The organism is Sphingomonas sp. M6A6_1c (assembly GCF_053345135.1).
On the sequence record NZ_JBKEZO010000008.1, the window covers coordinates 1 to 56,138 of the forward strand.

Annotated in this window: 49 protein-coding genes, 2 tRNA genes and 1 pseudogene; 18 read left to right on the top strand and 34 right to left on the bottom strand. The window is 67.3% G+C overall.

The genetic code is table 11. From position 1 onward, the window contains the following. The first annotated feature begins 179 nt into the window (after positions 1-179). Positions 180-1,355, top strand: a complete 1,176-nt coding sequence (locus tag ACLBWH_RS17370) for an NAD(P)/FAD-dependent oxidoreductase (RefSeq protein WP_447800100.1) — start codon at positions 180-182, stop codon at positions 1,353-1,355. A 4-nt stretch (positions 1,356-1,359) separates the two neighbouring features. On the opposite strand, the gene ACLBWH_RS17375 is transcribed toward ACLBWH_RS17370, so the two are convergent. After that, complete coding sequence (locus tag ACLBWH_RS17375; RefSeq protein ID WP_447800101.1) at positions 1,360-2,070, bottom strand: M23 family metallopeptidase; 711 nt, start codon at positions 2,068-2,070, stop codon at positions 1,360-1,362. A gap of 345 nt (positions 2,071-2,415) precedes the next feature. Between ACLBWH_RS17375 and ACLBWH_RS17380 the strand changes: the two genes are divergently transcribed. Then, entirely contained in the window at positions 2,416-3,372 is a 957-nt protein-coding gene (locus tag ACLBWH_RS17380) for an isopenicillin N synthase family dioxygenase (RefSeq protein WP_447800103.1), read from the top strand. A gap of 182 nt (positions 3,373-3,554) precedes the next feature. On the opposite strand, the pseudogene ACLBWH_RS17385 reads toward ACLBWH_RS17380, so the two are convergent. The 5 genes and pseudogenes from ACLBWH_RS17385 to hflK form a co-directional block, all read right to left on the bottom strand. Next, positions 3,555-4,768: pseudogene (locus ACLBWH_RS17385) on the bottom strand (M20 metallopeptidase family protein). Positions 4,769-5,018: 250 nt separating this feature from the next. Continuing rightward, positions 5,019-6,647, bottom strand: coding sequence for a helicase HerA-like domain-containing protein (locus ACLBWH_RS17390; RefSeq protein ID WP_447800105.1), 1,629 nt, complete (start codon positions 6,645-6,647; stop codon positions 5,019-5,021). Positions 6,648-6,754: 107 nt separating this feature from the next. Continuing rightward, a complete protein-coding gene (locus tag ACLBWH_RS17395) occupies positions 6,755-8,320 on the bottom strand; it encodes a Do family serine endopeptidase (RefSeq protein WP_447800106.1) in 1,566 nt (521 codons plus the stop codon). 116 nt (positions 8,321-8,436) lie between these two features. Continuing rightward, on the bottom strand, positions 8,437-9,312 hold the full coding sequence (gene hflC / locus ACLBWH_RS17400) for a protease modulator HflC (protein ID WP_038661752.1): 876 nt from the start codon (positions 9,310-9,312) through the stop codon (positions 8,437-8,439). Continuing rightward, a complete protein-coding gene (gene hflK, locus ACLBWH_RS17405) occupies positions 9,309-10,436 on the bottom strand; it encodes an FtsH protease activity modulator HflK (protein ID WP_447800108.1) in 1,128 nt (375 codons plus the stop codon). The genes hflC and hflK overlap by 4 nt, the downstream gene beginning before the upstream one ends. A gap of 70 nt (positions 10,437-10,506) precedes the next feature. On the opposite strand from hflK, the gene ACLBWH_RS17410 reads away from it, so the two are divergent. From ACLBWH_RS17410 to ACLBWH_RS17425, 4 genes are read left to right on the top strand one after another with little or no spacing between them, the layout of a single operon-like run. Next, the gene (locus ACLBWH_RS17410) at positions 10,507-11,460 is read left to right on the top strand and encodes an Mrp/NBP35 family ATP-binding protein (RefSeq protein WP_322849072.1); all 954 of its coding nucleotides are present in this window, start codon (positions 10,507-10,509) and stop codon (positions 11,458-11,460) included. A 10-nt stretch (positions 11,461-11,470) separates the two neighbouring features. Further along, positions 11,471-11,902: a CoA-binding protein gene (locus ACLBWH_RS17415; RefSeq protein WP_447800110.1), complete on the top strand. Its 432-nt coding sequence runs from the start codon at positions 11,471-11,473 to the stop codon at positions 11,900-11,902. Between the two features lie 57 nt (positions 11,903-11,959). Continuing rightward, a complete protein-coding gene (locus tag ACLBWH_RS17420) occupies positions 11,960-12,307 on the top strand; it encodes a hypothetical protein (protein WP_322849070.1) in 348 nt (115 codons plus the stop codon). Further along, complete coding sequence (locus tag ACLBWH_RS17425; protein WP_447800112.1) at positions 12,304-12,705, top strand: hypothetical protein; 402 nt, start codon at positions 12,304-12,306, stop codon at positions 12,703-12,705. The genes ACLBWH_RS17420 and ACLBWH_RS17425 overlap by 4 nt, the downstream gene beginning before the upstream one ends. 156 nt (positions 12,706-12,861) lie before the next feature. Here ACLBWH_RS17425 and ACLBWH_RS17430 read toward each other — a convergent pair whose 3' ends face one another. Next, a complete protein-coding gene (locus ACLBWH_RS17430) occupies positions 12,862-14,157 on the bottom strand; it encodes a homoserine dehydrogenase (RefSeq protein WP_447800113.1) in 1,296 nt (431 codons plus the stop codon). A gap of 140 nt (positions 14,158-14,297) precedes the next feature. Between ACLBWH_RS17430 and ACLBWH_RS17435 the strand changes: the two genes are divergently transcribed. Then, positions 14,298-16,265, top strand: coding sequence for an OPT family oligopeptide transporter (locus ACLBWH_RS17435; protein WP_447800115.1), 1,968 nt, complete (start codon positions 14,298-14,300; stop codon positions 16,263-16,265). 167 nt (positions 16,266-16,432) lie between these two features. After that, positions 16,433-16,561, top strand: a complete 129-nt coding sequence (locus ACLBWH_RS17440) for a hypothetical protein (protein WP_447800116.1) — start codon at positions 16,433-16,435, stop codon at positions 16,559-16,561. 124 nt (positions 16,562-16,685) lie between these two features. Here the strand turns inward: ACLBWH_RS17440 and ACLBWH_RS17445 are convergent, their stop codons facing one another. The 3 genes from ACLBWH_RS17445 to queF form a co-directional block, all read right to left on the bottom strand. Beyond that, positions 16,686-17,969 carry a glycoside hydrolase family 130 protein gene (locus ACLBWH_RS17445; RefSeq protein ID WP_322849065.1) on the bottom strand — a complete coding sequence of 428 codons (1,284 nt, stop codon included), beginning with the start codon at positions 17,967-17,969 and terminating at the stop codon, positions 16,686-16,688. A 55-nt stretch (positions 17,970-18,024) separates the two neighbouring features. Continuing rightward, a complete protein-coding gene (locus tag ACLBWH_RS17450) occupies positions 18,025-20,295 on the bottom strand; it encodes a glycosyltransferase (RefSeq protein ID WP_447800118.1) in 2,271 nt (756 codons plus the stop codon). Between the two features lie 120 nt (positions 20,296-20,415). Further along, positions 20,416-20,862 carry a preQ(1) synthase gene (gene queF, locus ACLBWH_RS17455; protein ID WP_447800119.1) on the bottom strand — a complete coding sequence of 149 codons (447 nt, stop codon included), beginning with the start codon at positions 20,860-20,862 and terminating at the stop codon, positions 20,416-20,418. A 29-nt stretch (positions 20,863-20,891) separates the two neighbouring features. Here queF and ACLBWH_RS17460 point away from each other — a divergent pair, with 29 nt between their 5' ends. The 3 genes from ACLBWH_RS17460 to metC all read left to right on the top strand — a co-directional run bounded on the left by ACLBWH_RS17460 (position 20,892) and on the right by metC (position 24,556). Next, positions 20,892-22,436 (top strand): cryptochrome/photolyase family protein, encoded by a 1,545-nt coding sequence (locus tag ACLBWH_RS17460; protein ID WP_447800121.1) that lies wholly within the window; start codon positions 20,892-20,894, stop codon positions 22,434-22,436. Between the two features lie 64 nt (positions 22,437-22,500). Next, on the top strand, positions 22,501-23,364 hold the full coding sequence (gene sseA / locus ACLBWH_RS17465) for a 3-mercaptopyruvate sulfurtransferase (RefSeq protein ID WP_447800122.1): 864 nt from the start codon (positions 22,501-22,503) through the stop codon (positions 23,362-23,364). Then, positions 23,315-24,556 carry a cystathionine beta-lyase gene (metC, locus tag ACLBWH_RS17470; RefSeq protein WP_416222405.1) on the top strand — a complete coding sequence of 414 codons (1,242 nt, stop codon included), beginning with the start codon at positions 23,315-23,317 and terminating at the stop codon, positions 24,554-24,556. The genes sseA and metC overlap by 50 nt, the downstream gene beginning before the upstream one ends. 116 nt (positions 24,557-24,672) lie before the next feature. Here metC and ACLBWH_RS17475 read toward each other — a convergent pair whose 3' ends face one another. From ACLBWH_RS17475 to ACLBWH_RS17490, 4 genes are read right to left on the bottom strand one after another with little or no spacing between them, the layout of a single operon-like run. Beyond that, positions 24,673-25,083, bottom strand: a complete 411-nt coding sequence (locus ACLBWH_RS17475) for a DUF3035 domain-containing protein (protein WP_322849059.1) — start codon at positions 25,081-25,083, stop codon at positions 24,673-24,675. Next, positions 25,076-25,585 (bottom strand): signal peptidase II, encoded by a 510-nt coding sequence (gene lspA, locus ACLBWH_RS17480; RefSeq protein ID WP_447800123.1) that lies wholly within the window; start codon positions 25,583-25,585, stop codon positions 25,076-25,078. Before lspA ends, ACLBWH_RS17475 begins: the two co-directional genes overlap by 8 nt. Further along, a complete protein-coding gene (gene ileS / locus ACLBWH_RS17485; protein ID WP_447800125.1) occupies positions 25,578-28,364 on the bottom strand; it encodes an isoleucine--tRNA ligase in 2,787 nt (928 codons plus the stop codon). The genes lspA and ileS overlap by 8 nt, the downstream gene beginning before the upstream one ends. Before the next feature lie 57 nt (positions 28,365-28,421). Next, positions 28,422-29,348: a bifunctional riboflavin kinase/FAD synthetase gene (locus tag ACLBWH_RS17490; protein ID WP_447800127.1), complete on the bottom strand. Its 927-nt coding sequence runs from the start codon at positions 29,346-29,348 to the stop codon at positions 28,422-28,424. Between the two features lie 94 nt (positions 29,349-29,442). On the opposite strand from ACLBWH_RS17490, the gene ACLBWH_RS17495 reads away from it, so the two are divergent. After that, positions 29,443-30,099 carry a prolyl hydroxylase family protein gene (locus tag ACLBWH_RS17495; protein ID WP_322849055.1) on the top strand — a complete coding sequence of 219 codons (657 nt, stop codon included), beginning with the start codon at positions 29,443-29,445 and terminating at the stop codon, positions 30,097-30,099. A 160-nt stretch (positions 30,100-30,259) separates the two neighbouring features. On the opposite strand, the gene ACLBWH_RS17500 is transcribed toward ACLBWH_RS17495, so the two are convergent. The 6 genes from ACLBWH_RS17500 to lon all read right to left on the bottom strand — a co-directional run bounded on the left by ACLBWH_RS17500 (position 30,260) and on the right by lon (position 38,739). Then, on the bottom strand, positions 30,260-33,103 hold the full coding sequence (locus ACLBWH_RS17500; RefSeq protein ID WP_447800129.1) for a TonB-dependent receptor domain-containing protein: 2,844 nt from the start codon (positions 33,101-33,103) through the stop codon (positions 30,260-30,262). Positions 33,104-33,210: 107 nt separating this feature from the next. Further along, positions 33,211-34,842, bottom strand: coding sequence for a hypothetical protein (locus tag ACLBWH_RS17505; protein ID WP_447800130.1), 1,632 nt, complete (start codon positions 34,840-34,842; stop codon positions 33,211-33,213). 451 nt (positions 34,843-35,293) lie between these two features. Beyond that, positions 35,294-35,626: a hypothetical protein gene (locus tag ACLBWH_RS17510; RefSeq protein WP_447800131.1), complete on the bottom strand. Its 333-nt coding sequence runs from the start codon at positions 35,624-35,626 to the stop codon at positions 35,294-35,296. 169 nt (positions 35,627-35,795) lie between these two features. Continuing rightward, positions 35,796-35,870 (bottom strand) — tRNA-Val (locus ACLBWH_RS17515). A 51-nt stretch (positions 35,871-35,921) separates the two neighbouring features. After that, on the bottom strand, positions 35,922-36,194 hold the full coding sequence (locus ACLBWH_RS17520) for an HU family DNA-binding protein (RefSeq protein ID WP_038661816.1): 273 nt from the start codon (positions 36,192-36,194) through the stop codon (positions 35,922-35,924). Positions 36,195-36,345: 151 nt separating this feature from the next. Then, the gene (lon, locus tag ACLBWH_RS17525; protein WP_447800133.1) at positions 36,346-38,739 is read right to left on the bottom strand and encodes an endopeptidase La; all 2,394 of its coding nucleotides are present in this window, start codon (positions 38,737-38,739) and stop codon (positions 36,346-36,348) included. Between the two features lie 150 nt (positions 38,740-38,889). On the opposite strand from lon, the gene ACLBWH_RS17530 reads away from it, so the two are divergent. Genes ACLBWH_RS17530 through ACLBWH_RS17540 form a run of 3 tightly spaced genes read left to right on the top strand, consistent with a single transcriptional unit; the run spans position 38,890 to position 41,422 of the window. Continuing rightward, positions 38,890-40,593: a M1 family metallopeptidase gene (locus tag ACLBWH_RS17530; RefSeq protein ID WP_447800135.1), complete on the top strand. Its 1,704-nt coding sequence runs from the start codon at positions 38,890-38,892 to the stop codon at positions 40,591-40,593. A gap of 14 nt (positions 40,594-40,607) precedes the next feature. Beyond that, entirely contained in the window at positions 40,608-40,844 is a 237-nt protein-coding gene (locus tag ACLBWH_RS17535; protein WP_322849049.1) for a hypothetical protein, read from the top strand. Then, positions 40,841-41,422, top strand: a complete 582-nt coding sequence (locus ACLBWH_RS17540; RefSeq protein ID WP_447800136.1) for a methyltransferase family protein — start codon at positions 40,841-40,843, stop codon at positions 41,420-41,422. The genes ACLBWH_RS17535 and ACLBWH_RS17540 overlap by 4 nt, the downstream gene beginning before the upstream one ends. A 191-nt stretch (positions 41,423-41,613) precedes the next feature. Here the strand turns inward: ACLBWH_RS17540 and ACLBWH_RS17545 are convergent, their stop codons facing one another. After that, the gene (locus ACLBWH_RS17545) at positions 41,614-42,702 is read right to left on the bottom strand and encodes a calcium:proton antiporter (RefSeq protein ID WP_447800138.1); all 1,089 of its coding nucleotides are present in this window, start codon (positions 42,700-42,702) and stop codon (positions 41,614-41,616) included. A gap of 268 nt (positions 42,703-42,970) precedes the next feature. On the opposite strand from ACLBWH_RS17545, the gene ACLBWH_RS17550 reads away from it, so the two are divergent. Continuing rightward, positions 42,971-43,831 carry a manganese catalase family protein gene (locus tag ACLBWH_RS17550; RefSeq protein WP_447800139.1) on the top strand — a complete coding sequence of 287 codons (861 nt, stop codon included), beginning with the start codon at positions 42,971-42,973 and terminating at the stop codon, positions 43,829-43,831. 43 nt (positions 43,832-43,874) lie between these two features. Here the strand turns inward: ACLBWH_RS17550 and ACLBWH_RS17555 are convergent, their stop codons facing one another. From ACLBWH_RS17555 to ACLBWH_RS17585, 7 genes are all read right to left on the bottom strand, one after another. After that, positions 43,875-44,519 (bottom strand): hypothetical protein, encoded by a 645-nt coding sequence (locus ACLBWH_RS17555; protein ID WP_447800140.1) that lies wholly within the window; start codon positions 44,517-44,519, stop codon positions 43,875-43,877. A gap of 79 nt (positions 44,520-44,598) precedes the next feature. Further along, positions 44,599-45,135 (bottom strand): CPBP family glutamic-type intramembrane protease, encoded by a 537-nt coding sequence (locus ACLBWH_RS17560; RefSeq protein WP_447800141.1) that lies wholly within the window; start codon positions 45,133-45,135, stop codon positions 44,599-44,601. Positions 45,136-45,474: 339 nt separating this feature from the next. Then, the gene (clpX, locus tag ACLBWH_RS17565; protein WP_322849043.1) at positions 45,475-46,746 is read right to left on the bottom strand and encodes an ATP-dependent Clp protease ATP-binding subunit ClpX; all 1,272 of its coding nucleotides are present in this window, start codon (positions 46,744-46,746) and stop codon (positions 45,475-45,477) included. 120 nt (positions 46,747-46,866) lie between these two features. Beyond that, on the bottom strand, positions 46,867-47,556 hold the full coding sequence (locus ACLBWH_RS17570; protein WP_447800142.1) for an ATP-dependent Clp protease proteolytic subunit: 690 nt from the start codon (positions 47,554-47,556) through the stop codon (positions 46,867-46,869). Positions 47,557-47,612: 56 nt separating this feature from the next. Further along, positions 47,613-48,545: a glycosyltransferase family 2 protein gene (locus ACLBWH_RS17575; protein WP_447800143.1), complete on the bottom strand. Its 933-nt coding sequence runs from the start codon at positions 48,543-48,545 to the stop codon at positions 47,613-47,615. A 184-nt stretch (positions 48,546-48,729) separates the two neighbouring features. Further along, on the bottom strand, positions 48,730-50,403 hold the full coding sequence (gene tig, locus ACLBWH_RS17580) for a trigger factor (RefSeq protein ID WP_447800144.1): 1,674 nt from the start codon (positions 50,401-50,403) through the stop codon (positions 48,730-48,732). A gap of 72 nt (positions 50,404-50,475) precedes the next feature. Beyond that, positions 50,476-50,560, bottom strand: a tRNA-Leu gene (locus ACLBWH_RS17585). Between the two features lie 111 nt (positions 50,561-50,671). Between ACLBWH_RS17585 and ACLBWH_RS17590 the strand changes: the two genes are divergently transcribed. Both ACLBWH_RS17590 and ACLBWH_RS17595 read left to right on the top strand, forming a co-directional pair. Beyond that, positions 50,672-50,833, top strand: a complete 162-nt coding sequence (locus ACLBWH_RS17590; protein ID WP_322849039.1) for a hypothetical protein — start codon at positions 50,672-50,674, stop codon at positions 50,831-50,833. 2 nt (positions 50,834-50,835) lie between these two features. Further along, entirely contained in the window at positions 50,836-51,060 is a 225-nt protein-coding gene (locus ACLBWH_RS17595) for a hypothetical protein (protein WP_038661840.1), read from the top strand. A gap of 498 nt (positions 51,061-51,558) precedes the next feature. Here the strand turns inward: ACLBWH_RS17595 and ACLBWH_RS17600 are convergent, their stop codons facing one another. The 6 genes from ACLBWH_RS17600 to gatC form a co-directional block, all read right to left on the bottom strand. Beyond that, complete coding sequence (locus ACLBWH_RS17600; protein WP_447800145.1) at positions 51,559-52,197, bottom strand: peptidylprolyl isomerase; 639 nt, start codon at positions 52,195-52,197, stop codon at positions 51,559-51,561. Between the two features lie 17 nt (positions 52,198-52,214). Further along, positions 52,215-52,499 (bottom strand): barstar family protein, encoded by a 285-nt coding sequence (locus tag ACLBWH_RS17605; protein ID WP_447800147.1) that lies wholly within the window; start codon positions 52,497-52,499, stop codon positions 52,215-52,217. A gap of 10 nt (positions 52,500-52,509) precedes the next feature. Beyond that, entirely contained in the window at positions 52,510-53,982 is a 1,473-nt protein-coding gene (gene gatB, locus ACLBWH_RS17610; protein ID WP_447800148.1) for an Asp-tRNA(Asn)/Glu-tRNA(Gln) amidotransferase subunit GatB, read from the bottom strand. After that, positions 53,979-54,161, bottom strand: a complete 183-nt coding sequence (locus ACLBWH_RS17615) for a hypothetical protein (protein ID WP_447800149.1) — start codon at positions 54,159-54,161, stop codon at positions 53,979-53,981. The genes gatB and ACLBWH_RS17615 overlap by 4 nt, the downstream gene beginning before the upstream one ends. Positions 54,162-54,257: 96 nt before the next feature. Next, the gene (gene gatA, locus ACLBWH_RS17620) at positions 54,258-55,754 is read right to left on the bottom strand and encodes an Asp-tRNA(Asn)/Glu-tRNA(Gln) amidotransferase subunit GatA (protein WP_447800151.1); all 1,497 of its coding nucleotides are present in this window, start codon (positions 55,752-55,754) and stop codon (positions 54,258-54,260) included. Beyond that, positions 55,754-56,056: an Asp-tRNA(Asn)/Glu-tRNA(Gln) amidotransferase subunit GatC gene (gatC, locus tag ACLBWH_RS17625; RefSeq protein ID WP_322849033.1), complete on the bottom strand. Its 303-nt coding sequence runs from the start codon at positions 56,054-56,056 to the stop codon at positions 55,754-55,756. The genes gatA and gatC overlap by 1 nt, the downstream gene beginning before the upstream one ends. Between the last annotated feature and the right edge of the window lie 82 nt (positions 56,057-56,138).

Genomic DNA, 56,138 nt, shown 5'->3' on the forward strand with positions numbered 1-56,138 from the left:
CCTCAGTGACCATGTAGGCCACCGCTGCGGTGACACCCATCTAGGCCGGCCACCCCGGCCCGTCAACACCAAATTGCACTTTTACGACATTTTCAGGGGGGAATGCTCGCCAGCGGGCATCCTGTGCAGCCCTGGCCGGCCTTGCGCGACAAAGCCGACGACACGCGTTAGGTGGCCGCATGGCTTCCACTTACGACGCGATCATCCTCGGCGCCGGCGCGGCCGGACTCATGTGCGCGGCAGTCGCCGGGCAGCGCGGCCGGTCCGTCCTGCTGGTCGATCACACCGACGCGGCCGGCAAGAAGATCGTCATCTCGGGCGGCGGCCGGTGCAATTTCACCAACCTGCACACCGCGCCGGATCGCTATGTCTCTGCCAATCCCCATTTCGCCAAATCGGCACTCGGACGATATACCGCCAGCGACTTCGTTGCCCTGGTGGAGCGCCACCGGATCGCCTGGCATGAGAAGACGCTGGGGCAATTGTTCTGCGACGGATCGGCGCGGCAGATCGTCGCGATGCTGCTCGACGAATGCGATGCGGGACGGGTCGAGGTCGCGCTGTCCGCGCCGTTCGGCGAGATCGGCCATGATGGCACGCGCTTCACCGTCGCCCTGCCCGGCCGCACGGTCAGCGCGCCGCGACTAGTGATCGCCACCGGGGGGCCGTCGATCCCCAAGATGGGAGCGACCGGCGCCGCTTACGATCTTGCCCGCCGGTTCGGGCTCAAGGTGGTCGAGCCGCGACCGGCCCTGGTGCCGCTGACGCTGGGCGGCGACGAAACCCTGTTCCGGACGCTGTCGGGCGTCGCCGCGGATGTCGTGGCGACCGCGGGCAAGGCGCGGTTCCGCGAGGCGGCGCTGTTCACGCATCGCGGCCTGTCGGGACCTGCGATCCTGCAGGTGTCGAGCTATTGGCGGCCGCGCGAGCCGATCGCGATCGACTTCGTGCCGGATGCGGAGCGCGACTGGCTGATGAGCGCCAAGCGCATGCAACCGCGTGCGACGCTGCGGCGGGCGCTGGCGGCGACGCTGCCCGACCGTTTGGCGGAGGCGCTGGTCGAGCGCCTGGAACTGCCCGTCGAGCTGGGCAACATCCCCGACCGCCGGCTCGACGAGGCGGCGCGACGGCTGGCGCATTGGCAATTCATGCCCAACGGCAGCGAGGGATACGCCAAGGCGGAAGTGACCGTCGGCGGGATCAGTACCGCCGATCTGTCATCGCAGACGCTGGAAGCACGGCGGGTGCCGGGCCTGCATGCGATCGGCGAGGCGGTCGATGTGACCGGCTGGCTCGGCGGTTATAACTTCCAATGGGCCTGGGCGAGCGGCTGGGCCGCGGCACAGGCGCTCTGACCACTTAGTCCTGCGCGGCGGGGCCGTCGGTCGAAACCGGAATGGCGTGGACGGCACGATCCTGCGAGGCGAGCAGGTAATCGGCGGTGGTCAGGAACGGGATCGGATTGACGGCATGGCCGTCGATGCGGACTTCGTAATGGAGATGCGGGCCGGTCGAACGGCCCGTCGAGCCCATCAGCGCGATCAGCTGGCCGCGGGTGACGCGGGCGCCGTCCTCGACGAGGATCTTGGACAGATGGCCATAGCGCGTGGCGATGCCCTTGCCGTGGTTGATCTCGACCATGTTGCCATAGCCGCCGAGGCGCGAGGCGTGATCGATGATGCCGTCGGCGGTGGCGTAGATCGGCGTACCGACCGGGCCGGGGATATCGACGCCGGCGTGCATCGCCGCCGTGCCGCGGAACGGGTCGGAGCGGATGCCGAAATTGCTGGTGAACTGAAGATGCTGAACCGGCTGGACCGAGGGGATGGCGATCGCGCCCTGCGGCCGCATGTCGAGCTTCTTCCAGCTCTGGAACAGGGTGCGGAATTGCGCATCGGCCTTGAGGTCCGCCTGCGCCTCTGCGCCGTTGGCGTCGAGCATCGGGCCGCCCGTGCCCTTCGCCGCGACCGCGGTCCGCGCCGCGCCGTCCTGCGCCTGGGCTGCACCATAACCGAGGGTGAGCGCGCCGAACGTGGCGACGATCGTGGCTGTACGGGCGAAAATGCTCATCGGACCCCAATATGATGCGCCGCGCCCGTGGCGACGGGTGCGACCTATTCCCTCGTCTCGAAACCGCAGCCCCACCGCGTCCCTGACGATCGATGTGTGCCCGCATTTCGCGTGCGACCACAAGAGCCGCCGCGGGTCGCCGCGATCAAGCGGCTTGGGGCTGCGCCGAAACGATGCGACACCATCACATCGGCCGCGTCGCGCGGGTTCGAAGACGGGGAACGGTGCTGCCGGTTCGGATCATCATGCAGGCCACCGGCCGCGCGGCCGAAGCCGCATGCCGGGGGGCATGACGCGCCCGATCGGGCAGCCTATAACGTCCGCTTCATCAAATGGATGGCTTGCATGCTCGACTCCACTTCCGCCCAGGTTCCTACGCTCAGCCTCGCCGATCAGGCCGGCGATCCCGACGGCTTCGCCGCAGCCTTCGGCGAATCGTTCGAGCGGTTCGGTTTCGCGATCGTCGCCGACCATGGCGTGCCGCAGGATCTGATCGCACGCGCCTGGCGCGAGACCGAGGCGCTGTTCGCGCTGCCCGAGGCGGAGAAGCGCGACTATTTCGTCGCGGGCGGCGGTGGCGCGCGCGGCTATACGCCGTTCAAGACCGAGATCGCCAAGGACGCCGCGCATGTCGACCTCAAGGAGTTCTGGCATATCGGCCGCGAGCTGCCGGCGGGGCATCGCTACGCCGACGTGATGGCGCCCAACATCTGGCCGACGCGGCCCGAGGGGTTCAAGGACACGTTCCTCGAATTGTTCACCGCCTTCGACCGTGCCGGCGACCGGCTGCTGTCGGCGATCGCGCGGCACCTCGGCCTGGCTCCCGACTGGTTCGATCCGGCGGTGAAGGACGGCAATTCGGTGCTGCGCCTGCTCCATTACCCGCCGATCCCCGCGGATGCCGAAGGCGTGCGGGCGGGCGCGCACGAGGATATCAATCTGATCACGCTGCTGCTCGGCGCCGAGGAGGCGGGGCTGGAACTGCTCGACCGCGCGACCGGCGAATGGCTGGCGATCAAGCCGCCCGAGGGCGCGATGGTGGTTAACGTCGGCGACATGCTGCAGCGGCTGACCAACCACGTCATGCCATCGACCACGCACCGCGTCGTCAACCCGCCGGTCGAGCGCCGCGGCCATTCGCGCTATTCGATGCCGTTCTTTCTCCATCCCGCGCCCGATTTCCTGATCGAGACGCTGCCGCAGACGATCAGCGCGGCGAACCCGAACCGGTATGAACAGCCGATCACCGCGCACGACTATTTGCACCAGCGGCTGGTGGAGATCGGGTTGATCAAGGGGTGACGCGTTGCCCCCGACGCGTGCGGGGTCCACCGGTCTGCAGGAGCGCACCCGAACCTAGAGCCGCTCTCCTCACCGCAGGGTGGACCCCGGAACGAGTCCGGGGTGACGAACCCGATGGGGAAACCGATCGGGCCTCGCTCCTGCCGATGCGATAACCCTGAACGGGCGGTCGAGATATCCGGTCAGTCGAAGCCGCGTTCGAGATAGCGCGTGGCCATCGCGCAATGCATCGCGACGCCCTTCGCCATGACCGATTCCTCGATCGTCATGCGCGTGTTGTGGAGCGGCGGGTTGGTCGCGGGATCGCTGCCCGCGGGGGCGACGCCGAGGAAGGCGAAGGCGCCCGGGAATTTCCGCAGCACGTAGGAGAAATCCTCGGCGCCCATCATCGGCTGCGGCATCGGCGCGAAGGGTTGGCCGAGATCGCCCGCGACCTGCTCGATCAGCGCCGCGCCGCGCGGGTCGTTGACCGTCACCGGTAGCCCTCGTCGATCCACGCTTCGGCGGTGGCGCCGTGCGCCGCGGCGATATTCTCGGCGATACGCTTGATCGCGGCGCGCATCGTCGTGCGCGTCGCCTCCGACAGCGTGCGCAGCGTGCCGAGCATGCGGACCTCGCCGGGGATGATATTGTGCGCCGATCCCGCCTCGATCTTGGTGATCGACAGCACCGCGGGGTCGGTGACCGCGATCGCGCGTGCGACATAGGTCTGGAAGGCGGTGACGATCTCGCAGGCGACCGGCACCGGATCGATGCAATCGTGCGGCATCGCGGCGTGGCCGCCGGCGCCGCGCACGACGACGTGCACCGTATCGGCCGAGGCCATGATCGAGCCGGCGCGGGTGATGACGACGCCGGCGGGGGCGTTGGGCGTGATGTGCAGCGCGAAGGCGGCGTCGGGCGCGGCGACGTCGAGCAGGCCATCGTCGAGCATGAAGCGCGCGCCGTGATGCCCTTCCTCGCCCGGCTGGAACATGAACACGATCGTGCCGGGGAGCTGGTCGCGGCGTGCGGCGAGCGCGCGGGCGGCGCCGACCAGCATCGCGGTATGCGAATCGTGGCCGCAGGCGTGCATGCGGCCCGGGATGGTGCTGGCGAAGGGGAGGCCCGTCTCCTCCTCCATCGCCAGCGCGTCCATGTCGCCACGCAGCAGCACGGTGCGGCCGTTGTCACCCTTCTGCCCGCGTAGGATCGCGATCAGGCCGCTGGTCGACGGACCCTCGTGATAGTCGAGCGGCAGGCCGGCGAGCGCCGCCTTGATCTTGGCGGTGGTGCGGCGGCAGTCGAGACCGATCTCGGGTTCGGCATGGATCGCGCGGCGCAGCGTGACGATATCGGCCAGCTCGGCTTCGCCGGCGGCGGTCCAATCATCGAGGAGGGGGGCGTCGAGGGACATGATGAGGCTCCGTTTCTGCCGCAGTTTGCGCCGGTGCGGTGGCGTTGTCGAGGTAGGGGTGGGGTTGGGCGACACGCAATTGCGCGGGGATTGGGGTATGTGACGGCGCCCCCCCTTCGTCATCCCGGCAGAAGCCGGGACCCATGGATGCGGAACGTCGATAGTGGCGCGAAACCGCAAATGTGCCGTAACCATGGGTCCCGGCCTTCGCCGGGATGACGAAGGGGGCGGGATGACGAGCCCCCCGCCCTCACCGCCGGATCAGATTCCCCAGCACGCTGCGCAACACCGTCCCGACCAGCCCGCCGCTCGCCGACGAGCGTCGCGAGCCCGCGCCGAACACCTGTTTGCCGATCTCGTTGGCGACCTGCCGGCCGATCGACGAACTCGCCGCGCGGGTGGCGGAGGTCATCGCCTTCGACCAGGGGGAGTTGGCTGATTCGCGCGCCGCCGCAGCGTCCGCCTTCGCCTGCGCCGCCTGCGCGCGGGCGGCCTCCTTGGCGGCCTGCGCATCGGCCTTGGCCTGGACCGCCGCGGCCTTGGCGGCATCGTCCTGCGCGCGCGCCGCGGCTGCGGAGGCGGCCGCCTCCTGCGTCTTGGCGGCGAGGATCTCCTCGGCCGATTCGCGATCGATCGCGGTGTCGTATTTGTCGCCGATCGCGTCGGTCTGGATCATCACCGCGCGCTCCTGCGGCGTCACCGGGCCGACGCGGCTGGCGGGCGGCTTGATCAGCGTGCGCTCGACCGGAGCGGGCGAGCCGTCCGCCTGCAACAACGACACCAGCGCCTCGCCGACCTTCAATTCGGTGATCGCGGTGGCGACGTCGACGCCGGGATTGGCGCGGAACGTTTCCGCCGCCGCGCGCACCGCCGCCTGATCGCGCGGGGTGAAGGCCCGCAATGCATGCTGAACGCGGTTGCCGAGCTGGCCGGCGACCGTATCGGGGATGTCGATCGGGTTCTGTGTGATGAAATAGATGCCCACCCCCTTCGAGCGGATCAGGCGGATGACCTGTTCGATCTTGTCGAGCAGCGCCTTGGGGGCATCGTCGAACAAGAGATGCGCCTCGTCGAAGAAGAAGACGAGCTTGGGCTTGTCGGGATCGCCGACCTCGGGAAGATGCTCGAACAATTCGCTCATCAGCCACAACAGGAACGTGCTGTAGAGCTTGGGCGCGGCCATCAATTTGTCGGCGGCGAGGATATTGACGATCCCCCTGCCCTTGTCGTCGGTGCGGAGGAAATCGTCCATCTCCAGCGCGGGTTCGCCGAAGAAATGGTCGCCGCCCTGCGTGCGCAACTGGAGCAGCGAGCGTTGGATCGCGCCGATCGATTGCTTGGAGACGTTGCCGTAGGTGGTGGTGAGTTCGTCGGCGCGCGTCGCGCAATGCGCCAGCATCGCCTGGAGATCGTCGAGGTCGAGGAGCAGCAGCCCCTCCTTGTCGGCGACGTGGAAGGCGATCGTCATCACGCCTTCCTGCACGTCGTTGAGGTCCATCAGGCGCGAGAGCAGCAGCGGCCCCATCTCGCTGACGGTGGTGCGGATGGGATGGCCCTGCTCGCCGTACAGGTCCCAGAATTGCACCGGCGTGTCGGCATAGACCCAGTCGGTGTCGCCGATCTCGGCGGCGCGCGCGGCGAAGGCGGCGTGCGTCTTGGCCTGCGGCGAGCCCGCCATCGCGAGGCCGGACAGATCGCCCTTCACGTCGGCGACGAAGCTCGGCACCCCGATTTTGGAGAAGCCCTCGATGATCCCCTGCAGGGTCACCGTCTTGCCGGTGCCGGTCGCGCCGGCGATCAGGCCGTGGCGGTTGGCGCGCCTGAGGTCGAGCGTCTGCGGCTTGCCGCCGCCGAGGCCGATGAAGATGCCGTCGCTCATGTCCGCTCCTGTTGTCGTGGTGCAGACCTACCCCGGCGATCGGGCAAAAGGAAAGGGCCGCCGCTCGGGTGAGCGACGGCCCTCTCTCTCCAGCAAGCGACAGGCGCTTACTTGATCTTCACCGGGATGAAGCCCGGGATCCGGCCCCGCTGGACCAGCAGCAGGACCTGCGGACGGCCGGCGGCCTTGGCCTGCGCGACGAGACGGGCGACGTCGGCCGAAGTGCGAACCGGCGTGCTGTTGACCGCCTGAATCACGTCACCGCGCTTGATCTTGCCATTGGCGTCGCTCGACGAATCGACCGATGCGACAACCACGCCCTGCACGGTGGGATCGACGCCGACCGCACGGGCGATGCCCGGCGTCAGCGGCTGGACGTTGAGCCCGAGCGGCGCGGTGCTGCCCTGGGTCGGCCCGGCGCTGCCCGTGCCGTCATCGTCGCTGCCGTCCGTCTGCGAATCGTTCGGGCCGAAGCCGCCCGAATCCTCGCCGCCGTTGGCCAGCGCCTTGAGCTGGTCGTTCGTCGGGCGCGTCACCACCTGGATGTTCACGGTCGTCGGCTGTCCGGCGCGCAACACCTCGAACCGTGCGGTCGTGCCCGGCTGGAGATTGGAGACGAGGCGCGTCAGCGTCTGGTCGGGGGTGACCTGCTGGCCGTTGATCTTGGTGACCACGTCGCCGGCACGCAGGCCGCCCTTCGCCGCCGGGCCGCCCGGCTCAACGCGCGCGATCAATTCGCCCTGGTTCTTCGGGATGCCCAGCGCCGCGGCGGCATCGTCGTTGACCGCGCCGCCGATTGACACACCGATATAGCCGCGGGTGATCTTGCCGCCCTTCATGAACGTCTCGATGATCGGCTTGGCGGTCGCCGCGGGGATGGCGAAGCCGATGCCGATATTGCCGCCCGACTGGCTGAAGATCTGCGAATTGACGCCGATCACGTTGCCGTTGAGGTCGAACATCGGGCCGCCCGAATTGCCCTGGTTGATCGAGGCGTCGGTCTGGATGAACTGGTCGTAGGCGCCGCCCTGACCGGTGACGCGGTTGATCGCCGAGATGATGCCCGCGGTCACCGTGCCGCCGAGGCCGAAGGGCTCGCCGATCGCCAGCACCCAGTCGCCGACGCGCGAGCGGCTCGAATCGCCCCACTTCACGAACGGCAGGCCCGCCGCATCGATCTTGAGTAGCGCAAGGTCCGAATCCTGGTCCTTGCCGACGACGCGCGCGGTATATTCCTTGTTGTTGCTCAGCGTGACGGTGATCGAATTGACCGTCGCGCCTTCCGCGCCCGGCGCGATGACGTGGTTGTTGGTCACGACATAGCCGTCCGGCGAGATCAGGAAGCCCGAGCCCAGCGACGCGCCCTCGCGCTTCACCGGTGCGCCGCCCTGCCCGCCGCCCATGCCGCCGAACAGGTCGCCGAACGGCGTGCCCGAGAAGGGGTTGGCCGGCTGGCGCTGGACGATCGTCTGCTTGGTCGAGATGTTGACCACGGCGGGCTGCAACTTGGCCACCATGTCGGCGAAGCTCATCGGCGCGCCGGCCTTGGGCGCGGCGGCCTGGATCGCACCGGGCTCGTTCTGGGCCTGTTGCGCGGTGCTCGGCTGCAGCGCCAGCGTGGCGGTCGCGCCACCGAGGAGAAGCGCACTGGTAATGGCGTAGGCGTAGCGCACTAGGAGAAAATCCTCTTCATGAAGGGCGGTCGGAATTGGTGCCTTAGTGGACCCAAACGCCTGAACGCCGCTTGAATGTTCATACGCCCGAAAGCTGGGGGCTCAATCCCTGCGGATCAACGCCCTCTGCCCTCGAACTCACGCAAGTAACTGTTTCCGGGTGACAAGATGATGGACGTCGAACCGCTCGGCGCCGGTCCGCCATCCGCTCCGAAGGTGTGGCGGTAGGACTGCATGGCGCGGTAGAAGTCGTAGAAATCGGCGTCCTTGGTGAAGCTTTGCGCATAGATGCGCGCCGCCGCCGCATCCGCCTCGCCGCGGATGATCTGCGCTTCCTTCTGGCCCTGCGCGCGGATCGTCGTCGCCTGCTGCTGGCGCGCGGTCGCCATCCGGGCGAGCGCGCGGTCGAGCGGGCTGCCGTCGGGCAGATCGGCGTGCTTGATGCGCACGTCGACGATCTGCACGCCATATTGGCTGGCGAGCCGCTGCATGCGGGTCTGGATATTGTCCATCACCTGGTCACGCTCGGGGCTGAGCAGGGTGGCGAACGGCTGGTTGCCGAGCTCGTTGCGGATCGAGCTGCCGAGCAACGGGCGCAGCGCCTCGGTGATCGCCGCCTCGGTCTGCGAGGTGCTGCCGGTCGCGTTCACCGCCTTCAGCGGATCGATGATGCGGAAGCGCGCATAAGCGTCGACCTCGAGCCGGAGCTGGTCCGACGAGAGCACCTGCTGATTGTCGTAGTCGACGTCGAGCACGCGCTTGTTGAGCCACACCAGCCGGTCGATGAACGGGATGCGCAGGATCGGGCCGGCACCGGTACGGCCGAATTGTTCGTTCGGCTTCCACGCGTTGACGGTGCGCACCGGCTGCTCGAAGCGCAGGATCACCGCCTGCTGCGTCTCGGGCACGATGGTGATCGTCGCCGAGAACAGGATGACGAGGACCAGCGCGGCGAGGCCGAGCGCGATCGGGTGACGCCAGAGGCCGTTCACTGGCCGCCTCCCGTCGCGGGTGCGGGCTGCACCTGGGTCGCCTGTGCCGGCGCGGCATCGGGCAGTCGCCGCGTCCGGTCGAGCGGCAGATAGGGCACGACGCCATTGGCTTCGACGATCGTCTTGTCGGACTTGGCCAGCACGGCCTCCATGGTCTCGTAATACATGCGGCGGCGCGTCACCTCGGGGGCGAGGCGATATTGTTCGTACACCTTGTCGAACTGCGACGCTTCGCCTTCGGCACGGGCGACGACCTGCTTGGCATAGGATTGCGCCTGGTTGCGGACGCCCTGCGCATCCTGCTGCGCGGCGGTGACGTCCTTGAACGCATCGTTGACGCGCGCGGGCGGATCGGCCTGCTTGATGCCGACGCCGACGACGACAATGCCCGACTTATAATCGTCGAGCACCTTCTGCATCCGCTCCTGCACCTGGTTCTCGATCAGCGCACGGCCCGGCCCGAGCGCCGAATCGAGGCTGACGTTCGCCACCACCTCGCGCATCGCGCTCTCCGCGGTGGCACGCACGGTGTCGCGCGGCCGGTCGATCTGGAACACGAAATTCTGCGGGCTCGAAATCTTCCAGCGCACCGCATAGGCCAGATCGATGATGTTCTGGTCGCGGGTCAGCATCAGATTCTCGGTGCCGCTCTCCGGGAAATTCTCGATGCGGATGTTCTGCACGTCGACCTTGACGACGCGGGCGATCGGCGCCGGCATCGTCATCGCGATACCGGGATCGAGCGTACCTGAGTAACGGCCGAGATAGGTGACGACGCCGCGTTCCTGCGGCGCGATCGGGTGGATCGAGGTATAGAGGATCCACACCAGCAGGATGATCCCCGCGCCGATCAGCCACAAAGCGCGCGCATTGGGCGCGCCGGGCAGGCCGCCGAGCCCGCCGCCGTTCCCGCCGCCGCCGCCGCCCCGCGCCTTGCGGAGGAATTCGTCGAGCGCAGTCGGCTTGGCGCCGGTCTTGCGGGCACCGGGCGGCAGCGACCACGGATTGCGCGGACCACCGCCGTTGGCGCCGCCATTGGCGTCATCGCCCGGTCCCCAGGGACCCTTGGGCGTTTCAGCAGCGAGAATGGGAGGGCGGCTTTTGCGGCCCGGCAGGATATTCATCCTTTCCTTATAAGAAGGCGGACGCGGAAAAACAGTGGCAAGCCGCCGACGCGGGCCTATCTGGTGCCGCATGACACAAGACGTAACGATTGCCGCGGTCCGCGCCGCCGCGGGCGAGCGGGCGACGGTCCGGTTCGAGGGCACACGCGCCGGCATCGTGCTCGACGCGACCGGCCTCGGCGGCGCCGAGCGCGACGCGCTGGAAGCCGCGGTCCGCGCCGCGGCGAGCGCGGCGTGGACGGGCGAGGTGCGGCTGGTGGTCACCGCCGAGCGCATCCATCGTCGCCTGATCGCGGTGGGAAGCGGCAAGGGCGGCGTCGGCAAATCGACGCTCGCCGCCAATCTCGCCATCGCGCTGAAGGCGCGCGGCCGCCGCGTCGGGCTGGTCGATGCCGATATCTACGGTCCGTCGCAGCCGCGGCTGATGGCGGCGGAGGACCAGCGTCCGACCGCCAAGGACAAGGTGCTCGACCCCGTCCCCACGCCTTATGGCGTGCCGATGCTGTCGATGGGACAGCTCATCGAGCCGGGCAAGGCGATCGCCTGGCGCGGGCCGATGGCGGCGGGCGCGCTGACGCAATTGGTCGATGCCGACTGGGGCGCGACCGACACGCTGGTGCTCGACCTGCCGCCCGGCACCGGCGACGTGCAGCTGACGATGGTGCAGAAGCACAAGCCGGCGGGTGCGATCATCGTCTCGACGCCGCAGGACCTCGCGCTGATCGACGCGGCGCGCGCGATCGACCTGTTCGACAAGGCGGGTATCCCGATCATCGGACTGGTCGAGAATATGGCCGGCTATGTCTGCCCGCATTGCGGCGAACTGTCCGATCCGTTCGGCAATGGCGGCGCGCAGGCGACCGCGGAACGGCTCGGCCTGCCCTTCCTGGGCCGGGTACCGCTGGCGATCGGCATCCGCACCGCCTCCGACGCTGGCCAGCCGCCGGCGGCGGGGAACGGCGCCGATGCGACCGCGTTCCATGCGATAGCGGGTCAGGTCGACGACTGGCTGCGCGCCCATTGAGGAGACGATCATGCCGCTGACCGACGATGCCGCGATCAAGGCGCTGCTGGAAGGCGCACGGACGATTGCTCTGGTCGGCGCCTCGGACCGGCCTGATCGGCCATCCTATGGCGTCATGGCGGCGTTGCAGCGCCACGGCTATCGCGTCATCCCGGTCAATCCGCAGATCACCGGCGAGCACGTCCACGGTGAATTCGTCTTCCGCGACCTGCACCAGCTCGGCGATCCCATCGACATCGTCGACATCTTCCGCCGCCCCGAAGCCGCGGGCGAGGCGGTCGACGAGGCGATCGCGATCGGCGCCAAGGCGGTCTGGCTGCAACTGGGCGTGATCAACGAGGCCGCGGCGGCACGGGCGGAGGCGGCCGGGCTGCAGGTGGTCATGGACCGCTGCCCGGCGATCGAGATCCCGCGGCTCGGCGTCGCCCCGATCGAGGCTTGATTCGCCGGCCCGGCTCGGCGAGGATGCCGGCACCGCTCGTCATGGGAGTTGGGCTGGATGCTTGCGCTGCTGTTGCTGTTTGCCGCCCCGACCGAGGACCCCGCTACGGTCATCGCGCGATCGTCGTCGCTGATCGCCGGCGATCGCTGCACCACCGATCCCAACAAGACCGACATCACCGTTTGCGGCCGGCGTCGCGCCGATCGCTTCCGCGTGCCGTTCGTCGAGCACGATGCGGGCGATCCCAAGCATGAGGCGGTGCGCGTCGAGCGCGACCGGCTGCTCAACCGTACCAATCCGGTGCAGGATCTCAGCCCGTTCCTCGTCGGCGGCGGCATGGCGGGTGTGACGGTGAGCAGCGCGACCGGCGTCAGCGGCGTCACCAACCGGCCGCTCGCGCCATGATCTGGCTCGCGATCGCCCTTCAGGCCACTGCGGCAGCGACGCCGGCGCCGGCGCCGGACGCACCGCAACGCTGGTCGATCCTCACGCCGCAGCCGTGCATGCCGCAGGCCGACAAGACCGACATCGTCGTCTGCGCCGACGGCACATCGTCGCAGACGCTGCCGCTCCCCGACGAAATAGGGCCGTCACCCGGCCGCGGCGCCAACCGCGACCTGAAAGCGACCACCGCGCTGGCGCTGGAGGCCCCGCCCTGCGCGGCGACGCTTCGCGGCTGCACCGTCGGCTTCGGCCCGCCGATCGTACCGCTCGTCGGCGCGCTGGCGAAGGTCGCCAAATCCGCCTTCGCCAATAAACCCGACAAGCGCGGCCGCGTGGCAATCGACCTCAGCACGCCGTAATTCCTCCCCCGCCAGGGGAAGGTGGTAGCGCGAAGCGGTGTCGGCGCGGGAGGAGGGGACGGAGTGTCATGACAGCGCTTCCGCCCTTTCCTCCCCCTCCACCATTCGGCTTTCGCCGAACGGTCCCCCTCCCCCTGGCGGGGGAGGAATATGGGGTCACCCCAGAATCGGCATCCATAGCGGCTGGCCGGACAGGCTCTGCGACCCCCGCAGCTTCTCCAGCGCGTGGACCACCGCGCGTTCCGGACCTTCGTGCGTGACGATCGCGACGATCGCGCTGCCGTCGGCGGCGACGCCGCGCTGGATCAGGCTCTCGATGGACACGCCGGCATCGCGCATCGCCGCGGCGATCTCGGCGAGCACGCCGACGCGATCCTGCACGGTGAATCGCAGATAGGATCGCGCCCGCCGTTCGCCGGTGTCGGCGGCGGGTTCGACGGTCAGTGCCGCCGCCGGCATGGCATAAGGCGAGCCATATTCGCCGCGTGCGATGTCGATCAGGTCGGCGACCACCGCGCTCGCGGTCGGGCCCTCGCCCGCGCCGGCGCCCTGGAAGAACAGGCGGCCGACGTAATTGCCCTCCGCCACCACCGCGTTGAGCGACCCGGTGACGTGCGCGAGCGGATGGTCGACCGGCACGAGATGCGGGTGGACGCGCTGGAACAGGCCATGCGCATCGGCCTCCGCGACCCCGACCAGCCGCACGCGATACCCGAGCGCCGCCGCTTCTGCGATGTCGGCCGCGATGACGTGGCGGATGCCCGTCGCCGACACGTCGCCGAACGCCGGTCGCGTGCCGAAGGCGAGGCTGGCGAGGATCGACAGTTTGTGCCCCGCGTCGACGCCGTCGATATCGAAGCTCGGGTCCGATTCGGCGTAACCGAGCGCCTGCGCCTCGGCGAGCACGTCGGCGAAGTCGCGCCCCTCCGCCTCCATCTTCGACAGGATGAAATTGCAGGTGCCGTTGAGGATGCCATAGACCCGGCTGATCCGGTTGGCGGCGGCGCCCTCGCGCAGCCCCTTGATCACCGGCACGCCGCCGGCCACCGCCGCTTCGAACTTGAGGGGCACCGCCGCAGCCTCGGCCGCCTGCGCGAGTTCGAGGCCATGGTGTGCGATCATCGCCTTGTTCGCGGTGACGAATCCCTTGCCCGCCGCGATCGTGGTACGGGCGAGCGTCAGCGCCGGGCCGTCGGCGCCGCCGATCAGCTCGACCACCACATCGGCGCCGTCGCCGCCGGCGAGATCGCGCATGTCGTCGACCCAGGCGAAGCGGCCGAGATCGACGCCACGATCCTTCGACCTATCCCGCGCGGATATCGCGACAATCTCGATCGGGCGGCCGGCACGGCGGGTGATGAGATCGCGGTTCGTGTCGAGCAGGCGGACGACGCCGCCGCCGACCGTACCGAGCCCGGCGAGGGCGACGCGCAAGGGTGTGTTGCTATCCATGGCCGCCGCCTAGCGGAAAGGCGCGTCGCCTGTCGAGACGGCGCAGCTTTATGTCGCGCACGTCGCCGCCATTGCCCGACGGCCGCGTGCCGTGCCACAACCCGCGGTACTTCCATTTTGCCAGCGAGCGCATTTCCCTGATGGCCACCGCCCCCAGCCCCACCACCCGGCCCGTCGCCGAGCTGACCGTCCGCGGCATCCTGCTCGGCGGGCTCATCACCCTGCTGTTCACCGCCGCCAACGTCTATCTCGGGCTGAAAGTGGGGCTGACCTTCGCCACCTCGATCCCCGCGGCGGTGATCTCGATGGCGATCCTGCGCTATCTGCCCGGCGCGACGATCCTCGAAAACAACATCGTCCAGACCGTTGCCTCCGCGGCGGGGACGCTGGCGGCGATCATCTTCGTGCTGCCCGGCCTGGTGATGATCGGCTGGTGGCAGGGTTTCCCCTATCTGCTCACCGCCGGGATCACGATGACCGGCGGTATCCTCGGCGTGATGTTCTCGGTGCCGCTACGCCGCGCGCTGGTGGTCGACACCGACCTGCCCTATCCCGAAGGCCGTGCCGCCGCCGAGGTGCTGATGGTCGGCGCCGGCAGCCGCGCGGGCGAGGCGGAGAGCACGCGCGGGCTGCGGCTGATCGTCGTCAACGCGCTGGTTTCGGCGGGTTTCGCGGTGCTGACCCAGACCAAGCTGGTGGTCGCCGAGGCGGCGCATTTCTTCCGCGCCGGCGCGGGTGCGACCGCGATCTCGGGCGGGCTGTCGTTCGCGCTGATCGGTGCGGGGCATCTCGTCGGCCTGTCGGTCGGCCTGGCGATGTTCGCCGGCGTCGTCATCGGCTGGTGGATCGCGCTGCCCATCCTCACCGGCCTGTCGCCCGCCGCCGCCAGCGTCGGCATCGAGGCGTGGGTCGGCGGCGTGTTCCGCACCGACGTGCGCTTCCTCGGCGCGGGCGTGATCGGCGTCGCGGCGATCTGGACCTTGCTCAAGATCATCGGGCCGGTGCTCGGCGGCATCCGCTCGTCGATCGCGGCGAGCAAGGCGAAGCGCGGCGGCGCGGTGCTCGAACTCGGCGAGCGCGATTTGTCGATCGGCATCGTCGTCGCGGTGACGCTGGCGACGCTGGTGCCGATCGCCGGCCTGTTGTGGTCGGTGATCGCGGGCGGGCCGCTGGAGGGATCGGCGCTGGTGCTGATCGCGGGCGCGTTGGTGTTCGTGCTGGTGCTCGGGCTGATCATCGCCGCGGTGTGCGGCTATATGGCGGGCCTGATCGGCGCGTCGAACAGCCCGGTGTCGGGGATCGGCATCCTCTCCGTGCTCGCCGCCAGCCTGATGCTCGTCGGCCTGTTCGGCCGCGGCGCGGGGCCGGACACGACGCAGGCGCTGGTCGCCTATGCGCTGATCGTCACCGGCATCGTCTTCGGCGTCGCGACCATCTCGAACGACAATCTGCAGGATCTCAAGACCGGCCAGCTCGTCGGGGCGACGCCGTGGAAGCAGCAGGTCGCGCTGATCTTCGGCGTGATCTTCGGCAGCCTCGTGGTGCCGCCGGTGCTCGAACTGCTCGCGACGACGCTGGGGTTCCAGGGAGCGCCCGGCGCCGGCCCGAACGCGCTCGCCGCACCGCAGGCGGCGCTGATCTCCGCGCTCGCCAAGGGCGTGCTCGGCGGCGATCTCAACTGGGCGATGATCGGCTATGGCGCATTGGTCGGCGTCGGCGTGATCCTGCTCGACGAGACGCTGGGGCGGCTCGGCAAGCTGCGCCTGCCGCCGCTCGGGATCGGCCTCGGCGTCTATCTGCCGATGGCGGTGACCTTGCCGGTGGTGATCGGCGCGGTCATCGGCGCGTTCTACGACCGCTGGGCGGAACGGGCCCCCGATGTCGAACTGGCGAAGCGCATGGGCGTGCTGACCGCGACCGGGATGATCGTCGGCGAGAGCCTGTGGGGCGTCGGCTTCGCGATCATCGTCTACCTCACCAATTCCGACGCGCCGCTGGCGATCGCACCGGCGGGGTTCGAGACGGCGGCGCTGATCGGCGGGACGATCGCGTTCCTGGCGCTGATCGCCGGCCTGTACCGCTACACGCGACGCTCCGTCGCCGCCTAAATGCGGCCAACCGTTGGAACGCGGCGCAGGATCGGCCGTTGAGGAAGCGGAACCCGGTGATCACCCAGCCATCCCCCCCGGCCGGTGATTGCCGGGTTTTCAGTTAGCGTATCATGGGGTTCGTCGTGACATCGTCAGCACAAGAGAAGCGCGACCGATTGGCGAGGGTGAGCGAGGCTCTGCAGTCGAGCGTCGACGTGCCGACCGACACGTTCATCACCGACGACATTCCGCTGCTGCTCACCAAGCTGTCGCGGATCCCGGCCAAACGGGCCAAGACCGAGCCCAACACATAGCCGTCATCCCGGCGAAGGCCGGGACCCGCGGTTACGGTAGCCGGCACGATGCGCGAAACGAGCACGCATCGTGACCATCGGTCCCGGCTTTCGCCGGGATTACGCGACCAACGCGGGGCGCGCCTCACACCATCGCGGCGAGCATGTCCTTGATCTTGACGAAGGCGAAGCCGACCGAGCTGTCGGCGATGCCGTACGGCAGAAACAACGTGTCGCCGTGCTTGATCGCGCCGCAGCTGTAGACGACGTTGGGCACATAGCCCTCGCGGTCCTGATCCTTCGCGGCGAGGATCGGCTCGCGAGTGCGGCCGAGCACCTTCGACGGGTCGTTCTTGTCGAGCAGCGCCGCACCGATCGAATATTTGCGCATCGCGCCGACGCCATGGGTCAGCAGCAGCCAGCCCTCGTCGAGTTCGATCGGCGGGCCGCAATTGCCGATCTGCACCAGCTCCCACGGGAAGACCGGCGTCAGGATCTTCTCGCCTTCGTCCCAATGCTCCAGACTGTCCGACTTGAGCAGGAACAGATTCTCGCCGTCCTGCCGGCCGATCATCATATATTGGCCGGCGACCTTGCGCGGGAACAGCGCCATGCCCTTGTTGCGCGCCGCGGGTCCCGACATCGGCACCAGATCGAACGCGCGGAAGTCGCGCGTGCGCAACAGCTCCGACTGGATCACCGAACCGTTATAGGCGGTATAGGTGCCGATCCATTCGTGGCTGCCGTCCTCATGCTGGAAGTGGACGATGCGCAGATCCTCCAGCCCCTTCGACTGCGCCTGCGTGATCGGGAAGATGACGGTGCCCGACAGCGTCGAATCGCGATGCCGCCACACGGTGACCGGGCCTTCGGGAATCTCGTCCTCGCCGGCACCGACGACGTCGGTCGCGGTGGCGAAGGGCGGCTCAGGCGCCAGCTTCAGCTCGTTGCCGCTGGTGATGATCCCCTCGCGGAACGCGACCGAGGAGATATGCCCCTCGCCGACCGATCGCAGGCTCATCAGGATGCGCATCGAACCCTCGGGCATGCCCGTCTGGTCGAAATGCGGCACCGCGCTGGGGTTCATCAGCGCCGCGGCGGCATAGCTGTATTCGTGGCAGAAATAGGCACCAATCAGCTGGCGCTTCTCGTCGCTGATCTCGGCGCCGTCCAGGCCGAGCAGATCCTCGATCTCGTCATAGCGCGTCATGAACACGCGGCGCGTCTGCCAATGGCGCGCTTCGAAATCCTTGAGCACCGTCTCGAGCTGCTCGCGCGCCTCTTCAGACGACATTTCGAGCACTTCGCCGACCAGACGCTCGGTCCGGTTGGGCGGGCCGCCCTTGCCGCCCCACGCAATGTGGAACGGCCGGACGACCACGCGGGACGGATCGGCATGAAGCCGCAAGCGGTGGGTGAACAGATCCATCGCGATTGTTAAGCCTCGCCGGTCGGGTCGTTGACTGGACCGCCGCCCGAACCGATCAGGCGACGCGCGTCGTCCCTGCCACGCCTTGGGCCGACTTTGAAAGCCCCGAAATCGCGCAACTGGCCAGTTGAAGCGCCAAAATCGACTCGGCACCCTGATTGCGGTTGAGCCCGGTCGGCATCAGCCCGTCGAAACAGCCGCCATCCAGCGGGCTGGCAAGCGGCAAATCGAGGTCGTTCTGGCCGAGATACCAGGCATAGGCGCGCTCCGCCTCCGCCACCCAGCGCGTATCGCGGGTCGCATGCCACGCCGCCAGGCAGGCATCCACCGTCGCCTGCGCTTCGAGCGGTTGCTGGTCGAACTGCAACGGCTCGGCATAGGGCCGGCCGAAGCTTTCGGTACCGACGGCGCGGAACCGACCCTCGGGCGACGTCTGCTTGGCGACGATCCAGTCGAGCGTCTCCAGACCGCAAACGATCAGATCCTGCCGCTCCAGCGCCTGCCCCGCGACGATCAGCGCCTGCGGCAAACGCGCGTTGTCATAGGCGAGGACGATCTCGAACCACTGCCATTCCGGCCGGCGCGCCTCGGCGAGCAAGGCGAGATGATCGTCGGGGAAGCGTTCGAGGATCGATCGCGCCAGATCGTGACCGGGCGACGCTTCCAGCATCGCCGCCGCGCCGAGCATCGCGAACGACTGCGCACGCAGCGACCCCAGATCGAGCGCCAGGCTGGCCGTCGCGTCGAACATGTTGCGCGCCCAGTCGCGATGCTTGGCGTCCTTGCCGTCGCGCGCGGTGACGCCCAGCGCCCAGATCGCACGGCCGTTCGAATCCTCTGAGCCGACGTCCTCGCACCACGTCCGGTCGAAGTTCATGAAGTTGCGGAACCGCCGCTCGTCCGGGTTCCACGCATATTGGACGAAGGAGGCGTAGATCGTCGTCCATTTGTCGCGCTCGACCGGATCGATATCGTCCATCGCGCTCATCAGCATCAGCGCGCGGGCGTTGTCGTCGATGCAATAGCCGTGGCGGCGATCGGGCACCGAATAGATCGAATGCTGCAACATGCCGGTGGCGTCGCTCATCCGCTCGACCGCGGCGAAATTCGGCTTCAACGCGCGAACACCCTGCTGGGGCTGCGCCAGCCGCCTAGGGCGGGCGGCGACGGCGACCTCGGTCTCGTGCAGCGTCGCCTCGGCGAGGCGCGGCCAGATCATCGTGCGGCCGCGGTCATAGGCCCGCTGCGCCAGCCGCGTACGATCGCGCGCGCTCGACAGCAGCCGGTCGATCTCGCGCGCGAACGCGGCGACGTCGCGGAAGTCGACCAGCACGCCGTGACCGTCGGCGAGGATCTCGGTCGCATGCACGTAAGGCGTGGAGATCACCGCCTTGCCGACGCCCACCGCATAGGACAGCGTGCCCGAGGTGATCTGCGCCGGATTGAGATACGGCGTCGCGTAGATGTCGGCCGCCTGCAGATAGTCGATCAGTTCGTTATGCTCGACGAACGCATCGATGAAGGCGACGTTGTCGCCGACGCCATGCTCTTCCGCCAGCGCCTTGAGGCGGTCGCGATAGGCCTCGCCCTCATGCGCGACGAGATTGGGATGGGTCGCACCGAGCACGACGTACAGCAGATTGGGATGGCGCTCCGTCACGGCGGGCAGCGCATCGATGATCGTCTCGATCCCCTTGTTGGGGGCGAGCAGGCCGAAGGTCAGCACCACGTCGCGGCCCTGCCAGCCGAAGCGCGGCTTCAGCGTCTCGGGATCGACGAAGGGGCGATCGGGTACGCCGTGCGGGATCATCGCGATCTGACGCGGCGCCGCACCATAGACCCGGCGCAGGATGTCGCGGCCCCGCTCGGCCATCACCACCACCTTGGCGGCGCGGCGCAACAGACCTTCGAGCACCCGGCGCTCGTCGGCATTGGGCTTTTCGAGGACGGTGTGCAGCGTCACGATCACCGGCAGCGTCGTCCGGTCGAGCAAGGCGAGCAGATACTCGCCGGCCGGACCGCCGTAGATGCCATATTCGTGCTGCACCCAGATCGCCTGCGCGCCACTCGCCTCGATCGTCCGGGCGGTCGTGAGATAGGAGGACAGATCGTTCTGCGGGATCGTGCCGGTCACCGCGGGCGGATAGTCGTAGCGACCGGGATGATCGTCCATCGCATAGACGTCGACGCGGACATCGGGGAAACGGTCGCGCATCGCCTGATACACGTCCGTCGTGAACGTCGCGAGACCACATTGGCGCGGCAGGAAGTTGCCGATCATCGCCAGATGCTGGATTCCGTCGCCATTCCCCGCGGTCGTAAACATCCGAGTCCCTTCAAAAAGGCAGATTTGTGGCGAAGCCAAAACCTTGCTGTTTGGTGAACACGCGAACGGCCCAAAGGTTGCATTCTTGTTGCACTGCAACCAGCGCCGACCCGGATGCGATCAGCCTCTGCCGCGATAGGGCTGCACGCCCTGATCGGGCAGCCACAGGCCAGCGGGCGGCGGTCCGGACTGCCAGAAGACATCTATCGGAATGCCGCCGCGCGGATACCAATAGCCGCCGATGCGCAGCCACTGGGGCTTCATCTCCTCGAACAGGCGCTGGCCGATGCCGACGGTGCAATCCTCGTGGAAGCCGGCATGGTTGCGGAACGACCCGAGGAACAGCTTGAGCGACTTGGACTCGACGATCGTCTCGCCGGGCGCATAGTCGATCACGAGATGCGCGAAATCGGGCTGGCCGGTCACCGGGCAGAGCGAGGTGAATTCTGGCACCGCGAAACGGACGAGATAGGTCGTTCCGGCACGCGGGTTGGGAACATAATCGAGCACCGCCTCTTCGGGAGAGGCGGGCAGCTGGCTGGCTTGGCCGAGATGCATTGGGGTCATGCCCCGCCATGTAGGATGTCGATCCCGATATGAAAACGCTGGTTCCGGTGCTGGGCGACCAGCTCAGCCTGTCCCTCTCCTCGTTGCGCGACGCCGACCCGGCTGAAACGATCGTGCTGATGATGGAGGTCGGCGACGAGACGACCTACGTCCGCCACCACAAGCAGAAGATCGCCTATATCCTGTCGGCGATGCGCCACCACGCCGCGGCGCTGGCGCACGCGGGCTGGACGGTCGATTACGTCCGGCTCGACGATCCCGACAACAGCGGCAGCTTCACCGGCGAGATCGCCCGCGCCGTCCAGCGCCACGCCCCCGACCGTATCGCCGTCACCGAGGCCGGCGAATGGCGCGTCGTCGCGATGATCGACGGCTGGGAGACGATCTTCGGCCTGCCCGTAGACATCCGCCGCGACGATCGCTTCCTGTGCGACCATGCCGAGTTCGAGGCTTGGGCGAAGGACCGCAACCAGTTGACGATGGAGTTCTTCTACCGCGTCATGCGCCGCAAGACCGGGCTGCTGATGGACGGCAAGCAGCCGGTCGGCGAACGCTGGAACTTCGACAAGGAGAACCGCAAGCCGGCGAAGAACGACCTGTTCATGCCGCGTCCGCACAGGTTCGCGCCCGATGCGATCACGCAGGAGGTGATGGCGCTGGTCGCCGAGCGCTTCGCCGATCATCCCGGCACGCTCGACGGTTTCGCTTATGCGGTGACCGCGGCCGATGCCGAGAAACAGGCCGCCTATTTCCTCGAAAAGGCGCTGCCGCAATTCGGCGATTACGAGGACGCGATGCTGACCGGCGAGCGCTACCTCTGGCACTCGATCCTGTCGCCCTATATCAATTCCGGGCTGCTCGATCCGCTCGACCTGTGCCGGCGCGCCGAGGCGGAATATCGCGCCGGCCGCGCCCCGCTCAATTCGGTCGAGGGCTATATCCGCCAGATCATCGGCTGGCGCGAATATATGCGCGGCATCTACTGGCGGGAGGGGCCCGCATACGTCGAGCGCAACTTCCTCGATCATCACCGCAAATTGCCCGGCTGGTATTGGACCGGCGAGACCGACATGCATTGCCTCAAGGAGGCGATCGGCCAGACGCTCGCCACCGCGCACGCGCATCATATCCAGCGGCTGATGGTCACCGGCAATTTCGCGTTGCTGATCGGCGCCGATCCCGCCGAGGTCCATCGCTGGTATCTCGAAGTCTATATCGACGCCTATGAATGGGTCGAGCTGCCCAACACGCTCGGGATGAGCCAGTTCGGCGACGGCGGCCTGCTGGGGTCGAAGCCCTATATCTCGTCGGGCGCCTATATCGACCGGATGAGCGACTATTGCGGCAAATGCCGCTACGACGTGAAGCAGCGGGTCGGCGAAAACGCCTGCCCGTACAACGCGCTCTACTGGGACTTCCTCGTCCGCCACGAGGACAAGCTGGGCGGCAACATGCGCCTGCGCATGCCATATAGTACGTGGGCGAAGCAATCCGAGCAATCTCAAAAGGAAACACTGGCTCAAGCCGCAACTTTCTTGCAGGCCCTCGACACCGCCGGGGAAGACGGCTATTGACGGCATCGGGCGCTCCTCCCCAGTCGTCGGCCCGACTAACCCGTGTGAACGTAGGGAGTGAGTGATGGACGCGTTGGTGACCACCGAATGGCTGGCCGGGGAGCTCGGTGCGAGCGATCTCAGGATCGTCGATGCCACCTATTTCGCCAATTTCCCCGGCGAGCCGCCGCGCGACGCCGCCACCGAATATGAGGCGGCGCATATTCCGGGCGCGGTGTTCATGAACCTCGGCGAATTGCGCGACACCGACAGCGATCTGCCGATGATGCTGCCGAGCGCGGAGAAATTCGCCAGCCGCATGCAAAGCCTCGGGCTCGGCGACGGCAGCCGCATCGTGCTCTACGACAATTCCCCGCATCATACCGCCGCGCGGGCGTGGTGGATGCTGCGTACCTTCGGCGCGCACGACGTCGCGATCCTCGATGGCGGCCTCGCCAAATGGCAGGCGGAGGGGCGCGCGACCGCGAGCGGCAAGGAAAGCCTGCGCCATCGCCATTTCACCGTCTGGGTCGATGCCAAGAACGTCCGCACGCTGGCGCAGATGAAGGCTAATATCGACAGCGGCGCCGAACAGGTGGTCGACGCCCGCTCGGCGGCGCGCTTCACCGGCGAGGAACCCGATCCGCGCCCCGCGACGCATGCCGGCCATATCCCGGGCTCGAAGAACCTGCCGCAGGGCAAGCTGTTCAACGTCGACGGCACCTGGAAGCGCGGGCAGGCGCTGCACGAGGCGTTCGCGGCGGCGGGGGTCGACCTCGACCGGCCGATGGTCGCCACCTGCGGTTCTGGCATCACCGCGGCGGTGCTCGCCTTCGGCGCGCATCTGGTCGGCAGGGACATGCCCATCTATGATGGCAGTTGGTCGGAATGGGGAGCGGATCGCTCGACGCCCAAGGCCATGGGAGCCAAGGAAACCGTTGACGGATAGGAACACGACCGACCGCGATCTGGGCGACGCCACCCGCGTCGTCCAGGCCGGCCGGCGCCCCGAATGGACGCAAGGCATCGTCAACACGCCGGTCTGGCGCGCCTCGACGATCCTCTACGACAGCATCGCCGACCTGCGCGCCAATGCCCGGCCCGATACGCATCACCGCCTCTATTACGGCCGCCGCGGCACGCCGACGCAATGGAGCCTCGCCGACGCGCTGACGGCGCTCGAACCGGGGGCGGAGGCGACCTTCCTCTACCCCTCGGGCGTCGCGGCGATCGCCGCGGCGTTGCTCTCGGTGCTGTCGCCCGGCGACGAACTGCTGCTGGTCGACAGCGCCTATGACCCGACACGCGGGCAGGCGATGCAATTGCTCAAGCGGTTCGGGATCACCACGCGCTTCTACGATCCGTTGATCGGCGCGGGGATCGAGGCGCTGGTCGGCCCGGCGACCAAGGCGATCTTTCTCGAAAGCCCGGGCAGCCTGACCTTCGAGGTGCAGGACGTGCCGGCGATCGTCGCGGTGGCCAAACGCCACGGGCTGACGACGCTGCTCGACAATACTTGGGCGACGCCGCTGTTCTTCCCGGCGATCGAGAAAGGCATCGACCTCACCATCCTCGCCGCGACCAAATATGTCGTCGGCCATTCCGACGCGATGCTCGGCTCGGTCACCGCCGCGCCGGGCCATTATGCGCGGCTGCGCGATACGAGCTTCCAATTGGGGCAGGTCGCCTCCCCCGACGATAGCTGGCTCGGCAGCCGCGGCCTGCGCACGATGGCGGTACGGCTGGCGCAGCACCAGCGCAGCGCGCTGGAGATCGCACGCTGGCTCGCGGAGCGGCCCGAGGTGGCGCAGGTGCTGCACCCGGCCCTGCCCTCCTGCCCCGGCCACGATCTGTGGGCGCGCGACTTCAAGGGATCGAGCGGATTGTTCTCGTTCGTGCTGAACGGCGGCGGCGAGGCGGCGCGCGCGGCGCTGATCGATACGCTCGACCTGTTCGGCATCGGCTATAGCTGGGGCGGGTTCGAAAGCCTCGCCATCCCCGCCGACCCCGCCCGAAGCAGGACCGCGGCGCCGCGCGACTATGCCGGGCCGATGGTTCGGTTGCAGATCGGGCTGGAGGACGCAGGCGACCTGATCGCCGATCTGGAGCGCGGGCTGGCGGCGTTCAGAGGGGCTATATAATTTGTAAGTCCTCCCCCGCCAGGGAGTGCCGGGTTGAACGGCCGCCGGCCGTTCAAGGTCATGCCGGGGGCATGATCAACCCTGCACTCCCGCTAAAGCGAGGGAGGATTTGACGGTTACTGCGCCGATGCCTTCGCGTCCTGGCCGTCGCCCTCGGGCGCCGCGACGATGTCGCGCGTCGTCGCACCCTTGTCGACGACGTTGGTCGCGGGGTCGCCGACCGACGAGCGGATGCCGGTGTCGGCCGCGTCGCCGCCGGCCTGGCTGACGACGCCATTCTCCGCCGCGCTGCGCTGCGTATTGCCGCCGAACAAGGCGTCGAGCGTCTGCGCCTGCGAGGCATTGTCCTGCGGGCGGGCGGCGCCGGGCTGCGGCGGCACCAGCGAATAATCGGGCGGGATCACCAGCGGCGCCTGACGCGCGACGGCGAATTCGTCCGGCCGGGCGCGATCGTAGCCGCGCTTGCCGCAGCCCGAGAGGAGGACGACGCAGGCGAGGCCGGCGAGAATCGGAACTGACTTACGCATGGGGATTCTCCGAGGGGATGTCGCGCTTGTCGCGCATCAGGAGCGCGCGGACAAGCAGCACCAGCACGCCGAGGGTGATCGCCGCATCGGCGACGTTGAAGACGAGGAACGGCCGCCAGTCGCCGAAATGCAGATCGGCGAAGTCGACGACATAGCCGAAGCGCACCCGGTCGACGATATTGCCGAGCGCGCCGCCCAGGATCGCGCCCAGCGCCATCTGGTCGGCGCGATGGGGCTCGCGCGTCATCCACACCGCCACCGCCACTGCGATCGCGCCGGTCATCGCGACCAGCGCCCAGCGCATCGTGTTGGTGTCGGCGTGGAGCAGCCCCAGCGAGATGCCGTGGTTGGCGACGAAGCGCAGGTTGAAGAACGGCGTGATCGTCCGCTCCGCGGTCAGCTCGTCGAGCTGCAACACATCGGTGATCGTCACCTTCGTCACCTGATCGACGACGAACAGCAAGGCCGCGGTCAGCAGCCCGGCGATGGGGATGTTACGCATGGGCGACGACATCCTCGCACCGCGCGCACAGGTCGCCGTCGACCGCCACCTCGGGCAGATGCCGCCAGCAGCGTCCGCATTTGTGGTAATCGGTACGCGTCACCGCGACCGCGTCGCCGGCTTCGACCTTGGCGACGATGAACGTCTCGGCCAGCGCCTCTGCCGACAGCGGCAGCTCGGGTACGGTCACCTCCGCCTCTAGGCTGGAGCGCACCGTCTTCTCGCGGCGCAGCGGCTCGATCGCCTCGGTCACGCTGGTGCGCAGCCGGCGGACGTCCGCCCAGTCGGTGCCGAGCGGCTGGTCGCCGGGCAGCGCCGGCAGTTCGGGCCATTCGAGGAAATGCACCGATCCGTCCTCGCTCGGGAAGCGCGCCTGCCACACCTCTTCCGCGGTGAAGCAGAGGATCGGCGCGGCATAGCGGACGAGAGCGTGGAACAAGGTGTCGAGCACCGTGCGATAGGCGCGCCGCTTCGGATCGCCCGGCGCATCGCAATAGAGCGAGTCCTTGCGGATATCGAAGAAGAAGGCCGACAGATCCTCGTTGGCGAAGTCGGTCAGGCGACGCAGATAGCGGTTGAGCTCATAGCTCTCCGCCGCCTCGCGCAAATCCATGTCGAGCTGGCCCAGCAAGGTGAGCACGTAGCGCTCCAGCTCGGGCATCGCCTCGACCTCGACCCGTTCGGCCTCGCTGAAGCCGTCGAGCGCGCCGAGCAGATAGCGGAAGGTGTTGCGCAGCTTGCGATAGCCGTCGGAGGCGGTACCGAGCACTTCCTTGCCGATCCGCACGTCGTCGAAATAATCCGTCGAGGCGACCCACATGCGCAGGATGTCCGCCCCACTCTCACCGATCACCTTGAGGGGATCGACGACATTGCCGAGGCTCTTCGACATCTTGCGCCCCTGTCCGTCGAGCGCGAAGCCGTGCGTCAGCACCGCGTCATAGGGCGCGCGACCGCGCGTGCCGCAGCTTTCGAGGAGCGACGACTGGAACCAGCCGCGATGCTGGTCGCTGCCTTCGAGGTACAGATTGGCGCGGACGTCCTCGCCGTAGCGCGCCTCGACGGTGAAGACATGCGTCGAACCGCTGTCGAACCAGACGTCGAGAATGTCGTTCTGCGGTTCGTAATCCGCCAGGTCATGATCGGGGCCGAGCAGCGCCTGATGATCCGCGGTGAACCACGCATCGGCGCCGCCGTCGCGGAAGGCGGCGATGATCCGCGCGTTGACCGCGGGATCGTTGAGATAGTCGCCGGTCGTCCGATCGACATAAAGCGCGATCGGCACGCCCCAAGCGCGCTGGCGGCTGATCACCCAATCGGGGCGCCCCTCGACCATCGAGCGGATGCGGTTCTGCGAGCGCGCCGGCACCCAGCGCGTATGCTCGATCGCGTCGAGCGCGGTCTCGCGCAGCGTCGCGCCGTTGCTCGCGCCTTCCCCGCCGTTGAGGATCGGCCGGTCCATCGGGATGAACCATTGCGGCGTCGCGCGGAAGATCACCTTCGCCTTCGACCGCCACGAATGCGGATAGCTGTGCGCGAAATCGTCCGAAGCGGCGAGCAATGCGCCGACCGCGCGCAGGTCCGTGCAGATCGGGCCGTCGGCGCCGACGAACTTCTTGTTGATGACGCTGCCCTGTCCGCCGAGCCACGCCCAATCGGGCCGGTAGAAGCCGGCGCCGTCGACCGCGAATACGGGCTCCAGGCCGTTGGCCTTGCACAGCAGGAAGTCGTCCTCGCCATGGTCTGGCGCCATGTGGACGAGGCCGGTGCCGGCGTCGCTGGTGACGAAATCGCCCGACAGGAACGGCCGCGGCCGCGCGAAGAAGCCGCCGAGCGCGTGCATCGGGTGACGCGCGGTCGCCCCCTCCAGGGCGCTGCCCTTAACTAGGGCTATCACGGTTTCGAGCGCGATGCCGGTGCGCTTGCCGAACGCCGACACCAGATTTTCCTCGACGAGGAAGCGCCGGCCGCCGCTTTCGAACAACACGTAATCGAGTGCCGGATTATAGGCGAGCGCCTGATTGACCGGGATCGTCCACGGCGTGGTCGTCCAGATCACCGCGGTCGCGCCGACCAGCAATTCTCCCTCGGGCGCGGTTGCGATCTCGAAACCGACATCGATCTGGGTCGAGACGACGTCCTCATATTCGACCTCGGCCTCGGCGAGCGCAGTCTTTTCGACCGGCGACCACATCACCGGCTTGGCACCGCGATAGAGCTGGCCGCTCTCGGCGAATTTGAGCAATTCGCCGACGATCGTCGCCTCGGCGTCGTAATTCATCGTCAGATAGGGATCGGCCCAATCGCCCATCACGCCCAGCCGCTGGAACTGGTCGCGCTGCACGCCGACCCAGCGATCGGCATAGGCGCGGCATTCGGCGCGGAATTGCGCGACCGGCACCTCGTCCTTGTTCTGCTTCTTGGCGCGATACGCCTCCTCGACCTTCCACTCGATCGGCAGGCCGTGGCAGTCCCACCCGGGCACGTAGGGCGCGTCCTTGCCGATCAGCGACTGGCTGCGGACGATGATGTCCTTCAGCACCTTGTTCATCGCATGGCCCATGTGGATGTCGCCATTGGCGTAGGGCGGGCCGTCGTGGAGGATGAATTTCTCGCGCCCCGCCCGCTGTTCGCGCAGCCGGTCGTAGACGCCGATGCGCGCCCAGCGGTCGAGGATCGCCGGCTCCTTGGCGGCGAGACCCGCCTTCATCGGAAAGTCGGTCTTCGGCAGGAAGACGGTGTCGCGCCAATCTTTCGGCGTGTCGGGGGCGTCGGTCATATGTTTGGCGGTCTTATCGTGAGTGTCGGTCAGCACAAAGCGCATAAACGAGGTGGGTTAAGCATCCAGCAACGCCCGCGCCCGCGCGCAATCGCGCTCCATCTGCGCCATCAGCGCATCCAGGCCGTCGAATTTCGCCTCGGGACGCAGATAGTCGATCAGCGCCACCTCGATCGATTGCCCGTACAGATCGCCGGAAAAATCGAAGAAAAAGGGTTCGAGCAGCTCCTTGGGCGGATCGAAGGTCGGCCGGATGCCGAGGTTCGCCGCGCCCTTCAGCTGCCGCCCGTCGGCGAGCCGCGCGGTCACCGCATAGATGCCGTAGGCCGGGCGCAGATACTTGCCCATGTCGACGTTGGCGGTGGGATAGCCGATCGTGCGGCCGACCTTGTCGCCATGCTGGACCACGCCCTCGATCGCGAAGGGGCGGGTGAGCAGCCGCGCCGCACCGCGCGGGTCGCCGTCGCACAGCAGCCTACGGATGCGGGTCGACGACACCGGCTCGCCGTCCAGCGTCACCGCACCGACCGTCTCCGCGACGAAACCATGCGCCCGGCCGCGCGCGGCGAGCAGGCGGACGTCGCCGCTCTTGCGATGGCCGAAGGTGAAATCCTCACCGGTCACGACGCCCGCGACCGCGAGATTGGCGTGCAGCCGCTCGGCGATGAACGCCTCCGCCGACAGCGCGGCGAGCGCCGCATCGAACGGGAAGACGACCATCGCATCGACCCCCGCCGCGGCGAACAGCCGTTCGCGCTGGTCGAGCGTGGTCAGCCGGAACGGCGGCGCATCGGGGCGGAAGTGGCGCACCGGATGCGGATCGAAGGTCGCGACCAGTGCCGGCCTGCCCTCGGCGCGCGCACGCGCCACCGCCCGCCCGACCACCGCCTGGTGCCCGAGGTGAAAGCCATCGAAATTGCCGAGCGCGACGATCCCGCCCGCCAGATGCGACGGCACCGCCGAGCCACCGTCCAGCCGCTCCATCGCCGGCCCCTTAGGACGCGCGCGTGCGGGGAGCAACAGGTGGTGCAAATCGGCCCCTTTCCGCGGCCCGTCGACCGGGGGTAGGATGATGACCATGACGTCCCTCCCCTACCTCGGCAGCGGCCTGATGCCCGAGCCGATCGTCGCCCGCCTGCTGTCGCAACCCGGCGTGCAGAAGGTGCCGAGCCCGAAGCTCGACCTGTTCATCGCCCGCGGCTTCATCGGGCCAACGCTGTGCGACGCGCTGATCGAGCGGATCGACGCGGTCCGCCGCCCCTCGACGATCGCCGATCCCAACGGCGACGCCGCCTTCCGCACCAGCGAGACGGGCGATCTCGCCGCGACCGACCCGGTGGTGCAGGCGGTCGAGGCACGGCTGGCCGCGTTCACCGGCCTCGACCCCATGCATGGCGAGCCGTTGCAGGGCCAGCGCTACGCGGTCGGGCAGGAGTTCAAGGGCCACACCGATTATTTCGAGCCGCAGGGCGCCGACTACGAGCGCTATTGCTCGGTGGCGGGCAACCGGACGTGGACGGTAATGGTCTATCTCAACGAACCCGAGGCCGGCGGCGCGACCCGCTTCAAGGCCGCAGACAAGATCATCCAGCCGGAGACGGGCAAGCTCGTCGCCTGGAACAACCGCCGCTTCGACGGCACGCCCAATCCGGCGACACTGCATCAGGGGATGAAGGTGCGCGACGGGGTGAAATACGTCATCACGAAATGGTATCGCGAACGGGTGTGGGCATGATCCCAATTCCTCCCCCGCCAGGGGAGGTGGCAGTGCGCAGCACTGACGAAAGGGGCGGAAAGGGCGTTAGCCTTGTTACGAGGCTCCGCCTTTTCCGCCCCCTCCACCACTCGGCTAGCGCCGAGCGGTCCCCCTCCCCCTTGCGGGGGAGGATTTCGCACTAGAACGTCGCGCTCACGCCAAGGCTGAACACGCGGCCGAGATTGTAGCGGTTGATATACACCTCGTTGCCGTTGGCGAAGGTCTGGCTCTCGCGATAGCGGGTGCGGGTCAGGTTGCGCGCCTCGGCCTTGATCTCGAACTTGCCGCCCATCAGCTCGACGCCTTGCCGCGCGACGAGGTCGAGGCGGACGCCGGGATGCTCGACGATGTCGGGCTGGAAGCCGGTGCCGCTCAGCAGCGAGGGACCGCGATTGGTCACGCGCTTGCTCGCATAGTTGAACAGCAAGGTGATCTGCGACAGCGCCGCGCTGTCCTCGATCCCGATCTGCAAGTTGACGAGATGGTCCGACTGGCCCGTCAGCGGCGCACCGTCGCGGAACAGCGACGAGGCGGGCGCAAAACCGACCGCGCAATTGCCGACCGCCTGGGTCGAAGAGGCGACCGACGGCGCGCAATTGCTGTCCGCGGTGATCTTCGACTTGGTGTAAGTGTAATTGGCGACCAGCAGCGCGCGCCGCGTCGCGAAGAACTCGCTGCCGAAGACGTCGGCGAGCGGGAAATATTTCTGGAGCTCGACCTCGCCGCCGTACAGCGTCGCCTTGGGCAGATAGGTGAAGCCGGTCTGCAACCGGTCGTCGGCGCCGGTGTAGAAGCCGACCTGCTCGATCGGATTGTCGATCCGCTTGTAGAAGCCCGCCAGAGTGAAGCGCTGGTCGCGCTTGAAGAACCATTCGTAGCGCGCTTCGAGATTATAGAGCTTCGAATCGCGCAGCAGCGGGTTACCGAAGAACAAGCGATCCGAATCGGGATCGCGGAACTGCTGCGGCGCGAGCTCGCGGAACTGCGGGCGCGAGATCGTCTTGGCGGCGCTGGCACGCAATTGCATGTCGGCGGCGAAATTCCAGGTCAGCGTCGATGCCGGCAGGAAGTAATCGTTCTTCAGCCGCGCAAGGCCGGTGGTGACGCCGAACGGCGTGACCCGCTCGTCGCCGCGCTCGTAGCGCACGCCGATCACCGCCCGCAGCCCGTCGAACGCCTCGCCCTCGGCCTGCACATAGCCGGCATGGACGTCGAGGCTGGCGTCATAGCGATAGGCGCCCGCCGCGGTGCTGAACTGCAACTGGATCGTGCAGGGCGCGGTGTTGGCGGTGGACGGACAGGCGTTGTTGAGCACGTCGGGGCTTAACAGATAATCCGGCCGTAACAGATTGTAGGGATAGCCCGGCGCGGTGCCGCCGCCGTTCGACGTCTGATAGTTGAACTGCAGGCGCGACGAGGTCCGGTCGGTGCCCTGGTAGAAATAGCCCGCCGACAGCGTGATCGGACGATCGCCGTCGATCTTGTACGACGTGTCCGCCTGACCGGTCCACAGATTCTCGTTCAGCTCGCTGAAGATGATCGAGGCGAAGGGGGTGAAGCGCTGCGTCACCTGATAGGCGCCGTTGCACTGGTAGCCGTCCGCCTGCTGCGCACCGTCGCTGGTGATCGGCACGCCGGTGGTGGTCGTCGCGGAGCAGAGATAGTCGAACTGCCGCTCATAAGGCGCATTGCGCTTAGAGTTGGCATAGGCGCCGCGCACGTCGACCTTCAGCGCATCGGTCAGCTTGAATTCGCCGACCAATTGCGTCTCGATCAGCTGGCGTTCGAACCAATTGGTGTTCTGCTGGAAACGCAAACCGCTGGCGTTGTTGTACAGCGTCGCCGCCGATCCGCGCGCCTGCTTCAGCGTGTCGTGGATATAGACGTTGGTCCAGCGGATGGTGTTCTCCCCGAACTCCAGACCGACGCCGATCAGGGCATTGGCGACGATCCGGTTGTCGGTCAGTAAGGTGCTGAAATCGTTGCGCAGCGTGCCGTCTGCCGAGACGCTGTCCTGCTGGTTGGCGAAACGGGTGCGGAAGGTGTTGCTGGCGCTCAGCGAGGCGATCACGCCGAGCCGCGACGATCCGATGTCGTAGACCGAGCCGCCGCTGATCTCGCCCGACCAGTTCGCCGGCAATTGGTTGTTGCGCTGGAGCAGCGTGGTCGAGGCGTTGGAGAGCTGCGCGACCTGCGCGGCGGGGATGATGCCGCTGCCGTTGGGCGCATTCTTGATAAACGCGGGCACCTTGCGCGTGCCGTCGTCGAAGCCGATCCAGTCGGCATCGCCGCCGTAATAGGTATAGCCCAATTCGCTGGTCGTCGCGTCGTCGGCCGAGATGGTCGCGCCGAACGAGACGAAATTCTTGTCGGGGATCGCCTTGGTCGTCAAATTGATGACGCCGCCGCCGAACTCGCCGGGATAATTGACCGAATAGGTCTTCTGGACCAGCGCCGAACCGACGATTGTCGTCGGGAAGATGTCGAGCGGCACCGAACGGCGCAGCGGCTCGGGGCTGGGCAAAGGCGAACCGTTGAGCAGCGACGAGGAATAGCGATCGCCGAGGCCGCGGACGTAGACGAAGCCGCCGCCGACCACCGACAGGCCGGTGACGCGGGTCAGCGCGCCGGCGATGTCGCCCTCGCCGGTCCGCGCGATATCGGCACTCGACAGCACCGAGACGATCTGTGGAGTCGAGCGGACGACGTTGGGGATGTTGCGGCCGACGACGACGATGTCCTCGCCATCGCCGTTCATGCCCGGGGCGGACACCTCGACCGGTGCCTCCTGCTGATCCGTGGCGGTCGGCGCCGCGCTCTGCGGATCGGTCGCGCCGCCGGGGCTCGACGTCGCGGGCGTGGAGGTCTGCGCCGGGGGCGGTGCCGGCGCGGCGGTGCCACCCGCGGTCTGCGCGAGAACCGCCGGCGCCACGAGGGTGGAGGACATCAATAGAAGGGTGGCGAAAGCGAGCCGCTGCGGCATGACCGTCAATCCCGGATCAGGAGTCTGGATACAGGTGTCCGCAGGTGACGGGATCGCCACCTGCGGAACCGATGCTGGGATGGGGCACCGTCAGGCGCCCCATGGCCTCAGCGGCCCTGGCAGGCGAAATAGACCGAGTTGAACGACGGCGGACCGAAGTCCTGCAACGCCGTATCGGCCGGACGGACGGTGCTGCGCCCGCCGCTGGTCTGCTCGCCGGCGATGATGTTGACGCAGGCGACGTTGCTCACCGTCTTCACCACGCCGTTGACGAAGCGCATGTCGGAGCCGCCACGCTGGCGGATCGCGGCGGGCGCCAGCGCGGTCTGGATGAAGGTGAAATTGGCGTAGGTCGCGAAGGTCCGCGGCAGCAGGTCCTCGGCGTTGTTCGAGTCGATCTCGGTCGAGAAGCTGTCGACGGTCGCGCCGCTGGTCCGCTGCGCCGCGATCATGAACTGGATGAAGCCGCGATAGCCGTTGTCGATGTCGAAACCGTCGTCGTCGGCGCCGGTGATCGCGATATATTTCAGGTTGCTGGTGCCGCCGAAGATCTCGATGCCGTCATCCGCCGAATTGTGGCTCTGAATATGGTCGAGCGTGGTGCCCGACCCGGTCGCGCCGAGCGTCAGGCCCTGCAGCTCGTTGCCGTCGCTGATCGCGATGCCCGAATAGCGGATCTGGACGTAGGACATCGTGCCGCTCGAATCGGCGGTGTCGGTGCCGCCGTAGAAGCGGCCGGTGACGCCCTCGATCGCGAGCTGGCACGGCGTCGCGTTGCTGCCGCCGCTGCCGGTCGCGCACACCGCGGTCGGCGCGCGGCCGAGCAGGATGATGCCGCCCCAATGGCCCTGGCTGGTTTCCGATTCGCCGGTCGCCGAGCTGACGTTCTGCTGCGAGGTGAAGATGATCGGTGCCGCGGCGGTGCCGATCGCGTTGAGCTTCGACCCGCGGTTGACCAGCAGCAGGTCGTTGGTCGATTCGTTGGCATTGGCGAAGACGGTGACGCCGGGCTCGACGGTCAGCGTCACGCCGGTGCCGCCAGTCGCGCCGAGATCGGTGCCGACCTCGGTCTGGCCGGTGAAGCGATAGGCGATGCCGGCGATGCGCGGCAGCGTCAGGCTGGTGGTGACCGCCTGCGGGATGTCGCAGATCTTGAAGCCGCCGATCGTCGCGGCGGTGGCGGTGTTCGCCGCGCCGGTCGCGGTGTTGGTGCCCGCCGGGCAGGCGGCGCCGCTCGCCAGCGTGCCGATCGCCGGCACCGCGGTGCAGCGCGCGCCGCTGCCGCCGAATTCGGCGGCAGTCGAGTTGCAGGTCCAGCCCTGGAAGCTCGTGTCGCTCGGCCCGCTCAGCGCGCCGACGTAATTGGTGCGGGTGAAGAAGGCGTTGATCGCCGACGGGTCGGCCGCGGTGGTCAGCGAGGTCGCGGACGCCGGATAGACGCCGTTGAGCGTCGAGCCGACACCGTTGACGTTGTTGTTGCTGCCCGCGTTGACGATGGCGAGCTGCTCGTCGGAGGTGATCGTGATCGTGTTGACCTGCGTGGCGGCGGCGAATTGCGCGGCGGTGATCGCCGAGGGGGTCGGCGTCGGGGTCGGCGCGGTCGGCGTCGGGGTCGGCGCGACGATCACGACGCTGCCGGCTCCCGGCGAGGCGACGCTGTCGGCGCCGCCGCAGCCGGCGAGCGCCAGGCAGGCGGTGGATGCCATGAGGATTGCGCCGATGCGCGTGTTGCTCGCCATGATCGAAAGCTCCCGGTCGATAGTCGTTGTGACGGTCGGCCAAGGCTCCCCCTTCGACCGTTCCCTGGAGCCGCGGTACGAGCGGTAAATGACGTCTGAATGAGATTCGGGAGACGTTTCGGTGACGGTGATGTGACGACTTTGTTACGGCGGCGGCGGCGGGGCCGCGCGGCGCATGGGACGCAAGCCACTGAATGCCAGCGAAATTCCTCCCCCGCTAGCGCGAACGGATCGCACACGACCCGTAACAAGCCAAACCCTCTTCCCGTCATCCCGGCCTTGAGCCGGGGTCCCGCTTCTTCTTCTGCGGCTCAACCGCGGCGAGCAGAAGAGAGCGGGATGCCGGATCAAGTCCGGCATGACGAAGCAGGTTGCGGATACCCCCGCCCCCAAACGCAAAACGGGCGCCCTCCTTCCGGAGGACGCCCGCCGCGTCACGAAGCCAGCAAGCTTACTTCTTGCCGTCCGTCACGCCGATCGCGGGAACCGAGACGGTTTCCTTCTCGGTCTTGACCTTGGGCACTTCGACCGTGGTTTCCTTGGTACCGACGACGACCTTCTTCGAATCGAGATCCACCGCCGGCAGCGAGCCGCCCTTGGCGCTGACGTCGACGATCGGCAGCGAGCCCTTCTTGGTGACGTCCGCGCTCCAGAAGCCGGTCAGGAACAGCAGGGCGACGATGATGATCGCCACCACCGCCACGATCGCCAGCACGCGGCCGGCGCCGCCGCGACGCTCAACGATGACGCGGTCGCCGTTACGGTCGGTCGTATAGTCTACCATGATCTCTCTCCCTTTGAACTGAAGAGCTTAATCCGGAGATCAGACGATTGTTCCCGATCCGCAACGACCAAAAGGAACCGGGCACCGCGGCGGCCTCGGCCTGCACGCCGCAACGCCCCGGCGCCAGAAACCAAAAAGCCCGCCGATCGTGCGACCGGACGGGCTGATATGGTGGGCGCGACAGGGATTGAACCTGTGACCCCACCCGTGTGAAGGGTGTGCTCTACCGCTGAGCTACGCGCCCGAAACTTATCGGAGGCGGGCCTTTACGGGCAGCCGCCGCCGCTGTCCAGTCTCAGTTTACCGAATCTTTCAGGCCCTTGCCGGCCTTGAACTTGGGCTGGTTGGACGCCTTGATCGTCATCGGCTCCAGCGTGCGGGGATTGCGGCCCTGCGACGCCTTGCGCTTGGAGACGGAGAAGGTGCCGAACCCCACCAGGCGAACCTCGTCGCCCTTCTTCAAGCTGTCCGTGATCGCGTCGAACACCGCTTCCACCGCCTTGATCGCGTCGCCCTTGGCGAGCCCCGAGGTGTCCGCGACCGTCGCGATCAGCTCTTGCTTGTTCATGGAATACTGCCCCCTTCGAACCTTAAGAAGAATCATTGCCAAGCCAGAACGACCAGTAAGGCCGCCCCGACCGGCAGAGTCAATCGATACCGCTGCGCTGTGTAAGGCGCAGCGGTTTCAAAACGTTAACGACGGCCTAGCCGCCTTTGGGTCAGTGATGCAACTCACCGCCCGCAGGTGCAACCCCCGCCGGCGGCAATGCGGCGAGTTCATCGGCGTCCGTCCACTCGATTGCGGACAGGGGTTCGGTCAGCGCCAGCTTGAGCACCTCGTCGACGTGCGCGACCGGTACGATGGACAGCCCGTCCTTGATGTTCTGCGGGATGTCGGCGAGATCCTTCTCGTTTTCCTGCGGGATCAGCACCGTGGTGATGCCGCCGCGCAGCGCCGCGAGCAGCTTTTCCTTGAGCCCGCCGATCGGCAGCACACGGCCGCGGAGCGTGACCTCGCCGGTCATCGCCACGTCCTTCTTCACCGAGACGCCGGTGAGCGTCGAGACGATCGAGACGACCAGGCCGATGCCCGCCGACGGCCCGTCCTTGGGCACCGCACCCTCGGGCAGATGGATGTGGATGTCCTTGCGGTGGAACAGCGACGGCTTGATGCCATAGCTCGGGCTGCGCGCCTGGACGAAGCTGAAGGCGGCCTGCACCGATTCCTTCATCACGTCGCCGAGCGTACCCGTGGTCTTGACCGCGCCCTTGCCGGGCACGGTGACGCTCTCGATCGTCAGCAATTCGCCGCCGACCTCGGTCCAGGCGAGCCCGGTGACCGCACCGATCTGATGCTCGGTCTCGCCGAGCCCGTGGCGGAACTTCTGCACGCCGGCGAACTCGCCGAGATTGTCGGGCGTCACCGTGACGCTCGTCACCTTGCCTTCGAGGATCTGGCGCAAAGCCTTGCGCGCCAGCCGCGCGATCTCGCGCTCCAGCGTGCGCACGCCCGCCTCGCGCGTGTATTTCTGGATCAGCGCGCGCAGGCCGTCGTCGGTCAGCGTGAACTCGCCCGGCTTCAGGCCGTGCGCCTCGATCTGCTTCTCGATCAGATGGCCCTTGGCGATCTCGACCTTCTCGTCCTCGGTATAGCCTTCGAGGCGGATGATCTCCATCCGGTCGAGCAACGGCTGCGGCAGGTTGAGCGTGTTGGCGGTGCACACGAACATCACGTCGGACAGATCGATGTCGATCTCGAGATAATGGTCGTTGAACTTGCCGTTCTGTTCCGGGTCGAGCACCTCGAGCAGCGCCGACGCCGGGTCGCCGCGGAAATCCTGGCCGAGCTTGTCGATCTCGTCGAGCAGGAACAGCGGGTTGGACGTACCCGCCTTCTTCAGGTTGGTCACGATCTTGCCCGGAAGCGAGCCGATATAGGTGCGGCGGTGGCCGCGGATCTCGGCCTCGTCGCGTACGCCGCCGAGGCTCTGGCGGATGAACTCGCGGCCCGTCGCCTTGGCGATCGACTTGCCGAGGCTGGTCTTGCCGACGCCCGGCGGGCCGACGAGGCACAGGATCGGCCCCTTCAGCTTGTTGGTGCGCGCCTGCACGCCGAGATATTCGACGATCCGGTCCTTGACCTTCTCGAGCGCGTAATGGTCCTCGTCGAGCACCGCCTGCGCCGCGGCGATGTCCTTCTTGATCTTGGACTTCTTGCCCCAGGGCAGGCCGAGCAGCACGTCGAGGTAGTTGCGCACGACCGTCGCCTCGGCGCTCATCGGCGCCATCGTCTTGAGCTTCTTCAGCTCCGACGTCGCCTTGCTGCGCGCTTCCTTGCTGAGCTTCAGCGTCGCGATCTTCTGCGTCAGCTCGGCGATTTCGTCGCCGTCGCTCTCGTCGTCGCTATTGCCCAGCTCGCGCTGGATCGCCTTCAACTGCTCGTTGAGGTAATATTCGCGCTGCGTCTTCTCCATCTGGCGCTTGACGCGGCTCTTGATCTTCTTCTCGACGTGCAGCACGCCAAGCTCGCCCTCCATCAGCGCATAGGCCATCTCCAGCCGCTTGACCGGATCGAGCTCGACCAGCAGCGCCTGCTTGTCGGCGACCTTGACCTGCACATTGGCCATGATCGCATCGCCGAGCTTCGAGGCCTTGACGATCTCGCCGAGCTGCTGCGCGGTTTCGGCGGGCAGCTTCTTGTTGAGCTTGGCATAGGTCTCGAACTGCTCGACCGCCGAGCGCATCAGCGCCTCGACCTCGACGCCCTCCGCCTCGCGCTCCTCCAGCATCTCGACCGTCGACTGCAGATAGCCGTCACCCTCCGACAGCTCGCCCAGCCGGCCGCGCGCCTTACCCTCGACCAGCACGCGCACGGTGCCGTCGGGCAGCTTGAGCAATTGCAGCACGGTGGCGGTGACGCCGACCTCGTACAGATCCTCGCGGCCGGGATCGTCCTCGGCCGGATCGAGCTGCGCGACGAGGAAGATCTCCTTGTCCGCGCCCATCGCCGCTTCCAGCGCGGCGACCGATTTGTCGCGTCCGACGAACAGCGGCACGATCATGTGCGGGAACACGACGATGTCGCGCAGCGGCAGAACGGGGAATGTGATCATGGATACTCCGGCGCCACTTCGAACGGGGTGGCTTTGATACTCTATATGGGGATCGGGGCGTATCCATCAATCGTCGCGCGTACGGCACGGCGGGACTTGTCATCCTTCGGCCGAGCGCCGAAACCCGCCGCTTCCATCCGGGAGTACAGAATGCCGCTACGCCTGCCGTTCGCCGCCCTATTGCTGCTGTCGGCCAGCGCTTATGCCGCCGAACCGGGCAAGCCGCCGCTCAGCGCGCAGACCGCCGCCTCGGGCGGGCCGCTCGACGCCGCGCAGAAGAAGGTGACGTTCGACACCGCGGACCTGCAGTTCGAGGTCGACCCCGAGCGCGAGGTGATCAACGCCACCGCGACGCTCGTCTTCACCGCCAAGGAGCGGATCGACCGGCTGGTGGTCGATCTCGACAAGAATTTCACCGTCACCGCGGTGACCGTCGACGGCGTCGATTCGGCGGGGTTCAGCAACCCCGAAGGCCGGATGACGATCAAATTGGTCAAGAAGGCCGCCAAGGACGCCAAGCTTACCGTCAAGATCACTTATGGTGGCCGCCCGCATACCGCGGTGCGCGCGCCGTGGGACGGCGGCTTCGTCTGGGCCAAGACGCCCGACGGCAGCCCGTGGATCGCCACCGCGGTGCAGGGCGAGGGCTGCGACCTGTTCTGGCCGTGCATCGACTATCCGACCTACGAGCCGCAGAAGGTGACGCTCCACATCACCGTGCCCAAGGGGCTGAAGGCGCCGTCGAACGGCAAATTGCTCGGCGTCGATCATCTCGACGACGGCCGCAGCACCTGGAACTGGGAGGTCGCGCACCCCAATCCCTATACGATCGCGCTCAACGTCGGCCCGTATGAGGAGCTGACCGGCACCTACAAGAGCAAATACGGCAACGAGATACCGATGTATTATTGGTATCTGCCCGGCGAGAAGGACAAAGCGGAGAAGCTGTTCGCCGAATTCGCGCCGACGCTCGACTTCTACGAAAGCGTCGTCGGCCCCTACGCCTGGGCGAACGAGAAGGTCGGCGTGGTCGAGACCCCGCACAAGGGCATGGAGCACCAGACGATCAACGCCTACGGCAACGAATATGCCAAGGCGCCCGAAGGCTTCGACTGGCTGTTCCAGCACGAATTCGGCCACGAATGGTTCGCCAACCAGATGACCGCGCCCAATTGGGACGACTTCTGGATGCACGAAGGCTTCACCGAATATATGCAGCCGCTCTACGGCCGCTGGCGCGACGGCGACGCGCGCTATGCGGCGATGATGCTCGACATGCGGCCGAAGATCCTCAACCAGTCGGCGCTGGTCGCCGGCAAGCCGCAGACCGCCGACGACGTCTACAAGACCTCGCCCGGCCGCGGCGGTGACATCTATTACAAGGGCGCGTGGGTGCTCCACACGCTGCGCAACGCGATCGGCGACAGGCAGTTCGACGAGATCCTGCGCTGGACCGTCTACGGCCGCGCCGATCCCGCGCCGGGCAATTTCCAGCCCTTGTTTCGCACGACCCCCGAGTTCATCGGCTACGTCAAGCAGGTGACGGGGCAGGATTGGCAATGGTTCTTCGACGTCTACCTCTACCAGGCGGCGCTGCCCAAGCTGACCGCGACGCGCAACGCGACGCAGCTAACGCTGAAATGGACCTCGCCGACCAACAAGCCCTTCCCGCTGCCGGTCGAGGTGGCGGTCGATGACGTCGTCCAGAAGGTGGCGATGACCGGCGGCGTCGCGACGATCACCGTGCCGGCGGGCGCGCATGTCGTGGTCGATCCGATGGCGCGCGTGCTCAGGCAGGACGATGCGATCGACGCCTATCAGGCGTGGAAGGCCGCGCAGCCCAAACCCAAATGACCGAGGAGCCCGCGATGACGACCCAGCCCTGGACCGCGCGTGCCGCCGAGATGGCGGCGATCTTCATGGTCGGCGACGGCCTCGTCGGCCTCCTCCAGCCTCGGCGCCACGTCGATCTGTGGAAGGAAAAATCGCTCGGCGCCGAGAAGACGGTCGCGCCGTTCGTCGACCGGCCGGGCCGGCGGCAACTCTATGCGCTCGCGCAGATCGCCGGCGGCCTGTGGCTCGCCAGCCGCCAGCGCCCGCGATGAGCCATGCCGCCGGCCTGCCCGCATTGGCGGTGCTGGCGACCGGGCTTTTGCTGTTCGCGGTCGCGCTCGTCGCGCGGCGCTGGCGACGCCCGGCCGAACGCGGCAGCCGGCGCGACGCGGCGTCGCTGATCGGCATCGCAATTCAAGGCCTCGGCGGCGTCATCGCCGCGAGCGGCCCGGTACGGGCGACGCTCGACCCGCTCGGGTCCGCGGCGCTGGTGCAGGCGGCGCTAACCGCAGCGCTGCTCGCCGCGGCGCTCACCCTCTTCGTCTGGGCGACCGCAGCGATGGGCCACAACTGGAGCCTCGTCGCGCGCACCCGCGCCGATCACGCTTTGGTCACCACCGGCCCCTTCGCCCGGATGCGCCACCCGATCTACACCGCACTCGCGCTGGTGGTGATCGCGCTGGCGCTGGCGCTGGGCCACCTCCCCCGCCTGACATTGGCCCTGCCGGTCTACGCGCTGGGCACGTGGCTGCGCGTTCGCATCGAGGAGCGATTGCTGCACGCGATGTTCGGCGCGACCTACGAAGCCTATGCGGCACGCGTGAAGCGCTTCGTGCCGGGGCTGATCTAGTCGGATCGACGTTCAAAAAATTCCTCCCCCGCCAGGGGGAGGTGGCATGCCGCAGGCATGACGGAGGGGGAGGAAAGGGAAACATCGGTTCCGTGTCCTCCCCCTCCGTCACGGCTACGCCGCGCCACCTCCCCCTGGCGGGGGAGGAATTTGGCACCCAAACCCTGGCTGTATATCCGGCCCAGGAAGCGCTACGGCACCACCGTGGTGAAAAGATACGCCGCGAAGATCACCAGATGCACGACCCCCTGCAACACCGTCGTCCGCCCGGTGCCCAGCGAGATCGTCGTCACGAACAGCGACAGCGCCAGCAGGGTCATGCTCTTCGCCCCGATCCCCAGCGCCAGCGGCAGGCCGAGCACTAGGCTGACGATCGCCACCGCCGGAATGGTCAGCCCGATCGTCGCCAGTGCCGACCCCAAAGCGAGGTTGAGGCTGGTCTGCAACCGGTCGCGCCGCGCCGCATTGTAGGCGGCGAGGCTTTCCGGCGCGAGCACCAGCGCCGCGATCACCACACCGACGATCGCCAGCGGCAGCCCGGCCGCGAGGATCGCCGCCTCGACCTGCGCCGACAATCCCTTGGCGAGCAATACCACCACGACCAATGCGACCAGCAGGATGCCGAACGCGGTCCATGCGGTGCGGTCGCTCGGCGGCGGCGCATGTTCTTCCTGCGCGATATCGCCGGCGGGCAGGAAATAGTCGCGATGCCGCACCGTCTGCACCAGCACGAACGTGCCGTAGAGCACCAGGCTGACGATCGCGACGAAGATCAGTTGCGACGGCGCATAGGTCGGCCCCGCCGCGCTCGTCGTGTAATTGGGCAGGATCAGCGACAGCACGACCAGCGCGGCGAGCGTCGCCAGCGCGGCGCTGATCCCACGCAACGTGAAGCGCTGCTCGCCATGCTTGATCCCGCCGGTCAGCAGGCACAGCCCGATGATGAAGTTCAGGATGATCATGATCGCCGCGAACACCGTGTCGCGCGCCAGCGCGGCGACGTCGCCCGACCCCGACAGCATCAGCGAGACGATCAGCGACACCTCGATCACCGTCACCGCGATCGCCAGCACCAGCGTTCCGAACGGCTCGCCGACGCGATGCGCGACCACCTCCGCGTGATGCACCGCCGCCACGACGGCACCGATCAGCACGATCGCGGCGACGATCGTACCGATCGTCCCCATCGCATAGACCGACAGCAGCACCACCGGCACGCCGAGCGCCGGGAACAGGATCGCCCATGGCGGCAGCCCCATCCAGCCCTTGGTTACGGTCATGCTGTCTCCTCCGGATCGTTACGCAAAGCCAATGCTTCCGCGTATGCAAAAGGTCCGTATCGATCGCCGCGAAGCGCCGCCATTAACACTTTGATACGGATCAAGAGCAGACGCGACGGACCCGGCAAGATGTCCGGGAGATGATCTAAGTTATTACGATTATTAAGTTTTGTTCTACCTGCGCAATAAACCCATGGCGTCGTCGTCGGTTAGGTCAGGGTCGGCGCGAGGCCGACATGTTTCTTCCCGAACATCCGGAGACGCCGCCATGTATTATCATGACAAGCGCCTGCAATATCCCGTCACCGTCGAAAAGCCGGACCCGCAGTTCGCGCGCATGCTGCAACAGGCGATCGGCGGCGTCGAAGGCGAGATCCGCGTCTGCATGCAATATTTCTTCCAGGCGTGGGGCAATCGTGCGCCGGATACGCGCTACCGCGACATGCTGTTGCACACCGCGACCGAAGAGATCGGCCATATCGAGATGCTCGCCACCGCGGTCGCGCTCAACCTCGACAAGGCCCCTGCCTCCTTGCAGGAAGAGGGCGCAGCCGACGGGATCGTCGGCGCGGTGATGGGCGGCGAACGCCCGCGCCACATCATCGAAGGGCTGATCCACAAGAATCTGCTGTCGAGCGGCCTCGCCGCGATGCCGATCGATTCCGACGGCGTGCCCTTCAACATGAGCCACATCTACGCCAGCGGCAATATCGCGGCGGACATGTATGCGAACGTCGCAGCGGAAAGCACGGGCCGCGTGCTCGCCGTCCGCCTGTTCAACGCGGCGCATGACGAGGGCATGAAGAAGATGCTCCACTATATGATCGCCCGCGACACGATGCACCAAAATCAATGGCTCGCGGTGGTCGAGGAACTCGGTGGCATGACCGTTCAGGCCCCCGTTCCGAACAGCTTCCCGCAGAGCGAGGAAGACAATCAGAACAACTATAATTTCTACGCCACCTCGGTCGACGGCACCTTCCCGGAAGGACGCTGGACCAGCGGCCCCTCGGTCGACGGCAAGGGCGAATACACCGTGTTCCGCAACGAGCCGCTCGGCGAGGAACCGATCCTCGGGCCCGCCGGTCCGGACAGCGGCGCGCAGACCGACCAGATCGGCAAGCCCTGATCGACCGGAACCCGGCGGCGTCGCAAGCGCCGCCGGGTTTCCCTCACCGTACCTGCGCGGCCCGCGCCTGCGCCGGCCGGTCGAACGCCTGATCGCGATAGCGCCCGTCCTTCTCCACCCAATGCAGGAAGAGGTGCGCCGACCAGCTATTGGGATTGGCCTCGAGCCGCCCGTGCCGGTGATGCGTCCCCTGATACAGCACCCCGTCGCCCGGCTGCATCGCCACCGATGCATAGGGTTGCGCCCCGAAATCCTTCGAGACCTGCGGCTGCGGCACCTCGGTGCGCTCGGTTGCTACCGACAGCGCCCACGGCCGGTCGTCACCGTAAGCGATAGTCAGCGACAGGCTGTGTTCGCACGCTTGCCGATCCGAATGCACGCGGCAGACGTCGCCCTGCTGATAGGCGCGGAAATAGGCATAGGTCGGCAGCAGCTCGCGCCCCACCACCTCGGCGACCCGCGGCGTCAGCCCCCAGAGAAAGGTGAGCATCGGCGCATATTGGAACGCATAGACTTCGATCGCCGGCTGGCGCAGCAACGGCCCGCGCGCGGTGAAGCTCTGCAACGGCCGCCCCGTCGCCTGCAGGTCGCTCTGCATCATCCGATAGAAAGCGAGCAGCACCTCGGGCACGAACAATTGCGGCAGGCCGACATGGCCGTCGCGATGATAGCGTTCCGATAAGGTCATGGTCCGGCTCGTCTTTCTGGCATCGCCACGGTCTAGGCCGCGCGCGCGCCGGGCGCCACGCCTGTTTCGCCGGCGCCGGTCAGTCGCCCATGACGAGCAGGATCGCCGGGAACAGGTTCTGGAGCATGTGCACCGCCACCACGACCCCGATCGCCCACCAGAAGCCGCGCGGCCGCCAGGTGACGTAGAGCGTCGAGAAGATCAGGAACGGCCACCAGATCACCGCCCCCCACCACGGCGAGGCGAGGCTGTGCGCGATCCCCCACAAGGCGCTGCTCGCGAGCACCGCCTGCCACCCGCTCAGCCAGCGCAGCAACAGGCTGAGGACGCCCGCCATGATCAGCGTCTCGACGACGGGACTGAACCCCGCGACGAGGAACAGCTTCATCGGCCCCGAGGTATCGCCGAGATCCGGCCCGGCGTTGCCCGGCACGAGATGCTCGATCGCCGTGCTCAGCGCGATGCTGCCGACGATCGTCAGCAGCCACCCGACGAGGACCGCCAGCCACGGCCGCCGGTCGCGGAACAGCAGCGGCGGCAGGATGGCGAGCGGCCCCCTGCCCTCGTACCATGCCGGGCTGAGGCCGGGTGCGGTCTCGATCCGTGTCGTTGCCATCGTCGCTCCGTCGTTTGAAGCCCTCGTGTGGGCCAGCCAGCGTTAACGCCGGATGAGGCGATGGGACGCGCGGGCGACGGTATTCCATCGTTTTCGCAAGCAATCGCCAATGATTACGACCTCTCGGACGAGACGCGCAGTCCGCCCCGACCCATTACCACGGACCGTTCCGAACCTCCTTCGCCGAAACCTCGCCAGTGCTCGCGCAAGCGGGAACACTGCAGATGAAGCGAACTCTCGGACACAGCCGGAATGCCAGATCGATAATGACCGGCCACCGCCCCACGAAAAAGGGGCGCCGCTCGCGCGCCGCCCCCATCTCATCCAAAGGCGAATGGATCAGGCAGCAGCGCCCGCCCCGTCCTTCTTCTTCTCGGCATAGACGCGGATCGGTTCCTTGCGGCCTTCGATCACGTCCTTGTCGATCATCACCTCGTCGACGCCGTCCATGCCGGGCAGGTCGAACATCGTGTCGAGCAGGATCGATTCGAGGATCGAGCGCAGCCCGCGCGCACCGGTCTTGCGCTCGATCGCCTTCTTGGCGACCGTCACCAGCGCGTCGTCGGTGAAGTCGAGCTCGACCTGCTCCATCTCGAACAGCTTCTGATATTGCTTCACCAAGGCGTTCTTCGGCTCGGACAGGATCTTGACCAGCGCCGGGATGTCGAGATCCTCCAGCGTCGCGATCACCGGCAGACGGCCGACGAATTCGGGAATCAGGCCGAACTTGAGCAGATCCTCGGGCTCGGTCTGGCGCAGCAGCTCGCCGGTGCGCTTCTCCTCGGGAGCAGCGACATAGGCGCCGAAGCCGATCGACTTGCCCTGCAAACGGTCGCCGATGATCTTCTCGAGGCCCGAGAAGGCGCCGCCGCAGATGAACAGGATGTTCGTCGTGTCGACCTGCAGGAATTCCTGCTGCGGATGCTTGCGGCCGCCCTGCGGTGGCACGCTGGCGGTGGTGCCCTCCATCAGCTTGAGCAGCGCCTGCTGCACGCCCTCGCCCGACACGTCGCGGGTGATCGACGGATTCTCCGCCTTGCGGCTGATCTTGTCGATCTCGTCGATATAGACGATGCCGCGCTGCGCCCGCTCGACGTTATAGTCCGACGCCTGGAGCAGCTTGAGGATGATGTTCTCGACGTCCTCGCCGACGTAACCCGCCTCGGTCAGCGTCGTCGCGTCCGCCATCGTGAACGGCACGTCGAGGATTCGCGCCAGCGTCTGCGCGAGCAGCGTCTTGCCGCAGCCGGTCGGCCCGACGAGCAGGATGTTCGACTTGCTCAGCTCGACGTCGGCACCCTTGGCGCCGTGGTTGAGGCGCTTGTAATGGTTGTGCACCGCCACCGACAGCACGCGCTTGGCGCGCTTCTGACCGATGACGTAATCGTCGAGGACGTCGCAGATTTCCTGCGGAGTCGGCACGCCGCCGTCCTTCTTGGACACCAGGGCCGACTTCGTCTCCTCACGGATGATGTCGTTGCACAGCTCGACGCACTCGTCGCAGATGAACACGGTGGGTCCGGCAATCAGCTTGCGGACCTCGTGCTGCGACTTGCCGCAGAACGAGCAGTAGAGGGTGCTCTTCGAGTCGCCACCGCTCAGTTTCGTCATTCAAACTTCCTTGTCGCGGGTGAGGCCCCGCTGGTGAGGCCGGCCATCGTAGACCGGCCGTTACGCAAACCACAACGCCCAAACGTCCCTAACGGCACGGCCGGGCGCGGAACTGCGCCTTTATGCCGCTTGGGCAACGTCTTCCGAGGGGCTCGGACGCTTGTCGAACACCTCGTCGACCAGGCCGAATTCCTTGGCTTCATGCGCTTCCAGGAACGTGTCGCGATCCATCCGGCGCTCGATCTCCTCGATCGGCTGGCCGGTATATTGCGCGTACAGCTGGTTCATCCGCGCACGGATGCGCAGGATTTCCTTCGCCTGGATCTCGATGTCGCTGGCCATGCCCTGCGCGCCGCCCGACGGCTGATGGATCATGATCCGCGCATTGGTCAGCGCCACGCGCATGCCCGGCTCGCCGCTGGCGAGCAGGAAGCTGCCCATCGAGGCGGCCTGACCGATGCACACCGTGCCGACGCGCGGACGGATATATTGCATCGTGTCGTGGATCGCCATGCCCGCCGTGACGACGCCGCCCGGCGAGTTGATGTACATGAAGATGTCCTTCTTCGGGTTCTCGGACTCGAGGAAGAGCAGCTGCGCGGTGATGAGGCTAGCCATGCCGTCCTCGACGCCGCCGGTGACGAAGATGATCCGCTCGCGCAGCAGGCGGCTGAAGATGTCGAACGAACGCTCGCCGCGGTTCGACTGTTCGATGACGATCGGCACGAGACCCGACCGGGTCTGCTGCAAACCAAGGCCGGCATTGGCCATCGGGCTCATGAAGTCGCCGGTCTCGAACGGATTATGCATGAAAATCTCTCTATATGCCCCGAAGATCGCCAACATCGGCGCTCCGGCGGGGGAGTTCAAGCCCCGGCGGTCGGGGCGGGTTGGGCGAGATAGGCGAGCCGGCGCACCTCGCGCCGGCCGCGCACCACGGTATCGAGGATCAGCCCGGCGAACCCGCACAACGCGGCGATGATCATCAGCCCGGTGATCAGGATCGCGGTCGGGAAGCGCGGCACCAGGTGCGTGTGCATATAGGTGATCGCCAGCGGCACGCTCAACGCCACGCCGATCGCGGCGAACACCGCGCCGATCGTGCCGAAGAACAGCAGCGGCCGCTCGATCCGGTACAGGGTCAGGATGGTGTTGAGGATGCGGAAGCCGTCGCCATAGGTGCTCAGCTTCGACGCCGAACCCTCGGGACGCGCATAATAAGGCGTTTCGATCTCGGCGCAGGGCATCTTGAGTTCGAGCGCGTGGACGCTGATCTCGGTCTCGATCTCGAACCCCGACGACAGCGACGGGAAGCTCTTGACGAAGCGGCGCGAGAAGACGCGATAGCCCGACAGGATATCGGTGAAGCTGCGCCCGAACAGCCGCGCGAGCATGCCGGTGAGCAGGGCGTTGCCGAAGCGATGGCCGCGCCGATAGCTCTCCTGCACCTGGCTGATCCGGCTGCCTACCACCATGTCGCATTGCTCGTCGAACAGGCGCGCGACCAGCGCCGGCGCGGAGGCGGCGTCATAGGTCGCATCGCCATCGGCCATCACATAGACGTCGGCGTCGATATCGGCGAACATCCGGCGGACGACATTGCCCTTGCCCTGGATGCGCTCGGTGCGGACCATCGCACCCGCGGCGCGCGCGACCGCGACGGTGTCGTCGGTCGAATTGTTGTCGTAGACGTAGACGGTCGCACCGGGCAGCGCGGCGCGGAAGCCGGCGACGGTCTGCGCGATCGCCGCGGCCTCGTTATAGCAGGGCAGCAGGACTGCGATCGTCGGTTGCGTCACGTCTGTCCTCTTTGGGTCAGCAAGGGTGCGGGACCGCCCGCACCATCCGGTTCGTCATCCCCGCGCAGGCGGGGATCCATAGACGCTGACGCTGCGGCTCCATCGGGGAGCTGCGCGTCTGGATCCCCGCCTGCGCGGGGATGACAATGGCGGGAAGGGGACGCCGCCCCCTCCCCAATCAGCCTCAACCCTCGGTCGACGCGGCGGCCTTCTTCGCGCGCGGCTTCTTCGTCGGTGCGTCGGCAGCCTCGGTGCCCTCCGCGGCTTCCGCCGCGACCGGCGACGATTCGGTCACCGCGGTCTCGGCCTCGACCGGCGCGGCGGCCTTCTTGGCGCGCGGCTTCTTGGCGGGTGCCTCGGCAGCGCCCTCGGCAGCGGCGTCCTCGGCCGGCGTCTCGGTCGCCGCATTGTCACCCTCGGCGACCGGCTTCTTGGCGGCGGCCTTCTTCGGCTTGGGCTCGCCCGCGGCCTTCTTCGCCTTGGGCTTGTGGTTGTCGTGATCGTGCGTGTGCGTGCCGGTCGCGAAACCGTCCTCGCTCTCGATCGCGGCTTCCAGCTCCTCGCGGGTCGCTTCGCGGTCGGTCACTTCGGCCTTGTCGAACAGGAAGTCGACGACCTTGTCCTCGTACAGCGGCGCACGCAGCTGGGCGGCCGCCATCGGCTCCTGCTGGACGTACTGGATGAAGCGCTGCTGGTCCTCGCCGCGATATTGCTGCGCGGCCTGCGCGATCAGCCGGTTCATTTCCTGCTGATTGACCTCGACGCCGTTCGCCTGACCGATTTCCGACAGGAGCAGGCCCAGGCGCACGCGGCGCTCGGCGATCTTGCGGTAATCGTCGCGCTCGGCTTCCATCTCGGCGAGCGCCGCGGCGGGATCTTCCTCGTGCGTCGCCTCATGCTCCAGCTGCTGCCAGATCTGCGCGAACTCGGCCTCGACCATCGACGGCGGCACTTCGAAATCGTGGCCCTCGGCGAGCTGGTCGAGCAGCTTGCGCTTCATGTGGGTCCGCGTCAGGCCGTTATGCTCCTGCTCGATCTGACCCTTGATCAGGCCGCGCAGCTGCTCGAGGCTTTCGAGGCCGAGGTTCTTGGCGAGGTCCTCGTCGATCGCGCTCTCGGCGGCGACCTGGATCTTCTTGACGGTGATCTCGAAGGTCGCGGGCTGGCCGGCAAGGTCCTTGGCGCCGTAATCCTCGGGGAAGGTCACGTTGAGCACCTTCTCCTCGCCCAGCGTCACGCCGACGAGCTGCTCCTCGAACCCCGGGATCAGCCGGCCCGAGCCGAGCTCGACGCCCATGTCGGTGCCGGTGCCACCGTCGAAGGCGACGCCGTCCGCGGTCTTGCCGACGAAGTCGACGGTGACGAGGTCGCCCATCTCGGCGGCCTTGTCGTCGGCGTCATCCCACTTCTTCGACTGGTCGGCGAACTTCTGGAGCTGCTCGTCGACCAGCTCGTCGGCGACCGGCACGGTCAGCCGCTCGAGCTTGAGCGAATCGATCGCCGGCGCGGGCACCGCCGGCAGCACTTCCAGCTCGACGGTCACCGCGGCATCCTGGCCGGGCGCGTAATCGTCGTTGAGCGCGACCGAGGGCTGCATCGCGGGACGCAGCGCCTTGTCGGCGATCAACTGCTGCACGCCCTGCTGGATCGCGCTGTTGAGCGCGTCGGCGGCGAGCGATTCACCGTGCATCTTGCGGACGAGATTGGCCGGAACCTTGCCGGGGCGGAAGCCGGGCATCTTCACCTGCGGCGCGATGCGCTTCACCTCGGCATCGACCTTGGCATCGATGTCCTTGGCGGTGATGGTCAGCGTGTAGGCACGCTTCAGGCCCTCGTTCAACGTCTCGACAGTCTGCATGTTCGGCCTTCAATCTTGAGAAATCTGACGGAAATTCATTAAGGCTGCCGTCCCGCCCGAAAGCGGCGGGACTGGTGCGGGCGAAGGGACTCGAACCCCCACATCTTGCGATGGCAGGACCTAAACCTGCTGCGTCTACCAATTCCGCCACGCCCGCACAAAGGACCCGCCGTTGGGCGCGCGTCTATACCAGCGTAGCGCCCTGGGGCAAGCGAAGAGGCAACCGGCGCGCACCCGGAACGTTGGGTCATATGAAGGAGAGACCGACATGGCAACCCAGCCCCCACCCGAAACGCCGATCCCCGAGTCGCAGCCGGTCCAGCCGGATTCGCCGCCGCCCGAGATCCAGACGCCCGCACCGGACGTCGACGTCCCCTCGCCCGGCATCCCCGCGACCGATCCCGGCACCTCGCAGCCGGCGGAGATCTGACGATGAGCACCGATCCCAACGCCCTCCCCGAAGACGCACCGGACAGCAATCCGGACGCCCGTGAGGACGAGCGCAGCGATATCGAACAGGCTGTCGAAGCCCGCGCCGACGCGGTCGCCCGCGGCGAAGGCGGCGAGGAACCCTCGCGCTTCACCGACACCGGCGCCTTCGACGGCAACAGCGGCACCGGCGGCGAGGTCAAGAACCAGGACCTCACGCAACAATGACGAGGCGGCCCTCCGGGGCCGCCTTCCGTTCGCCCTGAGCCTGTCAAAGGGCATTAGCGCGCAAGGCTTCCGAGCCGAGCGCAAGACATTCGAGCTATGCGGGAACCACAAGCGTTTAGTTCATAACGCTCACGATGATGGCATCTAAATCCTCCCTCGCTTTAGCGGGGGAGGGGGACCGCCGGCCGCAGGCCGGTGGTGGAGGGGGCGTTGCCGCATACGACACCATGCGCCGTATCCTCCCCCTCCGTCAGTGCTTCGCACTGCCACCTCCCCCTGGCGGGGGAGGACTTTGGCATATGGCATCTCCATAAGTCGTTCGCGCTCCAAATCCACCCCGTCACCCCGGCCTTGTGCCGGGGTCCCGCTTCTTCTTTGGACGGTGCGAAGAAGCGGGATGCCGGATCAAGTCCGACATGACGGGGATGGGAAAGCCGGTGCCGCGACCCGATCGCCCCTATGCGATACCCCTGCCCGCGGGGGAGGAATTTACCCCTCCTATTTCATCCGCCGCGCGGTGAGGATCGTCACCTTGGTCACCGGTACCTCGCCCTTGAACGCCCCGCGCAGCGTCGCGGTCGGCGACACCGGCGCGTCGAACACCTTGAGGATCGTGTCCTGCCCCTCGACGACATGCCCGAACGCCGCATAGCCGAGGTTGTCGCCCGGCTTGCTCGGGTCCGCATCGAACGACGGCTGGTCGCCGACGCTGATCGTGAACTCGCCGCGCGCGCTTCCCGGCGCGAAGCGCGCGGTCGAGACGGTGAAGTCGGTGTGCTTTATCCCCGTCTGCGTCGTCGGCTCATGCTTGATCGGCGGCAGGATGCGCTTGGCGTCGCCGTCCGGCCCGAATTGCACGAAGCCGAAATGCTCGCCGATCTTAACCGCACGATAGAAGCTCACCCCATCGAGCCGCTTGCCGTCGACATATCTAAGGAAATTTCCCGCGCTGATCGGCGCATGCACCACATCCGCCTCGATCACGAACCGCCCGACGCTGGTCTCGAACGCGACCCTCGGCAGCGTCGGCACCGGCTGCGCAGTAGGCACCGGCGCGGCGGGTGCCGCCTGTTGCGCCGCCACCGGCATTGCAAAGAGCGACAAGGCAAACGTCGCGATCCGAACGAAACCGATCATCTCTGCTCTCCCAGCGTTCACGCGAACCGCAACCGAACGTCCCGGCCGAATTCGACGCGGGCATCCGCGAAAACCTGCTCCGCGCGCCGCACATAGGCAAGCTCGTCGGGCGGCATATCGCCGACATGGCGGACGATCACCTCGTACGGCGGCGCGAGCGTCGCGATCCCGCCGCCGAGACAATCGAACAGCGCATCCAGATTGCCGCCGACCCACGGTTCCGCACCGAGCCGCGGCAGCAGCGCGGCGTAGAAATCCGCCCTGCTCCGCCACCCCTGCCCGTCGAGCTCGATCGTCGTCATCTTGTCAGCGTCAGCCGAGCGCCTTCTTCAGCAACTCGTTGACCACCGCCGGATTGGCCTTGCCGCCCATCGCCTTCATCGTCTGGCCGACGAAGAAGCCGAACAGCGTCTCCTTGCCGCCGCGATATTGCGCGAGCTGGTTGGGGCTCTTCGCGATCACCTCGGCGATCACCGCCTCGATCGCGCCGGTGTCGCTGGTCTGCTTGAGGCCGCGATCCTCGACGATCTTCGACGGCGCATCGCCCGTCTCCAGCATCACCTCGAACACCTGCTTGGCGAGGCTGCCCGACAGCGTACCGTCGGCGACCAGCGCGAGCAGCTCGGCGGCCTGCGCCGGCGACACCGGCGAATCGGCGATATCGCGCCCGGTCCGGTTGAGCGCGCCGAACAGCTCCGACGTCGTCCAGTTCGCCGCCGCGACCGGCTTGGCGCCGGCATCGAGCAACGCGTCGAACCAGCGCGCCGCCTCGACCTCCGCGGTCAGCACGTCCGCCTGATAGGCCGAGATACCGAGCGATTCGTACCGCTTGCGCTTGGCGTCGGGCAGTTCGGGCAGGCTCGCGCGGCACTCGGCGAGGAACGCCTCCTCCAGTTCGAGCGGCAACAGGTCGGGATCGGGGAAGTACCGGTAATCGTGCGCGTCTTCCTTCGAGCGCATCGAGCGGGTGGTGCCGCTCTCGACGTTGAACAGCCGCGTCTCCTGAACGATGCGGCCGCCGTCCTCGATCACCTCGACCTGCCGCTTCGCCTCATATTCGATCGCCGCCATGACGAAGCGCACCGAATTGACGTTCTTCGTCTCGGTCCGCGTGCCCAGCTCGCCGCCCGGCTTGCGCACGCTGACGTTGACGTCGGCGCGCATCGAGCCCTCTTCCATATTGCCGTCGCACGAGCCGACATAGCGCAGGATCGCGCGCAGCTTGCGCAGATACGCCCCCGCCTCGGCCGGCGAACGCATGTCGGGCCGGCTGACGATCTCCATCAGCGCCACGCCCGAGCGGTTGAGGTCGACGTACGAGCGCGTCGGATGCTGGTCGTGCATCAGCTTGCCCGCATCCTGCTCGACGTGGATGCGCTCGACGCCGATCGTCTTGGTCGCATCCGGATTCTTGTCGTCGGGGCTGATCTCGATCGCGCCCTCGCCGACCAGCGGATGGAACAGCTGGCTGATCTGATAGCCCTGCGGCAGATCGGCGTAGAAATAATTCTTGCGATCGAACCGCGACCAGCGGTTGATCTGCGCGTCGATCGCCATGCCGGTCCGCACCGCCTGACGGATGCACTCCATGTTCGGCACCGGCAGCATCCCCGGCATCGCCGCATCGACGAGGCTGACCTGCGTGTTCGGCTCCGCCCCGAACGCGGTCGCCGCGCCCGAGAACAATTTGGCGTTGGAGGTGACCTGCGCATGGACCTCGAGGCCGATCACGACCTCCCACTCGCCGGTGGCGCCCTGGATGCGGTAGGTAGAGGCTTCAGTCATATCGGACGCTTCTTTACATATTTCGGCTTGGCGGCGCGAAAGACAGCCTGACCAAGATTATTGATGGACCATTCGACACGGCACCCAGCCTTGAGCCCGAGCTTTTTGCGAAGCATTGGATAAATCCGCACCCGACCTTTGTCGTCAATCTTTGACTTCGCCGCAAACAGAAGTTCCACAATGGCCTCCTCATGTTTTCTGCCGTACAGTTCGACTGCTTTGGATCGACCGCCTCTTACCTTATCGGATCCGCATACCAGCTAGAGTTGTCGATATCACCACCACGCCTGCGGCCGCGCGGTGAAGCCCGCCCGCTGCTCGATCGCCAGCCCGGCGTTGAGCACGCCCTGCTCGTCCAGCGGCTTGCCGATGATCTGCAGCCCCAGCGGCAGCCCCTGTTTGTCGAGCCCGCCCGGCACGCTCATCGCCGGCAGTCCCGCTAGCGAGGACGGCACGGTGAACACGTCGTTGAGATACATCGCCAGCGGATCGGCCGATTTCTCGCCGAGCGCGAACGCCGCCGACGGCGCGGTCGGGGTCAGCAGCACGTCGCACGTCTCCCACGCCCGCTCGAAATCGCGCGCGATCAGCGTCCGCACCTTCTGCGCCTGCGTGTAATAGGCATCGTAGAAGCCCGCCGACAGCACATAGGTGCCGATCATGATACGCCGCTTCACCTCCGGCCCGAAGCCGGCGGCACGGGTCGCGGCATACATGTCCTGCAACCCCGCTCCCCCCCCGGATTCAGTGGCGGGCAGGTCGCGCAGGCCGTAGCGCACGCCGTCATAGCGCGCGAGGTTGGACGAGGCCTCCGCCGGCGCGATGATGTAATAGGCCGGCAGCGCATAGCGCGTGTGCGGCAGCGAGACCTCGACGATCTCCGCCCCCGCGTCGCGCAGCCAGTCGATCCCCGCCTGCCACAGCGCCTCGATTTCCTCGGGCATGCCGTCGACGCGATATTCCCTGGGGATACCGACGCGCTTGCCCGCGAGACTGCCCGACAGCCCCTGTTCCCAGCGCGGCACGTCGAGCTGGAGCGAGGTCGCGTCCTTGGCGTCGAACCCGGCCATCGCCTCGAGCAGGATCGCGCAGTCGCGCACGTCGCGCGCCATCGGCCCCGCCTGGTCAAGCGACGAGGCAAAGGCGATCGTCCCCCAGCGCGAGCAGCGGCCATAGGTCGGCTTGATGCCGCTGATCCCGGTGAACGCCGCCGGCTGGCGGATCGAGCCGCCCGTGTCGGTGCCGGTCGCGCCCGGGCACAGCCCCGCCGCCACCGCCGCCGCGCTGCCGCCCGACGAGCCGCCCGGCGCGAGCGGGGCGTCGCTGCCCGGCCGCCGCCACGGCGAGATCACGTTGCCGAACGCGCTGGTCTCGTTCGACGAGCCCATCGCGAACTGGTCCATGTTGAGCTTGCCGAGCATCCCCGCGCCGGCATCCCAGAGCTTCTGCGAGATCGTCGATTCGTACGTCGGCACGAAGCCTTCGAGGATATGGCTCGCCGCGGTGGTCGCGACGCCGTTGGTGCAGAACAGGTCCTTCATCCCGATCGGCACGCCGGCGAGCGGCTTCAGCGTCTCGCCCGCCGCGCGCGCGCTATCGGCGGCGCGCGCCGCGGCGAGCGCATGGTCGGGCGTCTCGACCAGAAACGCGTTGAGCGGCTTGGCCTTGGCCGCCTTCACCACGAAGGCGTCGGCGACCTCGACCGCGGAGAACGCGCCGCTGCGCACGCCGTCGCGCAACGCGGCGACGCCCAATTCGGTCAGCTCGGCCATTATTCGATCACCTTGGGAACGGTAAAGAAGCCATGCTCCGCCTGCGGGGCATTGGCCATCAGCGCGTCGCGGATGCCGCCGCCGGTCAGCGGATCGGCGTCGATCACGTCCTCGCGCAGGCGCAGCTGGTTGGGGATCACCGCGGTCATCGGCTCGACGCCGGCGGTATCCACCCCTTCCAGTTGCTCGATCCAGTCGAGGATGTTGCTGAGTTCGGGCGCGAGGCGGCTCGCGTCCTCGTCGGTGATCGCGATGCGCGCGAGCGCGGCGACCTTCTTCACGGTGGCGGTGTCTACGGACATGCGCTGCGCCTATCAGAGCCGGCTTTATAGATGCAACCTCGTGTTGCCACTTCGCCGGGCCTCGTCCATCAGACGGGCTCCC

What these genes read in the sequence shown, in the direction of transcription:
- ACLBWH_RS17370 (WP_447800100.1), top strand. Translation starts at nt 180, where the DNA reads ATGGCTTCCACTTACGACGCGATCATCCTCGGCGCCGGCGCGGCCGGA.
- ACLBWH_RS17375 (WP_447800101.1), bottom strand. Translation starts at nt 2,070, where the DNA reads ATGAGCATTTTCGCCCGTACAGCCACGATCGTCGCCACGTTCGGCGCG.
- ACLBWH_RS17380 (WP_447800103.1), top strand. Translation starts at nt 2,416, where the DNA reads ATGCTCGACTCCACTTCCGCCCAGGTTCCTACGCTCAGCCTCGCCGAT.
- ACLBWH_RS17390 (WP_447800105.1), bottom strand. Translation starts at nt 6,647, where the DNA reads ATGAGCGACGGCATCTTCATCGGCCTCGGCGGCGGCAAGCCGCAGACG.
- hflK (WP_447800108.1), bottom strand. Translation starts at nt 10,436, where the DNA reads ATGAATATCCTGCCGGGCCGCAAAAGCCGCCCTCCCATTCTCGCTGCT.
- ACLBWH_RS17410 (WP_322849072.1), top strand. Translation starts at nt 10,507, where the DNA reads ATGACACAAGACGTAACGATTGCCGCGGTCCGCGCCGCCGCGGGCGAG.
- ACLBWH_RS17415 (WP_447800110.1), top strand. Translation starts at nt 11,471, where the DNA reads ATGCCGCTGACCGACGATGCCGCGATCAAGGCGCTGCTGGAAGGCGCA.
- ACLBWH_RS17420 (WP_322849070.1), top strand. Translation starts at nt 11,960, where the DNA reads ATGCTTGCGCTGCTGTTGCTGTTTGCCGCCCCGACCGAGGACCCCGCT.
- ACLBWH_RS17425 (WP_447800112.1), top strand. Translation starts at nt 12,304, where the DNA reads ATGATCTGGCTCGCGATCGCCCTTCAGGCCACTGCGGCAGCGACGCCG.
- ACLBWH_RS17430 (WP_447800113.1), bottom strand. Translation starts at nt 14,157, where the DNA reads ATGGATAGCAACACACCCTTGCGCGTCGCCCTCGCCGGGCTCGGTACG.
- ACLBWH_RS17435 (WP_447800115.1), top strand. Translation starts at nt 14,298, where the DNA reads ATGGCCACCGCCCCCAGCCCCACCACCCGGCCCGTCGCCGAGCTGACC.
- ACLBWH_RS17445 (WP_322849065.1), bottom strand. Translation starts at nt 17,969, where the DNA reads ATGGATCTGTTCACCCACCGCTTGCGGCTTCATGCCGATCCGTCCCGC.
- ACLBWH_RS17450 (WP_447800118.1), bottom strand. Translation starts at nt 20,295, where the DNA reads ATGTTTACGACCGCGGGGAATGGCGACGGAATCCAGCATCTGGCGATG.
- queF (WP_447800119.1), bottom strand. Translation starts at nt 20,862, where the DNA reads ATGACCCCAATGCATCTCGGCCAAGCCAGCCAGCTGCCCGCCTCTCCC.
- ACLBWH_RS17460 (WP_447800121.1), top strand. Translation starts at nt 20,892, where the DNA reads ATGAAAACGCTGGTTCCGGTGCTGGGCGACCAGCTCAGCCTGTCCCTC.
- sseA (WP_447800122.1), top strand. Translation starts at nt 22,501, where the DNA reads ATGGACGCGTTGGTGACCACCGAATGGCTGGCCGGGGAGCTCGGTGCG.
- ACLBWH_RS17475 (WP_322849059.1), bottom strand. Translation starts at nt 25,083, where the DNA reads ATGCGTAAGTCAGTTCCGATTCTCGCCGGCCTCGCCTGCGTCGTCCTC.
- lspA (WP_447800123.1), bottom strand. Translation starts at nt 25,585, where the DNA reads ATGCGTAACATCCCCATCGCCGGGCTGCTGACCGCGGCCTTGCTGTTC.
- ileS (WP_447800125.1), bottom strand. Translation starts at nt 28,364, where the DNA reads ATGACCGACGCCCCCGACACGCCGAAAGATTGGCGCGACACCGTCTTC.
- ACLBWH_RS17490 (WP_447800127.1), bottom strand. Translation starts at nt 29,348, where the DNA reads ATGGAGCGGCTGGACGGTGGCTCGGCGGTGCCGTCGCATCTGGCGGGC.
- ACLBWH_RS17495 (WP_322849055.1), top strand. Translation starts at nt 29,443, where the DNA reads ATGACGTCCCTCCCCTACCTCGGCAGCGGCCTGATGCCCGAGCCGATC.
- ACLBWH_RS17500 (WP_447800129.1), bottom strand. Translation starts at nt 33,103, where the DNA reads ATGCCGCAGCGGCTCGCTTTCGCCACCCTTCTATTGATGTCCTCCACC.
- ACLBWH_RS17505 (WP_447800130.1), bottom strand. Translation starts at nt 34,842, where the DNA reads ATGGCGAGCAACACGCGCATCGGCGCAATCCTCATGGCATCCACCGCC.
- ACLBWH_RS17510 (WP_447800131.1), bottom strand. Translation starts at nt 35,626, where the DNA reads ATGGTAGACTATACGACCGACCGTAACGGCGACCGCGTCATCGTTGAG.
- ACLBWH_RS17520 (WP_038661816.1), bottom strand. Translation starts at nt 36,194, where the DNA reads ATGAACAAGCAAGAGCTGATCGCGACGGTCGCGGACACCTCGGGGCTC.
- lon (WP_447800133.1), bottom strand. Translation starts at nt 38,739, where the DNA reads ATGATCACATTCCCCGTTCTGCCGCTGCGCGACATCGTCGTGTTCCCG.
- ACLBWH_RS17530 (WP_447800135.1), top strand. Translation starts at nt 38,890, where the DNA reads ATGCCGCTACGCCTGCCGTTCGCCGCCCTATTGCTGCTGTCGGCCAGC.
- ACLBWH_RS17535 (WP_322849049.1), top strand. Translation starts at nt 40,608, where the DNA reads ATGACGACCCAGCCCTGGACCGCGCGTGCCGCCGAGATGGCGGCGATC.
- ACLBWH_RS17540 (WP_447800136.1), top strand. Translation starts at nt 40,841, where the DNA reads ATGAGCCATGCCGCCGGCCTGCCCGCATTGGCGGTGCTGGCGACCGGG.
- ACLBWH_RS17545 (WP_447800138.1), bottom strand. Translation starts at nt 42,702, where the DNA reads ATGACCGTAACCAAGGGCTGGATGGGGCTGCCGCCATGGGCGATCCTG.
- ACLBWH_RS17550 (WP_447800139.1), top strand. Translation starts at nt 42,971, where the DNA reads ATGTATTATCATGACAAGCGCCTGCAATATCCCGTCACCGTCGAAAAG.
- ACLBWH_RS17555 (WP_447800140.1), bottom strand. Translation starts at nt 44,519, where the DNA reads ATGACCTTATCGGAACGCTATCATCGCGACGGCCATGTCGGCCTGCCG.
- ACLBWH_RS17560 (WP_447800141.1), bottom strand. Translation starts at nt 45,135, where the DNA reads ATGGCAACGACACGGATCGAGACCGCACCCGGCCTCAGCCCGGCATGG.
- clpX (WP_322849043.1), bottom strand. Translation starts at nt 46,746, where the DNA reads ATGACGAAACTGAGCGGTGGCGACTCGAAGAGCACCCTCTACTGCTCG.
- ACLBWH_RS17570 (WP_447800142.1), bottom strand. Translation starts at nt 47,556, where the DNA reads ATGCATAATCCGTTCGAGACCGGCGACTTCATGAGCCCGATGGCCAAT.
- tig (WP_447800144.1), bottom strand. Translation starts at nt 50,403, where the DNA reads ATGCAGACTGTCGAGACGTTGAACGAGGGCCTGAAGCGTGCCTACACG.
- ACLBWH_RS17590 (WP_322849039.1), top strand. Translation starts at nt 50,672, where the DNA reads ATGGCAACCCAGCCCCCACCCGAAACGCCGATCCCCGAGTCGCAGCCG.
- ACLBWH_RS17595 (WP_038661840.1), top strand. Translation starts at nt 50,836, where the DNA reads ATGAGCACCGATCCCAACGCCCTCCCCGAAGACGCACCGGACAGCAAT.
- ACLBWH_RS17600 (WP_447800145.1), bottom strand. Translation starts at nt 52,197, where the DNA reads ATGATCGGTTTCGTTCGGATCGCGACGTTTGCCTTGTCGCTCTTTGCA.
- ACLBWH_RS17605 (WP_447800147.1), bottom strand. Translation starts at nt 52,499, where the DNA reads ATGACGACGATCGAGCTCGACGGGCAGGGGTGGCGGAGCAGGGCGGAT.
- gatB (WP_447800148.1), bottom strand. Translation starts at nt 53,982, where the DNA reads ATGACTGAAGCCTCTACCTACCGCATCCAGGGCGCCACCGGCGAGTGG.
- gatA (WP_447800151.1), bottom strand. Translation starts at nt 55,754, where the DNA reads ATGGCCGAGCTGACCGAATTGGGCGTCGCCGCGTTGCGCGACGGCGTG.
- gatC (WP_322849033.1), bottom strand. Translation starts at nt 56,056, where the DNA reads ATGTCCGTAGACACCGCCACCGTGAAGAAGGTCGCCGCGCTCGCGCGC.